Genomic DNA, 57,671 nt, shown 5'->3' on the forward strand with positions numbered 1-57,671 from the left:
AGTGAATAACTTAAGTTCGGGAAGTAGCTCAGCTTGGTAGAGTACTTGGTTTGGGACCAAGGTGTCGCAGGTTCGAATCCTGTCTTCCCGATAGATGGCGGTGTAGCTCAGCTGGCTAGAGCGTCCGGTTCATACCCGGGAGGTCGGGGGTTCGATCCCCTTCGCCGCTATAATGATCTTGTCGGACCTTTAGCTCAGCTGGTTAGAGCTCTCGGCTCATAACCGAGTGGTCGTAGGTTCAAGTCCTACAAGGTCCATAGTGTTATCTTGGAGGATTACCCAAGTCCGGCTGAAGGGAACGGTCTTGAAAACCGTCAGGCGTGTAAAAGCGTGCGTGGGTTCGAATCCCACATCCTCCTTAGGGACAAATAGTATTGACGCGGGATGGAGCAGCTAGGTAGCTCGTCGGGCTCATAACCCGAAGGTCGTAGGTTCAAATCCTGCTCCCGCAATAATTGGCTCGGTAGCTCAGTTGGTAGAGCAATGGATTGAAGCTCCATGTGTCGGCGGTTCGATTCCGTCTCGCGCCATACATCATCGTATTGGAAATGCGGGTGTAGTTTAGTGGTAAAACTACAGCCTTCCAAGCTGTTGTCGCGAGTTCGATTCTCGTCACCCGCTTTGAACGAAAGTTCATACCAAGTTTTCGAACTTGGGCGCGTAGCTCAGGTGGTTAGAGCGCACGCCTGATAAGCGTGAGGTCGGTGGTTCGAGTCCACTCGTGCCCATAAAATATTGGAGAATTACTCAAGAGGCTGAAGAGGACGGTTTGCTAAATCGTTAGGTCGGGTAACCGGCGCGGGGGTTCGAATCCCCCATTCTCCGTATAATGAGGAGTTTAGCATTTGCTATCTCCTTTTCTTATACTTTCTCGTCCTGTTTAGTGAGGTTTTTCTGATGAATCGATTTAAAAAGTCTAAGTTTCTGCTTTCTTTTTTTGTATTAGTTGTTGCAATGACGATACTTATCTTATCTACCTCTTCTAGTTGGTTTGTATCAACTACTTCAAATATTATTTCATTGGTAGATAGACTTCTCGGCTCTCCTTTTGCTTTTGTAGCTGATAAAAAAGAAGAAATGTCAGATTTGATGTCTACTTATAGAGAGAATCAGCAGCTCAAGAAAAATCTTTATGAGGTTGAGGAAAAGGCTGGGAAGGCAGATTCCTTAGAAGATGAGAATGAGCAGTTGCGAAAACTTCTGGAATTTAAAGAGGCTGATAAAAATCAAATACAGATTGCCAGCGAAGTGATTGCTCGTACGCCAGCATCTTGGAAAAATGAGCTGACTATTGACAAGGGGACATCTGATAATGTGACAGATGCTATGCTAGTAGTCGCTAATGGTGGTCTGGTCGGAAGTGTTTCTGAAACTAGTAGTCAGTCTAGCTTAGTTTCTCTACTGACTAACGAGGAAAACTCAACTAAAATTTCTGTTAGAATTCAAACTAAGTCTGGTCTAGTTTATGGGATTATTACGGGTTATGATGAAAAAAACTCTGCTTATATCATCAGTCAGTTAAATAGTGCTGAAGATATAAAAGAGGGAGATGAGGTTGCAACCAGTGGCTTGGGTGCTTATAATGCAGAAAATATTCCTGTCGGTAAGGTACTTTCCGTGTCTGAGGCTAAGGATCAGCTAAACAAAGTTGTCCTAGTTAAGCCGGCTGCTGATTTGTCGGATATCCGTGCTGTAATGTTGGTAGGGAACTAATATGAGAGATATTAAAGAACATCTTTTGACTCCTATTACTTTATTTTTTGTTTTATTGATCGACGGGCAGATTTCGACTTTTCTGGCTAATATTCTGCCTTTACAATGGCACTTAGTCAGTCATTTTATCTTTATTTTCATGCTTTTTGTTTCCATCAACCTCTCTAAAAACTACAATATTCTCTTATTTTGCTGTTTGGGGCTGATTTATGATGTTTACTATTTTCATACCATCGGTATTGCTCTTATTCTTTTTCCTCTTTTAAGTCTCTTGGTTTGTCAGTCTAGTCCGACTATGCTTTTAAATAAATTTACTCGCTTTTTATCTGTTTTGATTCTTGTATTTTTATTTGAATTAACCAGTTTTGCTTTTGCAGTATTTTTGAATCTTTCTAGTCTGAATTTGCAGGATTTTGTCCTTAGCAGTTTAGTACCGAGTATCCTTCTCAATGGCCTGATATTCCTCATTTTTCAGTCTATTTTCGAAAAAATGTATTTATGATAAACAAGAAATAAAAATGTAATAAAGGCGTAACATATGATACAGCATTTTCTGGTATACTAGTTAATGTCTTATAAGAAGGAGTGTATTATTTTTATGAAGAAAAAACTACTCACATCAATTTTATTGAGTACAGTTATCCTTTCACAAGGAGCTGCACTTGTGAGCGTTAAAGCAGAGACAACTGATGAAAAGATTGCTGCACAAGACAGCAAGATTAATAGTTTGACAGAGCAACAACAATCAGCTCAGGCACAAGTCAACGAGATTCAAGGCCAAGTATCTGCTATTCAAAAGCAACAAGAAGAGCTTAAAGCAGAAAATGAAAAATTGTCTGCTGAATCTGCAAAACTTTCTGCAGAGATTGACGAACTATCTAAAAATATTGTAGCTCGTAATGAGTCACTTGCAAATCAAGCGCGCAGTACCCAAACAAATGGAACTGCTACTAGCTACATCAATACAGTTGTAAATTCTAGCTCTATCACAGAAGCTATTTCTCGTGTAGCAGCTATGAGCGAAATTGTTTCAGCAAATAATAAAATGTTGGAACAACAAAAGAAAGATAAAGAAGTAATTGCTGAAAAGCAAGTTGCGAATAATGAAGCTATCAATACTGTAATTGCTAACCAAGAGAAGTTAGCTGATGATGAGCAAGCTTTGGCAACAAAACAAGCTGAACTGAAAGCAGCTCAGGCAAGTCTTGCAGCTGAAAAAGCGACTGCTGAAAACGAAAAGAATTCTCTTCTTGAAGAAAAAGCAGCAGCTGAAAAAGCAGCAGCAGAAGCAGCGGCTCGTGAAGCAGCTTATAAAGCAGAGCAAGAATCAAAACGCCAAGCAATTGAAGCTTCGGGAAATACCACCCTGCAAGCTCAGGTTCAAGCAGTTGTTAATTCAGCTCCAGCAGCTGAAGCAGCGGCTCCAGCAGCACCTGCAGTAACTCAATCTGTTGCCCGTGCAAATAGACCAGTTTATAGCTCATCTGCCTCTTCTTATCCAGTAGGTCAATGTACTTGGGGTGCTAAGACATTAGCTCCTTGGGCTGGCGATTACTGGGGTAATGGTGGACAATGGTCAGCAAGCGCAGCAGCAGCAGGCTTCCGTGTTGGTTCACAGCCAGAAGTTGGCGCAATTGCATGTTGGACTGACGGTGGATACGGACACGTTGCAGTAGTAACAGCTGTTCAATCTACTACAAGCATCCAAGTATCAGAAGCAAACTACCTTGGACAACAATCAATCGGTAACTACCGTGGATGGTTTAACCCAACAACTGCACAAGGTACAGTTTCATATATCTATCCGAACTAATCAGTAAAAAGCGCCTCTGGCGTTTTTTATTTTTAATTGAAAAATCAACTGAAAAAAGTTACAATGGTAGTTGGGAAAAGTTGTAATTGGACAATGAAAGACGATTTAGAATCTGGAGGGAATCATGTCTTTTTCTGATTTAAAACTCTTTGCTCTTTCTTCTAATCAAGAATTAGCGCAGCGTGTTGCTCAAGAGATTGGATTGCCACTTGGGAAATCAACTGTCCGTCAGTTTTCTGATGGAGAGATTCAAGTGAATATTGAAGAATCTATTCGCGGGAAACACGTCTTTATTTTGCAGTCTACCAGTTCGCCAGTCAATGATAATTTGATGGAAATCTTGATTATGGTAGATGCTTTGAAACGGGCTAGTGCTGAATCAATCAATGTTGTCATGCCTTACTATGGCTATGCTCGACAGGATCGCAAGGCTAGAGCTCGTGAGCCAATTACATCTAAATTAGTTGCTAATATGTTGGAAATTGCTGGTGTGGATCGGATGCTGACTATTGACTTGCACGCAGCGCAAATCCAGGGCTTCTTTGACATTCCAGTGGATCACTTGATGGGTGCACCTTTGATTGCTGATTACTTTGAGCGCCGTAATATGACAGGAGGAGACTATGTGGTAGTCAGTCCTGACCATGGTGGTGTGAGTCGGGCTCGTAAGTTAGCAGAGTTTCTGAAAACTCCGATTGCGATTATTGATAAGCGTCGCAGTGTGGACAAGATGAATAGCAGTGAAGTTATGAACATCATTGGTAAGGTGGAAGGAAAAACTTGTATCTTAATTGATGATATGATTGATACAGCAGGGACTATCTGCCATGCAGCTGACGCTCTCGCTGAAGCAGGGGCTGTAGAAGTCTATGCTAGCTGTACGCATCCAGTCTTGTCTGGTCCAGCTATGGATAATATCCAAAAGTCGGCGATTAAAAAATTGGTTGTGCTGGATACAATTTATCTGCCTCAAGAGCGCTTGATTGATAAGATTGAGCAGATTTCAATTGCGCATCTTTTAGGAGAAGCCATTGTCCGTATTCATGAAAAGCGGCCACTGTCACCCTTGTTTGAAATAGGCAAAAAATAATCTGAGATATATGGCTGGGATACTTGATTTCTGGCCTCTTTTTTATTTTATTCCTACTATCTTTTTTAAAAAAAGTCCAACATTCACTTTAAAAGAAAACTCAAATTACTTGATGTTTCAAATATAAATAAATGACCATTTAAATAGTTGGTAAATTGACAATTTGTCTCATCCCTTGGTATTATTTGGTTTTAAAAATTTTTATGTAGTAAAATTCTTGACTTTTTTAAGAGTTCGAACTATACTTAGTAGTAGGTAATATTAGGTAACGGGGAGTTACAATTATTTTTGAAAAGTAACGAGGAGATGAGATAATGAAAAAGGTTTTGCTTTCAAGTGCTGTGGCCCTTTCACTTTTCGCGGCTGCTGCACCAGTATTTGCTGAGGGTACAGCCAGTCTTTGGGTTAATGACATTGATAATAATGAAGTTCCCCAAGGCAGTACGGACTCAGAATCTAATAAAGTTATGGATGAGTTGCAGGCCTATAGAGATGCACAATCAGCTCTGGATCAGCAAGTTGCTGAAGCTAAGAAAGCTCCGGTTGGCAAAAGTGCTGTGATGGAGGATCAAGCTGGTAACAAAGTTCTTGTTATTGGTGAGGGAGAGTCGGCTAATGCGGATCAGCCTTCAGTGGCACCATCTACTACAGATCCATCAATACCGGCTTATTCGGCAGCACCTTACTCCACAGCCTCTTCATCAGTTCCAACTTTTCCAGCACCGTCTCAATCTTCGGCGGCATCCTCTTCAGCAGCAGGTAAAAAGAAGGCTAAAAAATCAGAAAATAAAGCAAAAAAAGCTCCGGAAGCAAAAGAAGAGAACAAGGAAAATGAGGAAAACTCTGAAGACAAGTCACTTCCTAAGACAAGTGCAGTCAAATAATTTTGTCTTTAATTTGTGCTAACGCCTAAATATCACTGAGCCTTTGTTCGGTGATATTTTTTGTAAAAAATGAAAAATAAAGGATTTTTAGATTATGCAAGAAAAAGATAGGAGTCAAACTTCAAATAAGAAACAGCTCCTTGTTGTTGGTATCTGCCTCCTGCTGATTGTTCTGGTTATTTTTTCTGTCTTTTATTCTTTCCGTTCATCAACATCAGGCAGCAAGCTTCGAGTTTCGCATCCCAGCAGGATTGAAACGTCAAGCCCATCTGCATCTTCAAGTCAGACAGAAAAGGAATATTTAGCAGAGCGTTTTGCTAAACTGAAGGCTGTGAATTCAGAAACGATAGGCTATGTCTATGCTCCTGGTACGCAGCTGGATGAGCCAGTGGTGCAAACGAAAGATAATGAGACTTATCTGCTGAAGACTTTTGAAGGAAAGCAAGAGCCCTATATGGGAGCGGTCTTCATGGATAAGGACAATCATAAAGATTTCAGTGATCGACTTACCTGGCTTTTCGGGCATGCTCGGGGCAGCAAGGCAGGAGATCATCGCATGTTTAATGATGTCAACTACTATGATCGTCAGGATTATTTTGACAAACATAGATATGTCGTGATTGAGACTCCTGAGCGTAAGTATTATTATCAAGCTATGGGACTGGTCATCGTGCCGGAAGAGACTGCTTTTTATCGGACGGAGTTTAAGGACGACGAGGACTTTACGACTCAGCTTAGAAATATCTATGAGGCTGCTCGGACAAAGGATCCTAAGATAAAGATTAAGGCGAGCGACCGGTATTTAGTTCTCTCAACCTGCCGTGAGGAAGATGATACGATTCGTTCTAACCTTTATTTGCGGCAGATTCCTGATTCAGAACTACCAGATTTTCTGGCCAAGCATGGTAAGGAATTGACCTATACTCCGACTCGTTGAATGGCCAGTCACGTGAGATGCAGCTATATCCACTATCTGCCAGAGAAGAATTTTAAGGCAAGGCCAAAAGGGACTGAGTGCAAGCATAGTCCTTTTTCTGCATAAGAAATCATGTAATAGCTTTTGCTATGCTTCTGCATTTATAGTATAATAGTTCTATTGAGCGGCTGGAGGTATGTATGGATTTAAGTAAGAAATTTAATAAAAACTTAGGAAAAATAGAAATTTCACTGATTCGTCAATTTGACCAATCGATTTCTGCAATTCCTGGGGTTCTTCGGCTGACCTTAGGAGAGCCGGATTTTACGACACCGGATCATATCAAAGCAGCAGCCAAGGCAGCGATTGATGCTAATCAAAGCCACTACACTGGTATGAGCGGTCTCTTGGAGCTGCGTCAGGCGGCCAGCAGTTTTGTGAAAGAAAAGTACAATCTGCACTATCGCCCAGAAGATGAGGTCTTAGTCACTATCGGGGCAACAGAGGCCTTGTCGGCTACACTGACAGCCATTCTAGAAGAAGGTGACAAGGTCTTGCTGCCAGCTCCTGCTTATCCAGGCTATGAGCCCATTGTCAATCTAGTGGGGGCGGAGATTGTCGAGATTGATACAACAGCCAATAACTTTGTCCTTACTCCAGAGATGCTGGAAGCGGCTATTTTAGAACAGGAGGAGCAGCTAAAAGCGGTCATTCTTAATTATCCAGCCAATCCGACCGGCGTGACTTATTCGCGGGAGCAGATAAAAGCTCTGGCGGATGTCCTAGGAAAATACCAAGTATTTGTGGTCTGCGATGAGGTCTATTCTGAGCTGACCTATACGGAGCAGGGGCATGTCTCCATCGCGGAGTATCTGCCAGACCAAACCATTGTCATCAACGGCCTGTCTAAATCCCATGCCATGACTGGCTGGCGGTTGGGCTTTATCTTTGCTCCAGAAGTTTTCACTGCTCAGCTGATTAAGAGCCACCAGTATCTCGTAACAGCGGCCAATACCATGGCTCAGTTTGCCGGCATTGAAGCTCTGACAGTTGGGAAAGATGATGCGGAGCCAATGAAGGCTGAGTATATCCAGCGTCGCGATTATATCATAGAGAAAATGGCTGAGCTAGGCTTTAAGATTATCAAACCAGACGGGGCTTTTTATATTTTTGCTAAGATACCAGACGGTTATAATCAAGAATCTTTCGCCTTTCTGCAGGATTTTGCAGAGAAGAAGGCTGTGGCTTTTATCCCGGGAGCGGCTTTTGGTCAATACGGGGAAGGTTATATCCGGCTGTCCTATGCGGCTAGTATGGAGACGATTCGAGAAGCCCTGAAACGCCTCAAGGACTACATGGAGGACTATGCTTAAATCTCTAACAAGTCAAGGTCTGGTTCTCTATAACCGCAATTTCCGCGAGGATGATAAGCTGGTCAAGATCTTTACGGAACAGGCTGGTAAGCGTATGTTTTTCGTCAAGCATGCTGGTAAATCCAAGCTAGCACCCGTCATTCAGCCTTTGACTGCGGCGAACTTGCTGATGAAAATCAATGATGATGGCCTTAGCTATATCGAGGACTATCAGGATGTAGTCACCTACCATCGCATCAATGAGGACTTATTCATCATGGCCTATGCCAGTTATGTGGCGGCCTTGGCAGATGCCAGTCTTCAGGACAATCAGCCAGATCCGGCGCTCTTTGCCTTTCTGCAGAAAACCCTGGAGCTGATGAATAATGGTCTGGACTATGAAGTGCTGACTAATATCTTTGAGATTCAGATTTTGTCACGTTTTGGAGTTTCGCTGAACTTCCATGACTGCGCCTTTTGTCATCGGACGGGTCTGCCTTTTGACTTCTCTTTCAAATATAGCGGAGTCCTTTGCCCTGATCATTACCATCAGGATGAACGGCGCTGTCATCTGAATCCTAATCTTCCTTTTCTGCTGGACCAATTTCAGGCGGTCCGCTTTAGCGAATTGGAGACCATTTCTTTGAAGCCAGATATTAAAAAGCAGCTGCGGGATTTTATCGACCTGCTCTATGATGAATATGTCGGCATCCATCTCAAATCCAAAAAATTTATAGATTCTCTAGGTGACTGGGGAAACATTTTAAAAGATAAGAACGAGGAATAAATCGAATGAAAAAAATAGCTGTTGATGCTATGGGAGGGGACAATGCCCCTCAGGCTCTAGTCGAAGGAGTCAATCAAGCAGTACAGGAGTTTTCGGATATTGAAATTCTCCTTTATGGCGATGAGGCGAAAATCAAGCCTTATCTGACTGCTGGTGAGCGGGTCCGCATCATCCACACGGAGGAGAAGATTGACTCGGACGACGAGCCGACCAAGGCCATTCGTCAGAAGAAAGAGGCTAGTATGGTGCTGGCAGCTAAGGCTGTGAAGGCAGGGGAAGCAGATGCCATGCTGTCTGCTGGAAATACTGGAGCGCTTTTGGCGGCAGGTTTCTTTATCGTAGGGCGTATCAAGAATATTGACCGACCGGGGCTCCTATCTACTATGCCAACGGTTGGCGGTCAGGGATTTGATATGCTGGATCTCGGAGCCAATGCTGAAAACACAGCCCATCATTTACACCAGTATGCGACTTTGGGTTCTTTCTATGCTGAAAATGTCCGAGGAATCAAGAAGCCGAGGGTGGGTCTCTTGAATAACGGAACAGAAAGCAGCAAGGGCGACCCTCTGCGCAAAGAAGCCTACGAGCTTTTATCTGGGGATTCATCACTTAACTTTATCGGCAATGTGGAAGCGCGTGATTTAATGGATGATGTGGCGGATGTTGTCGTTGCAGATGGCTTTACTGGTAATGCTGTTCTGAAATCAATCGAAGGAACTGCTATCAGTATCATGGGTCAGCTGAAGAAGTCTATTTTAGGCGGTGGTTTCAAAGCTAAATTGGGAGCTTGGTTGCTCAAGGATAGCCTGCGAGGGCTCAAAAATAGTCTGGATTATTCTAGTGCAGGCGGTGCAGTTCTATTCGGCTTGAAAGCACCTGTTGTCAAAACGCATGGCTCTAGTGATGCTAAGGCTGTTTATAGCACGATTCGTCAGATTCGGACCATGTTGGAAACGGATGTTGTTGGTAAATCGGTCATTGAATTTTCAGATGCAAAGGAGTAAACATGAGCGAAAAAGAAATTTATGCAAAAATTGTCGAAATCATTCAAGAACATGACAGCAGCAAGCTGCATATCACTCCAGAACTGAGCTTGAAAGAGGAGCTGGGAGTGGACTCTGTTGATTTGATGGAATTTATCATCAATCTGGAAGAAGCTTTTGATATTGAGATTCCTGATGAGGATATGGATAACTTCAAAACAATTTCCGATGTGGTGGCTTATATCCACGAAAAACTGAAGAAGCAACATTAAAAATCAAAGATCGGTATCTTCCGGTCTTTTTTCGTATCTTGGAAAGGAAACGATTTCTTTAACTGGATATAGAAAGTTTATACGGAATTTCTTGTAAAATGTATTCAAAGATGATAAAATGAGGGTATAAAACCACGAAAGGCGAATATTAAAATGTCTAATAAGTTGTTATATTCGGGAAAAGCTAAGGATATTTTCTCTACAGATGATGAGCAAGTCATTCTGGCGCGCTACAAGGACCAGGCAACGGCCTTTAATGGAGTCAAGAAAGAGCAGATTGCTGGTAAAGGAGTGCTCAACAACCAGATTTCATCTTTTATTTTTGAGAAACTCAATGCAGCTGGTGTGGCGACGCATTTCATTAAGAAGGTTTCGGATACGGACCAGTTAAATAAAAAAGTAGAGATTATTCCTTTGGAAGTGGTGCTGCGCAACTACACAGCGGGTTCTTTTTCCAAACGTTTTGGAGTAGAAGAGGGCATCGCGCTTGAAACTCCGATTGTGGAATTTTACTACAAAAATGATGATTTGGACGATCCTTTCATCAATGACGAACATGTGAAATTTTTGAAGATTGCTAGCGACGAAGAAATTGCCTTTTTGAAAGAGGAGACTCGCCGGATCAATGAATTCTTGTCAGATTGGTTCCGCCAAATCGGACTGAAATTGATTGATTTCAAGTTAGAATTTGGCTTTGACAAAGATGGCAAGATTATTCTGGCGGATGAATTTTCACCAGATAATTGCCGCCTCTGGGATGCGGAAGGCCATCACATGGACAAGGATGTTTTCCGGCGTGGCCTTGGTGAACTGACAGATGTCTATCAGGTTGTTTGGGAAAAATTGCAGGCGATTAAGTAAGGACAGGGTGTGAAAAATCATGGACAAGCGTATTTTTGTAGAGAAGAAGAGCAACTTCGGTGTGAAGTCACAGAGCTTGGTGAGAGAGCTGACGCATAATCTTCAGTTGAAAACATTGTCAGATCTTCGGATGATTCAAGTTTATGATGTCTTTCATCTGGCAGAAGACTTGGTTTCTCGTGCTGAAAAGCATATTTTCTCCGAGCAGGTGACTGATAGATTGCTGACGGAGGAGGAAGTAGAGGCTGCACTTGCAGAGACAGCGTTTTTTGCCATTGAAGCGCTGCCGGGTCAGTTTGATCAGCGGGCAGCCAGCTCTCAGGAGGCTCTCTTTTTGCTCGGTGCTGGGACAGATGTTCTGGTGAGGACCGCGCAGCTTTATTTGGTCAATAAAGACATCTCAGACAGCGAGTTGGCAGCAATCAAGAAATACTTGCTGAATCCAGTTGATTCACGCTTTAAAGATATTGAGCAGCCGATTCAGCTGGAGCAGTTCTCAGAGTCAGATAAGACCATTCCGGTTCTGGACTTCTTTAAGGACTATACGGAAGCGGACTTTAAAGCCTACAAGCAGGAGCATGGTCTGGCTATGGAAGTAGCAGATTTGCTCTTTATTCAGGACTATTTCAAGTCGATTGGCCGTTTCCCGACGGAGACCGAGCTCAAGGTTTTAGATACTTACTGGTCTGACCACTGTCGACATACGACCTTTGAGACGGAGTTGAAGAAGATTGATTTTTCAGCTTCTAAGTTTGAAAAGCAGCTGCAGGATACTTATGATAAATACTTGGCTATGCGTGATGAGCTGGGACGTGGGGAAAAGCCGCAGACTCTTATGGATATGGCGACTATTTTTGGTCGCTACGAGCGAGCCAATGGCCGTCTGGATGACATGGAAGTGTCTGATGAGATCAATGCCTGCTCCGTAGAGATTGAAGTGGATGTGGATGGTGTCAAGGAGCCTTGGCTGCTGATGTTCAAAAATGAAACCCATAACCACCCAACAGAAATTGAACCTTTTGGTGGGGCTGCGACCTGTATCGGAGGAGCCATTCGTGATCCGCTTTCTGGTCGTTCTTATGTTTATCAGGCTATGCGGATTTCAGGTGCGGGCGATATTACCCAACCGATTGCTGAAACGCGGACTGGCAAGCTCCCTCAGCAGGTCATTTCTAAAACAGCTGCACATGGCTATTCTTCTTACGGGAATCAAATTGGTCTAGCAACGACCTATGTCCGTGAGTATTTCCATCCAGGCTTTGTAGCCAAGCGGATGGAGCTGGGAGCGGTTGTCGGTGCAGCTCCTAAGGAAAATGTTGTCCGTGAAAAACCAGCAGCAGGTGATGTGGTCATTTTGCTGGGAGGCAAGACGGGTCGTGATGGTGTCGGCGGAGCCACTGGCTCGTCCAAGGTGCAGACAGCTGCGTCTGTGGAGACGGCTGGTGCGGAAGTCCAAAAAGGAAATGCTATAGAGGAGCGTAAGATTCAGCGCCTCTTCCGCGATGGCAATGTGACTCGTCTCATCAAGAAATCCAATGACTTTGGGGCTGGCGGAGTCTGCGTAGCTATTGGTGAATTGGCAGACGGGCTGGAAATTGACCTTGACAAGGTACCGCTCAAATACCAAGGACTTAATGGTACAGAAATCGCGATTTCTGAATCGCAGGAGCGAATGGCTGTGGTGGTCCGCCCAGAAGATGTGGAACAATTTATCGCTGCGGCAGCTAAGGAAAATCTGCTGGCAGTCGTTGTGGCTAAAGTGACAGAAAAGCCAAATCTGGTTATGCACTGGAACGGGGAAACCATCGTTGATATTGAGCGGAGTTTTCTGGACACTAATGGTGTGCGCGTGGTTGTGGATGCTAAGGTTGTGGATGCCCAAGCAGCATTACCAGGGCAGGCTGTAACTTCTAAAGCGACTTTGGAGCAGGACCTCAAGAGCTTGCTCAGCGACCTCAATCATACCAGTCAAAAGGGTCTGCAGACTATCTTTGATAGCTCTGTTGGCCGTTCTACTGTTAATCATCCAATTGGTGGGCGCTACCAAATTACGCCGACTGAGGCTTCTGTGCAGAAACTGCCAGTTGAACATGGTAAGACTGAGACGGTCTCTGTGATGGCGCAGGGCTACAATCCTTATGTGGCAGCTTGGTCGCCTTATCATGGAGCAGCTTATGCAGTGATTGAAGCGACAGCTCGCTTGGTTGCTGCTGGTTCGGACTGGTCCAAGGCTCGCTTCTCTTATCAGGAGTACTTTGAGCGGATGGACAAGCAGGCTGAGCGTTTTGGACAGCCGGTCTCTGCTCTGCTTGGTTCAATTGAAGCTCAGATTCAGCTCGGTTTGCCGTCTATTGGTGGCAAGGATTCCATGAGCGGAACTTTTGAAGAATTGACCGTACCGCCGACCTTGGTAGCTTTTGGAGTGACAACTTCTACTGCTGGACGCATCCTGTCTCCAGAGTTTAAGGCGGCAGGAGAGTCCATCTACTATCTGCCAGGTCAGATCCTGTCTCAGGATATTGACTTTGACTTAATCAAGAATAACTTTGAAAATTTTGCGGATGTTCAGGCCAAGTATGAGATTACAGCCGCTGCCGCTGTTAAATACGGTGGTCTGGCAGAGAGTCTGGCCTTGATGAGCTTTGGTAATCGTATTGGTGCTCAAGTGGATGTTGCTGAACTGCCTTCTGTTTTGCAGGCGCAACTGGGCGGATTTGTCTTTACCAGTCCGGAGCAGGATATTCCAGGCGCAGTGAAGATCGGTCAGACCAAGCCAGACTTTACCCTGATTGTCAATGGTGTCCAGCTTGAGGGAGCAGAGCTTTTGGCAAGCTTTGAAGGCCGACTAGAGTCTATCTACCCGACAGAATTTAAACAGGAAACAGTTATTGAAGAAGTGCCGGCTCTTGTCTCTGATACAGTTATCAAAGCCAAAGAGACAGTAGCGGAGCCGTTAGTTTACATTCCAGTCTTCCCTGGAACCAACTCAGAATACGACTCAGCCAAAGCCTTTGAAGCAGCTGGAGCCAAGGTCAATCTAGTTCCATTCGTTACTTTGGATGAAGCAGCCATTGTTCAGTCCGTTGACAGCATGGTTGACAACATTGACAAGGCCAATATCATCTTCTTTGCAGGCGGCTTCTCTGCTGCAGATGAGCCAGATGGCTCAGCTAAGTTTATCGTCAACATCCTTCTCAACGAGAAGGTCAAGAAAGCCATCGATGCTTTCATCGCTCGCGGCGGTCTCATCATTGGTATCTGTAATGGATTCCAAGCGTTAGTAAAATCCGGTCTTCTTCCATACGGAAACTTTGAAGAAGCAGGTGCTAGCAGTCCTACTCTCTTTTACAATGATGCCAACCAGCACGTGGCTAAGATGGTTGAAACCCGCATTGCCAATACCAACTCGCCTTGGCTGGCTGGTGTGCAAGTGGGAGATATCCATGCCATTCCGGTTTCTCATGGTGAAGGGAAATTTGTTGTGACGGCTGAGGAGTTTGCTGAGCTGCGCGATAATGGTCAGATTTGGAGTCAGTACGTGGACTTTGACGGTCAGCCAAGCATGGACAGTAAGTATAATCCAAACGGATCTCTCTACGCTATCGAAGGAATTATGAGTAAGAACGGCCAAATCGTCGGGAAGATGGGCCACTCAGAACGTTATGAAGACGGCCTTTTCCAAAATATTCCAGGTCAGAAAGACCAGAAATTGTTTGAAAGCGCCGTTCGTTATTTCCAAGCGAGTCACGAATAAAGCTGGCTTGCAAGAGCAAGCAATCAAAGAAGGAGTCTGCTTGGCCTGTTAGGCCAGGTTTTCTCCCTTTTACAAGACAAAAGAATTTAGGTAAAACAATGACATACGAAGTAAAGTCACTGAATGAAGAGTGCGGTATTTTTGGAATCTGGGGTCATCCACAGGCGGCTCAGGTCACCTATTTCGGGCTTCATAGCCTGCAGCACCGCGGTCAGGAAGGAGCAGGCATCCTGTCAAACGACCATGGAAAGCTCAAACGCCACCGCGATTTGGGATTGGTTGCAGAGGTCTTTAAAAACCCAGCAGATTTGGATAATCTGACAGGAGAAGCAGCCATCGGCCATGTCCGCTATGCAACGTCTGGTGGGGCCTCCATCAACAATGTCCAGCCTTTCTTCTTCAGTTTCTATGATATGCAGATGGGCTTGGCGCATAATGGTAATCTGACAAATGCCCATTCACTGAGACGGGAGTTGGAAAAGAAAGGTTCCATCTTTGCCAGTTCGTCTGATACGGAAATTCTCATGCACTTGATTCGCCATAGCGAGCAGGAAAATTTCTTAGACAAACTCAAGGAATCCTTGAGACGAGTTCAGGGCGGCTTTGCCTACCTCATCATGAGAGAGGACAAGCTCTACGCTGCGCTGGATCCTAACGGTTTTCGTCCTCTGTCCATCGGCCGTATGAAAAATGGGGCCTGGGTCGTTTCCAGTGAAACCTGTGCTTTTGAAGTGGTGGGTGCCGAATGGGTTCGTGACCTTGAGCCAGGGGAAATCGTGATTATCGATGATGAAGGCGTGACCTACGATAGCTATACGGCAGATACCCAGCTGGCTATTTGCTCAATGGAATATGTCTATTTTGCTCGGCCGGACAGCGTCATTCACGGGGTCAATGTCCATGCAGCCCGCAAGCGGATGGGCCGCAGACTGGCTCAGGAATTCCAGCATGAGGCAGATATCGTTGTCGGTGTGCCTAATTCTTCCCTGTCAGCGGCCTCTGGCTTTTCCGAAGAGTCTGGTCTGCCAAATGAAATGGGTCTGATTAAAAATCAATACATCCAACGGACCTTCATCCAGCCGACGCAGGAGTTGCGAGAGCAAGGAGTTCGTATGAAATTATCTGCTGTTTCCAGCATTGTCAAGGGCAAGCGCGTGGTCATGGTGGATGATTCTATCGTGCGGGGAACGACCAGCCGACGTATTGTCCAGCTCCTACGAGATGCAGGTGCTGCTGAAGTCCATGTGGCTATCGGCAGTCCAGAACTTAAATATCCATGTTTCTACGGCATTGATATTCAGAATCGGCGCGAGCTCATCTCGGCCAACCATACGGTTGATGAGGTCTGTGAGATTATCGGGGCTGACAGCCTGACTTACCTGTCGCTGGAAGGTCTCATTGAATCAGTTGGTATTGAGACGGACGCTCCGAATGGCGGGCTTTGTGTGGCTTACTTTGACGGTCAGTACCCAACTCCGCTCTATGACTATGAAGAGCGCTATCTGGAAAGCCTGAAAGAGAAGACGAGTTTTTATTAAAACAAGGTCAGCGGTAGTTGTCGCAATCTTTTTCAAAAATAAGAGTAAGGAAGAAAATTATGACAAATAAAAATGCATACGCTCAATCCGGTGTGGATGTTGAAGCGGGTTACGAAGTTGTTGAGCGAATCAAAAAACATGTAGCACGTACAGAGCGGGCTGGCGTCATGGGGGCGCTGGGTGGCTTTGGCGGAATGTTCGACCTGTCTCAGACTGGGGTCAAGGAGCCAGTGCTGATTTCTGGTACGGATGGGGTCGGAACCAAGCTCATGCTGGCCATTCAGTATGACAAGCACGATACCATTGGGCAGGACTGTGTGGCTATGTGTGTCAATGACATCGTCGCTGCAGGGGCTGAGCCCCTTTACTTCCTAGACTATATTGCCACTGGGAAAAATGAACCAGCAAAACTAGAGCAAGTGGTGGCTGGTGTAGCTGAAGGCTGCGTTCAGTCTGGGGCTGCCTTGATTGGTGGGGAAACCGCTGAAATGCCTGGCATGTATGGTGAAGATGATTATGACCTAGCTGGTTTTGCTGTCGGGGTTGCTGAAAAGTCAGAGATTATTGATGGCTCTAAAGTCGCAGAGGGGGATGTCCTTCTGGGGCTGGCTTCCAGCGGTATTCACTCAAATGGTTATTCTCTCGTTCGTCGTGTTTTTGCGGACTATACGGGTGAAGAAGTCTTACCAGAATTGGAAGGCAAGAAACTTAAGGAAGTGTTGCTTGAGCCGACTCGTATCTATGTCAAGGCTTTGCTGCCGCTGATTAAGGAAAAGCTGGTTCATGGGATTGCCCATATTACCGGTGGCGGTTTTATCGAAAATGTGCCCCGCATGTTTGCTGCTGACTTGGCTGCTGAGATTGAAGAAGACAAGATTCCAGTCTTGCCGATTTTTAAGGCCTTAGAAAAATATGGTCACATTAAGCACCAAGAAATGTTTGAAATCTTCAATATGGGGCTAGGGATGATTTTGGCCGTAGCTCCTGAAAATGTGGATCGTGTCAAAGAACTTCTTGACGAGCCTGTTTATGAAGTTGGGCGGATTGTCAAAAAAGAAAGTGAAAGTGTCCTTATCAAATGAAAAAAATTGCCGTTTTTGCTTCGGGAAACGGGTCAAATTTCCAAGTGATTGCTGAGCAGTTTCCTGTTGAATTTGTCTTTTCAGACCATCGAGATGCCTATGTGCTCGAGCGGGCGGATAAGCTAGGTGTCAAAAGCTATGCCTTTGAGCTTAGAGAGTTTGACAGTAAGGCGGCTTACGAGCAAGCCATTGTAGACCTGCTAGAAGAGCACAAGATTGACTTAGTTTGCCTAGCAGGCTACATGAAAATCGTTGGACCAACCTTGCTTGGGGCCTATGAAGGACGCATTATCAATATCCACCCGGCCTACCTGCCCGAATTTCCAGGAGCTCATGGCATCAAGGATGCTTGGCAGGCTGGTGTCTCTGAAAGTGGCGTGACCATTCATTGGGTGGACTCGGGTGTGGACACTGGAAAAATTATTCAGCAAGTGCGCGTGCCGCGTTTAGCCGAAGATACGCTGGAAAGTTTTGAAAAACGCATCCATACCGCCGAGTATCAGCTCTATCCTCAAGTGTTGGAGAGTTTAGGGGTGGGGAGAAGATAAGAAGTAAATCAAGTTTTGATTGTGCAATATTGCTAGGAGAAAAAATGATTGAGCTGAAATTAGTAGATGAGAGCAGTTTTCAGGCAGTGCTGGATTTGAAAATCTCTGAAGCTGATGAACGAGCAGGTTTCGTAGCTCCAAATGTACGCTCTTTAGCTGACGCATGGCTCTACCGGAAAAATGAAGATGTGTTTCCGATGGCAATCTATTGGGATAAGCAAGTGGTTGGATTTCTTCTGCTGGAAATAGACGAGGATGAAGCGGAATACTTTATCTGGCGGATAATGATTGGCCAGCAGTACCAAGGAAGAGGTTATGGTCGAAAAGCCTTGGAAGTTCTGATCAAAGAGGCTCAGATGAATAGAGATTGCAGTCATATTGTTGCAGATTATGTGGTTGGAAATGAAAAAATGAAGCACCTGCTGACTAGTCTGGGTTTTCAGGAAACAGGATTTATAGAAGAAAATAACGAAGTCGCTATGCGCTTGGATCTAGAGAAAGAGGAATAGAATGACGAAAAAAGCCTTGATCAGTGTATCAGACAAGACAGGCATTGTAGAATTTGCCCAAGAACTTAAAAAACTTGGTTGGGATATTATCTCAACCGGTGGGACCAAGGTTGCCCTTGATAGTGCTGGGGTGGGCACCATTGCCATTGATGATGTGACTGGTTTTCCAGAGATGATGGATGGCCGTGTCAAGACCCTCCACCCAAACATTCACGGCGGTCTCTTGGCTCGTCGGGATTTAGATAGCCACTTGGAGGCGGCCAAGGACAATCAGATTGAGCTCATTGATCTTGTCGTGGTGAATCTCTATCCTTTTAAGGAAACCATTCTCAAGCCAGGTGTAGAGTATGCGGATGCGGTGGAAAATATTGACATCGGCGGGCCCTCTATGCTGCGCTCTGCGGCTAAAAATCATGCCAGCGTGACGGTTGTTGTAGATCCGGCTGATTATGCTCTTATTCTGGAAGAGTTGGCAGCAAATGACCAAACGACCTATGAAACGCGTCAACGTTTGGCAGCTAAGGTTTTCCGTCATACAGCGGCTTATGATGCTTTGATTGCGGACTATTTCACGGATCAGGTGGGCGAAAGCAAGCCTGAAAAGCTGACCTTGACCTATGAGCTCAAGCAGCCCATGCGCTACGGGGAAAACCCCCAGCAGGATGCTGATTTCTATCAGACTGCTTTGCCACTGGACTATTCCATCGCTTCTGCTAAGCAGCTGAATGGAAAAGAGTTGTCCTTCAACAACATTCGCGATGCGGATGCGGCCATTCGGATTATTCGAGATTTCAAAGACCGTCCAACCGTTGTGGCACTTAAACATATGAATCCTTGCGGTATTGGCCAGGCTGATGACATCGAGACTGCTTGGGACTACGCTTATGAGTCTGACCCAGTTTCTATCTTTGGTGGGATTGTCGTTCTCAACCGTGAGGTGGATGCTGCGACAGCTGAGAAGATGCACGGTATTTTCCTGGAAATCATCATCGCACCGAGCTACACGTCAGAAGCGCTAGCTATTTTGACCAATAAAAAGAAAAATCTGCGGATTTTGGAGTTGGCCTTTGATGCTCAGGCAGCTTCTGGAGCAGAGAAGGAAGTGACAGGTGTTCTGGGTGGTCTCCTCGTGCAAAACCAAGATGTTATCGAGGAAAATCCAGCTGATTGGCAGGTCGTGACCAAGCGCCAGCCGAACGAGCAGGAGCGTGTAGCTTTGGAATTTGCCTGGAAGTCCGTCAAATATGTCAAATCCAACGGTATTATAATTACCAATGACCGTCAGGTGCTGGGAGTCGGTCCCGGTCAGACTAACCGTGTGGCTTCTGTCAAGATTGCTATTGAGCAAGCCAAAGATCGCCTTGACGGTGCCGCTCTGGCTTCTGACGCTTTCTTCCCCTTTGCGGATAATATCGAAGAAATCGCAGCCGCTGGCATCAAAGCTATCATTCAACCGGGTGGATCTGTCCGTGATGAGGAGTCTATTATCGCAGCTGACAAGCATGGCTTGACCATGATTTTCACTGGCGTACGGCATTTTAGGCATTAAGAAATATAAAAAATCCTCGGTTCGTTATGAGACGAGGATTTTTGAGTAGACTTATACTCAATGAAATTCATGAATAAACTAAGCAGGAGCAGTCTGCTCAAAGCACTGGTTTGAAGTGGTTTTGAGGAGTGCGAAAGAGACTTATTTAGGGTAGATATAGGTCAGGCGGCCCCAGTAGGAAGCAGTTGGGTCAAACCAGCCACGGAAGTTGCTGATGTACTGCTTGCCAAGGTAGTTAGATTCTTGGATCTGGATGCGGGTATTGGATTCGACATGAGTCACGACACCGACGTGGCCGTAGCCGCCGTCATCCCAGCAGGCGATGGCGCCAACCTCAGGCGTACTGCCAGTACGGAATCCAGCTCTTCTGGCACTAGCTGCCCATTGACCGCCGTTGCCCCAGTAATTTCCAGCCCAAGGAGCTAGAGCCTTGGCTCCCCAAGTACATTGACCGACAGGATAGGTTGTCGCATTAGCAGCGGCATAGTTAGGCTGAATATTAGCTGATTGAACGCTTGATTTTTCAACCTGATAGCTAGTTCCAGTCAGACCAGTTAGTTGTCCCGCTTTTCTACGATAGACATGGGTATGGAATAGACCGCTCCCCTTGTGTTTCTGAGTGTCCACGGTGAATTTGTAGGTTCCATTGCCAACCTTATTGGCGGTATACCATTGTAAATCATCTTGTCCATTGGCTTCTGACCAAGTTGGCAGAATAATATCGCCATCTCCGTAGGCGTCTGTTACTGTCACCTCATAGCGATTAGCCTCAGTTTTCCTGACTGCAACCTTGGCTTGAATTTGGTCGGTAGACATTGAGACGGAATCTGCTGCGTAGCTGCGCTCACTGCCGTCCTTATAGGTGACATACACATGGTTGTTATAGGTTCCAGACAAAGCCTGATGATTGCGGATATCAAAGGTCGCACTGAAGGTTCCGTCTCCGTTAGGCGTTGCCTTATACCATTTAAGATTGCTCTGATTGCTAGTGCTCCAAATGGGAACTTGGACAGACTTTATGGGTTTAGATAAAGCTGTTTCAGCGATTTTTACAGTATAGGTTCCTTGTTTGGGGTTGATATTTTCTATAGTAAAAAGCGGCTTTTGCTCCTCTTCAGAAGGCAATTTTCCACTATCAATTTGTGCAGTAGTCCCTGAGAGACCTGTTAAGTCAGGCTTAACATAACTTTCACCGTAAAGGTGGATATTGTAAATCCCTGTGTCGTAGTTATGCTTTCTGAGTTCCACCCGAGCGCTGTAGCTACCATCTGGATTTTTGCTTGCTTCATACCATTGCAGATCATCTTGCCCATTTTTCTCAGACCAAGTTGGAAGAACAATTCGATGCATAGTATCGGGTACGTTTTTGACAGTAATTTCCATGATACCGGTCTGAGGGAAGCTGGTCTCAAAAGTAGGATTAGGTTTTTCTAAATTGAAAGTGGTTCCGTTTAAGCCAATCATCTTACCATCTTTATTTTCATAAGTATGAATGTGATAAGTTCCATAGCCTTTGTGATTTGAAAGTTCAAATTCAGTAATATCTTGTCCTGCATTGTACCATTTGATATCATCTTGTCCATTTTCATCAGACCAAACAGCATGTAAAATATTAGAATTTAGTTGGTCTTTGTTGCGATTAAAGTGAATTTGAGCGGTTTTCCCTAGGATATTAGAAGTGACATTAACAGCTGGTTTATCGAGAGTAAAGGTCGTTCCATTCAGCCCAATTAATTTTCCATAGAGGTCAATATAGGTATGAACATGAAAGGTTCCGTAACCTGGATGGTTACTCAGGTCAATGTCAGTGTTAGTAGTAGTTGTTGACGGTGCTTCATACCATTTGATATCATCCTGTCCGTTCTCGTCAGACCAAACAGCGTGGAGAATACGATGAGGTTCTTGAGCTTGGGAACGGGTATAACTAATAGAGGCTGTACGATCGTTCACAGTCACATCAACATTGCTGGCACGATCAGTAGGGCCTAGAATTTTGACTTCAGATTCAGGCGTTTCGGTCGCATGAACTGTTGAGTGGCTTGCAAAGAGACCTAGGACAGCTCCGGATAATAAAAACAGTTTTTGATATTTCTTCATAAAACTCCTTTGTGAGAATGGTTTTGGATGGGCCCACCTGTATTATTCGGAAAACTTGTTTGAAAATGATAGTAAATTTGACAAGCCCTGAATATTTTTTGTCTACAATGGGTACAATCCACTCAAAAAGGAGAAGGCTGAAGACAACAATAATTACGGCGATCATATAGAAGAGATATTCTTTTTCTCATTAGAATGGAATAAAACGAACGATTATGTTATAATTTAGATAAATAATTCGTAAAAATGGCAATGATTTTTACGTGATGTGTTAGCTTGGTGCGTAAGCGCCTGTGATATTTGATATTGAGGTATCTTAGCTATGAAGCTTTTAGTTGTTGGTTCAGGCGGTCGTGAACATGCGATTGCCAAGAAGTTATTAGAGTCTCAGGATGTGGAGCAGGTGTTTGTCGCTCCTGGAAATGATGGCATGACCTTGGATGGGTTGGATTTAGTAAACATTGGAATTTCCGAACATTCTAAACTAATTGAATTTGCCAAGGAGAATGACATTGCTTGGTCTTTTATTGGTCCGGATGATGCCCTGGCAGCTGGAATTGTAGATGATTTTAACCAAGCTGGACTCAAGGCTTTCGGCCCATCTCGTTTAGCAGCGGAGCTGGAGTGGTCCAAGGATTTTGCCAAGGAAATAATGGTCAAATACGGTGTTCCAACAGCAGCCTATGGCACATTTTCCGACTTTGAGGAAGCCAAGGATTATATCGAAAAGCAGGGAGCACCTATCGTGGTCAAGGCGGACGGCTTGGCTCTGGGTAAGGGCGTGGTCGTCGCAGAGACAGTAGAGCAGGCAGTTGAAGCAGCTCACGATATGCTCTTGGATAATAAATTTGGCGACTCGGGTGCGCGCGTGGTTATTGAAGAGTTCCTGGACGGCGAGGAGTTCTCCCTCTTTGTCTTTGTCAATGGCGATAAGTTTTACATCCTGCCGGCGGCCCAGGACCATAAGCGGGCCTATGATGGGGACAAGGGACCCAATACAGGTGGTATGGGAGCCTATGCGCCAGTTCCTCACCTGCCACAAAGCGTGGTGGACCAGTCAGTTGAGACGATTATCAAGCCCGTTCTCAAAGGTATGATAACTGAGGGCCGACCTTATCTTGGCGTGCTCTACGCTGGGCTGATTTTGACAGCCGATGGCCCTAAGGTTATCGAGTTCAACTCGCGCTTTGGCGATCCAGAGACACAGATTATCCTGCCGCGCCTGACGTCTGACTTTGCGCAGAATATCACGGACATTTTAGACAAAAAAGAGCCTGCTATCACTTGGCTGGATGAGGGCGTGACACTTGGCGTGGTTGTCGCCTCAGAGGGCTACCCGCTGGACTATGAGAAAGGCAAGCCTCTGCCGGAGAAGACAGCTGGCGACATCATCACCTACTATGCTGGGGCTAAATTTGCGGAAAATAGCAGAGCACTGCTGTCGAATGGTGGCCGAGTTTACATGCTGGTCACCACAGCAGATACCGTCTCAGCTGCGCAGGAAAGAATTTACGACCAACTAAAAAAACAAGACACCACAGGCCTCTTTTACCGAACAGACATCGGAAGCAAGGCGACAAAAGATTAACAGATATTAAAGTTGTCATGGCGAGAGAAAGCGAGCCACTATAGAATAATCGTCGCAGTAGTGGAACTCCTAGTAGCTTTGCTACTAGGAGCGGAAAACTGGAGACTTAGGCTCCAGTTTTAGTAATGGAGCGCCATAGGCGGTCGCTTACGTCCGCACTACATTAGACGATTATTAAAAAAGGAGAAAAAATGAAACCAATTATTTCCATCATCATGGGCTCTAAATCCGACTGGGCCACCATGCAAAAAACAGCTGAAGTTTTAGATCGCTTCGGTGTAACCTACGAAAAAAAGGTTGTCTCTGCCCACCGTACACCAGACCTCATGTTTCAGCATGCAGAAGAAGCCCGCAGTCTCGGTATCAAGGTCATCATCGCTGGTGCTGGTGGTGCCGCGCATTTGCCAGGAATGGTAGCGGCTAAAACCACTCTGCCTGTCATCGGTGTACCAGTCAAATCTCGTGCTCTTAGCGGTCTGGACTCACTTTATTCGATTGTGCAGATGCCAGGCGGTGTGCCTGTGGCAACTATGGCTATTGGGGAAGCTGGAGCAACTAACGCTGCCCTGACCGCCCTTCGGATCTTGGCCATTGAAGACCAAGACCTGGCAGCAGCGCTAGCGGATTTCGCAGAAGAACAAGGAAAAATCGCTGAGGAATCTAGTAATGAGCTCATCTAAAACAATCGGAATTATCGGTGGCGGTCAGCTGGGACAGATGATGGCCATTTCTGCTATCTACATGGGGCACAAGGTCATTGCGCTGGATCCTGCGGCGGATTGCCCAGCTTCTCGTGTGGCGGAAATCATCGTAGCTCCTTATAACGATGTGGACGCCCTCCGTCAGTTGGCGGAACGTTGCGATGTCCTGACCTATGAGTTTGAAAATGTTGATGCTGATGGTTTGGATGCCGTTATCAAGGATAGTCAGCTCCCTCAAGGGACGGACCTGCTCCGCATTTCTCAAAATCGTATCTTTGAAAAGGACTTTCTCTCAAACAAGGCCCAAGTCACCGTTGCACCCTACAAGGTCGTGACTTCTAGCCAAGATTTGGCAGATATCGATCTATCAAAAAACTATGTCCTCAAGACTGCGACTGGTGGCTATGACGGACATGGTCAAAAGGTCATTCGCTCGGAAGAAGATTTGAAAGAAGCCCATGCGCTAGCTGACTCAGCAGACTGTGTTTTGGAAGAATTCGTCAACTTTGACCTTGAAATTTCTGTTATTGTATCAGGAAATGGCAAGGACGTGACAGTTTTCCCAGTTCAGGAAAATATCCACCGCAACAATATCTTGTCTAAGACGATCGTGCCAGCTCGCATTTCAGAAAGTCTGGCTGACAAGGCCATGGCCATGGCGGTGCGAATCGCAGAGCAGCTCAAGCTGTCTGGAACTCTTTGCGTGGAAATGTTTGCGACAGCTGATGACATCATTGTCAACGAGAGTGCCCCACGGCCACACAACTCTGGCCACTACTCTATCGAAGCCTGCGACTTCTCGCAGTTTGATACTCATATTCTGGGCGTTCTGGGAGCACCATTGCCAGCTATCAAACTACATGCGCCAGCCGTCATGCTCAATGTTCTTGGCCAGCATGTCGCGGCCGCTGAAAAATATGTCACAGAAAATCCAAGCGCTCACCTCCACCTGTATGGTAAAATAGAAGCGAAGCACAATCGCAAAATGGGACATGTGACTTTGTTTAGTGATGCGCCGGATAGCGTGGTTGAGTTTGGGAAAGGGATTGATTTTTAGGAGAAGAATGCAATGGTAGAAGTTTTAAATAAAAAAGTAACTGGCTTAGATTATGATATTATGTATCAAGAATCGTTACAATATTTTGAGCGAGCGGCACATCAAATTGTAAACTTGAAAGTTCAAAATGATACAGAAAAGGCACGCTTAGGTTTTTACTATTTAGTATTTGATTTGTTGTTTGGTGAAACTCAAGTCCAAGATATTAATAACTTTATTATAGATGATCATTTTGTTGAATTGGTTTACAAAGCTCCAAACAATAAGAATAAGGATTTAGGAATAGATGCGGTATATATTGATAGAGATGAAAAGCAGATTTATCTCTTAAATTTTAAGTTCCGAAAGAAATTTGTAACTGCGAATAAAAAACCCAAGCATAGTGAAATTCGTAGTGCAGAATCGTTTCTAAATATTGTGACTAATCTAAAAGAATATGATGATTTTATTAAGCGAGAAGATAAAAAAGATTATCAGAAGACTCTTGATAAAATTGATGAAATTAGAGAACTAATGATTGAGGACAGCAGCTATAATATTGTTCTTTATATGGTTACAAATGATAAATCAAAAATTGACGAAAATGATCCAGGGACTAGACCTTTTTTGAAAAGATATGAAAATTTTTTGCAATTACGAGATTTTAATTTATTAAATATAATGGATCATTTATCTATACAGAGTCCAGAAAATGAGGCTAGACTCCGTATAGATAACATAATGATGTTAGAACACAATGTATCTTATGATACTAAATCATATGTTATAGAATTAAATCTTGTAAATTTAATTAGAATTGCAAGTAGTAATAATGCATTACGAAAAGTAACAAAAGTAGAGGAGTTTGATTGTTTTAATTCTTTAACATTAGATTTTAATTTACTATTTGATAATGTTCGAGAGTATTTAGGAAACAATAAAATAAATAAAAAGATTATTAAAACATTATCTGAAGAACCATCAAATTTTTTTCTATATAATAATGGAGTAACTATTGTTGCAGAAGAAATTTCTAGCAAACCTAATGCAATTGATGAGTCAACAGAGCTGATTTTAAAAAATTATCAGATAGTTAATGGGGGTCAAACACTTCGTTCAATTTTTAAGTATAAAACCGAAAATAAAGTTGAAGATATAATTTCTAATTTAGTTAGAGCTAGTGTAATAGTTAGGCTCTTAGTAACTTCAAAAAATTTGGAACTAACAAATAAAATTTCAGAATATACAAATAGTCAGAATCCAATCAAAGAGATAGATCTGCGATCTGTAGATAAAATTCAATTAGCTATTGAGCAACGTCTAGATCAGGAAGGTATTAGATATGATCGAAAACGAGGAAGTGGAAAGGAGTTTAGTAAAAAATATGATTATACAATATCTATGGAGAAATTAGGACAAGTGCTATTTGCTTATGAAGGACGTCCAGAGTCTGCAGCTAATAGTAAGGCAGTAATTTTTAGTAATTATTACGATAGAATATTTAATGAAGATTCTAAATTGTTTGAGAAAATTATTGAGCAAATTCGATTATATTCTGAGATTGGAAAACAATATCAAATGACAGAATATAATTATTATGAACAAAAGGCTTACTATGTTTTATTCATGAAACGTTGTTTGCAAGAGAAGAGTGTTAAAGAAATAATTGATATTTTGGAAGATGTTCTTATAAATTATATTCCAGAGAAAGAAACGACTGAAGCTAGAAAATTTTTGCAACCATCGTTTAAGGAAAAAGTTATCAAAAAAATAAAAAGTTTAGGTGGGAAGGTACAAGGAATTTTTATAGTTGAAAAGAAACGAAAAGATAAACAGGTTGAAGAAAATTTGAACACAAATAATAAAGAACAATTTTGGAATGGATTCACTAAATACTTGAACGAATTAGAGGAATTTAATTATAAGTTACCAACAAAGAAAATTGCTTCATATTATACAATATCAAGAGTAGGACAGGATGATATTAAATGTGAGTTTTCTGTTGGAGCTAAAACAATAGGCTTTATATATGGCAAGAAAACAGATAAGAATTTCTATGATTTTCTAGTTTTAAATAAAAAATCTCTTTCCGAGAAAATAGGAAGTGAACTTATTATTAGAGATTGGAATGATACTAATATTTCTAATGTTCAAGGTTTGAGGATATCTATTAAAAATTTTGGATTAAATTATCCTGATAATAACGTGGAGGCTTATAAAATTTTGTCTAGTACGTTCACTTTATTAGATAAAGCTGTGCAGGAGTTATTAAAATAAAATTTGAAAAAAGAGAAGCGATAGAATATTGAATTTGTATAAATAAAAACATCACATTTTTGATGGAGTATAATAACCAAAAAAGGAAGGCACAAGGAGGCTCCTATTCATCAAAACTAAATACATTTACTGTCTTATTCAAAAAAATTGATAGAAATTAACTATTCTTCTCTAAAATTTTGACTTTAACTATATAATTTAATTACAAGGGATGTTCTTATGATTCACAAAATTGTTAATGCTTTTGTTGAGAAAGATAAGACTGAAGCAATCGTTGAAGTCTTATTTGCAAGTGTTGATCGTGACAAGGTGTAAGATAAATATGATGAATTAGTTGTTCAATACCCTGAATTATATAGCAATCTATGATTTGCCATTGGATACTAATTTGAATACACTTTCTCATTACCCATCAGTATTTATTGGGAAAGAGAAGTTTGAGAATTAATATAAAATATAAGTATAGAAATTATTGAACACTGATTAGATTAATTATAAAACGTAATATAAAATTACGATAGAAGTTGAGGTATATAAGTTGTACAAAAAATATTATGCTGTACGAAAAGGTAGACAACCAGGTTTGTATTACATCTGGGAAGATGCGAAACGACAAGTAGATGGCTTTTCTGGCGCAGAGCATAGAGCTTTTTTTTCAGAATCTGAAGCTCTTGAGTATTTGGAGAAGAATACAGTATTTTCTGAAAAGGTTACAATTGGCTCTGGAGGTTTCTGTGATGTATATAAAGTTTCAGATGAAATTGTTGAAAAGGTACTTCGAGTAAAAAATGAAGATTCAATTAAGAGATTTCGACGAGAAATTGAAATTATACGAAGTGTAGACCATCCAAATATAATCAAAATTATAGAATCAGATGAATTTTCTTATACTATGAAGATGTACACGTATAACTACTCTTCTTATATTGATAAATTAAAGGAATCAAGTATCCCTTTGGAAGTGTTTTTAAAAATCTTGGATGGTGTTGAATATTTACATAGTCAAAACATATTACATAGAGACTTAAAACCCGAAAATATATTACTATCAGAAGATGGAGAAGTAGTCTTATCTGATTTTGGATTGAGTAAAGATTTGATGGCTATAAAATCATTAACGCAAACTAGAGATGTTATAGGAACACCCTGGTTTATGTCTCCAGAACAATTGATAGATTCCAAACATGTTGATGAAAGGTCAGATATTTTTAGTCTAGGTAAAATTCTACAATGGACTATGGATAAGCTGGATATCGAAATGGACGATGGATTAAAGTATATTTTACAAAAATCTACACAAGAAAACTCAGAACAAAGATTTAAAAGTATTTCAGAATTTAGGAACGCTATACTACGAAATGAGGAACTAAAAAAAGCATTATTAGATGACATAGATTTAGTAATTGAGAGGGCAAAGCGAACGGGTGTTGATAACAATATTAGGTTGAATATAGTACAGATATTAGGTAATCTATCTCAAGAGGAATTTGAAGAAAAGTTTAGAAGAGTTCTTAATTCCGATCTTATAAAAAATGATTTATTACAGAATGAACCTATTATTTTAGGAAAATATTTACAGAATTACCTAGAATCTTTTGAGTATACACTATATCCTTATGAAGAATGTGACCAAATAAGTAATGAAATAACTAATTTAGCTTTTAATGTTGCATTGGAGTCTAATGTGAGGGTTCTTATAATTTCTGCTTTAATAAATTTAGCTACGAATCATCATAGATATAAAGTAATGCGTGATGTATTATCTATACTATCTTCAAATCAACTTGATCACGGTTTATTAAATGAGATTAGGTTCAACCTAAGCCCAGAATTATTAAATGATGTAAGGAGATTTAAAAATGATGTTAACTATAAAAACAAGTTGAACACTGAGGTAGAAAAATTATTAAGTCTCTCAAAATATTAGGTAAGGAGAACCAACAATGATCAACCGTTACTCTCGCCCCGAAATGGCGAACATTTGGACTGAGGAAAATAAGTACAAGGCTTGGCTGGAGGTAGAGATTCTGGCTGATGAGGCCTGGGCTGAGCTGGGTGAGATTCCCAAGGAAGATGTGGCCTTGATTCGTGAGAAGGCTGGCTTTGACATTGACCGCATTTTGGAGATTGAGCAGGAGACGCGCCACGATGTGGTGGCCTTCACGCGGGCGGTTTCTGAGACGCTGGGCGATGAGCGCAAGTGGGTGCACTATGGCCTGACCTCGACCGACGTGGTGGATACGGCCTACGGCTACCTCTACAAGCAAGCCAATGACATCATTCGTGAGGATCTGCGCCGCTTCACTGACATCATTGCAGAGCGGGCGCGGGAGCACAAGTTCACCATCATGATGGGTCGTACCCACGGGGTGCATGCGGAGCCGACGACCTTTGGTCTTAAGCTTGCGACTTGGTACAGCGAAATGAAGCGCAACATCGAGCGTTTCGAGATTGCGGCTGCGGGTGTGGAAGCCGGGAAAATCTCTGGTGCGGTTGGGAACTTCGCCAACATTCCGCCATTTGTGGAAAGCTATGTCTGTGAGAAATTAGGCATCCGTCCGCAGGAGATTTCGACCCAAGTCTTGCCGCGTGACCTCCATGCTGAATACTTCTCTGCTTTGGCCTTGATTGCGACGTCTATCGAGCGCATGGCGACCGAGATCCGCGGTCTGCAAAAGTCTGAGCAGCGCGAAGTCGAAGAGTTCTTTGCCAAGGGTCAAAAAGGATCTTCAGCAATGCCGCACAAGCGCAATCCAATCGGCTCTGAAAATATGACTGGTCTGGCGCGTGTTATTCGCGGCCACATGGTGACAGCCTTTGAGAATATCTCTCTCTGGCATGAGCGCGACATTTCCCACTCATCAGCTGAGCGGATTATTGCACCGGACACGACTATTCTCATCGACTATATGCTCAACCGCTTTGGGAATATCGTCAAGAACCTGACCGTCTTCCCTGAAAATATGAAGCGCAACATGAACTCGACCTTTGGTCTTATCTTCAGCCAGCGGGCTATGTTGACCTTGATTGAGAAAGGCATGACTCGGGAGCAGGCTTATGATCTGGTGCAGCCAAAGACTGCTCAGTCCTGGGACAATCAAGTAGACTTCAAGCCTCTGCTCGAAGCGGATCCAGAAGTCACTTCTCGTCTGACTCAGGAAGAGATCGATGAAATCTTCAATCCTACTTACTACACCAAGCGCGTAGATGAAATATTCAAGCGCGTGGGGCTGGATTAAACGTAAAAAGATAGGCACTTCAAAAGAAGTGCCTGTTTCTTTGTCTTAGATCTGACTGGCCAGCTGCCCGATTTTCTTGAGCATTTCTTGGCGTTGTTGGTCTGTTTTGCGTTCTACTCCGTTGAGCTCGGTCAGTTTGACTGGAGAAATACCACAAAGTTTCAGGATTTGATTTTTAAGTACCTTGCCGTAGTCTTGGACAAAAGGCAGGGCAAAACCTGGTGTGTTGTGGCTGACGATAATCCAGCCAGACTTGCCTTGCAGGTGACCTTGCATGCCGACTTTCTTATAAGAGTAGGCAAAGTCAGCCGCAAAGACACGGTCGATAAAGCCTTTGAGAATGGCCGGCATACCGCTCCACCAGATAGGGAAAATGAAAATCAGATGGTCTGCCCAAGTAATCAAATCCCGGTATTTGGCCATTTTAGGGTCTTTGTGCAGGTCACGGCGTCTGTGTTCTTGGTCAAAGCGCAAGATTGGGTCAAAATTTTCAGCATACAAGTCCAAGGTTTTCACCTCATGCTTCTTAGAAAGATTGTTTTGAACTTCTTTGAGAATAGCAGCATTGAAGCCAGTTGGGCTTGGGTGGGTGTAAATAATCAAGGTTTTCATGATCGTTCTCCTTTGATATAAATGTCAAGCATGTGCTCGATAGTGCTTTGGATAGCTTGAGCATCAAGGTCTTGTCCGATAGGACTGTTGGCTAGAACGGCCAGACCTGTGATAAAGCTCCAAAAGTGAAAAAGGCTTTCCGCTTCGCTATTGCTAAAATTTTCCTCCTCGCGAAGCTTTAAAACAAGCTCCTTAAATTTATCAAATCCAGGCAGGTCAGACTCCAAGAGAATGGTGTCCTGCGTCACCTTCATATATTTAAAAGGAAATTTGATAAAGAGAGCTTCGAAAAAATGAGGGTAGGTCTTGGCAAAAATAATAAAATTAAGACCAAGCTGGGTCAGCTGATCACGCGCAGAACCTGTCGCATCAATCTTTTCATTGATTTCCTGATTGAGAAACAGCGAAAGCTGGGTCAAAACGACCTTAAGGTAGCCTTCCTTGCTCTCAAAATGGCGGTAAGGGCTGCCGTGAGTCACACCGCAGGCCTTGGCAACAGTCCTGAGCGAAAGCTGTTCAATTCCATGTTTTCCGATTTCGTCAATCCCTGTTTGGATGAGCTGTTCTTTCAGCTGGGCAGTATTGCGTTTCATGTATCTCCTCCGAAAAGTATACACTGTCTACTTATCTATCTTTAGTATACACTGTCTACTTTTTCTTGTCAACTAATTTGATGTTTTCTTCTAGTCTAAGATGTGGCAGAATTTGCTTTCGGTAAGATAAAATGTTAAAATAACATTAAAATGATAGCGCTTTCTTTTTAGGGCAGATTGCTCATTTTAGAGAAGCGCTGAGAAACGGAGGACACCTATGAAGAAAATTATCAACGATCCAACAGCAGTTGTGGACGAGATGCTAGACGGCTTGGCCTATATTCACAGCGATTTGGTTTATCGGGTGGAGGGCTTTGATATCATTGCCCGCAAGAGTGAGAAGACAGGCAAGGTCGGCTTAATTTCTGGCGGTGGCAGCGGTCATGAACCTTCCCATGCTGGCTTTGTCGGCGAGGGCATGCTGTCGGTTGCTATCTGCGGAGCGGTCTTCACTTCTCCAACACCAGACCAGGTCTTGCAGGCCATTAAGGAAGCAGATGAGGGGGCTGGGGTCTTCATGGTGATTAAGAATTACTCAGGTGACATCATGAACTTTGAAATGGCTCAGGAAATGGCTGAGATGGAAGGGATTGAGGTGGCTAGTGTCGTCGTAGATGACGATATCGCAGTGGAAGACAGCCTCTATACTCAAGGTCGCCGCGGAGTGGCTGGTACCATTCTTGTCCATAAGATTCTAGGGGATGCGGCGCGTGCAGGCAAATCTTTGACTGAAATCAAGGCTTTGGCCGATGAGCTGGTCAAAAATATTCACACAGTTGGCTTGGCTCTGAGCGGTGCAACTGTACCGGAAGTCGGCAAGCCTGGTTTTGTTTTGGCTGATGATGAGATAGAGTTTGGCATTGGTATCCATGGTGAGCCCGGCTATCGCAAGGAAAAGATGCAGCCGTCTAAGGACTTAGCCAAAGAATTGGTCGAAAAGCTCAGTCAGTCTGTTGAGCTCAAATCTGGCAAGAAAATTGGTATCCTCATCAATGGTATGGGTGCAACACCGCTCATGGAGCAGTATGTCTTTGCGGCCGATGTAGCAAATCTTCTGGCAGATGTTGGAGTCGAAGTTGTCTATAAAAAACTGGGCAATTACATGACCTCCATTGATATGGCAGGGATTTCTCTGACCTTTATCGAGCTGGATCAGCCAGACTGGCTGACAGCTCTCAATAGTCCTGTCACGACAGCCGCTTGGTAAGGAGGTGCTTATGGACGCAGCAAGAGCAAAAAAATGGATGCAGTTGTTCAACGAGAAGATCCAGGACCAGAAAGCCTATCTGTCTGATCTCGACACTCCCATCGGCGACGGAGATCACGGTGGCAATATGGCCAGGGGAATGGCAGCAGCAGTAGAGAGTTTAGCTGCTAAGGATTTTGCCAGTACGGCTGAGGTTTTTCAGGCTGTTTCCATGCAGCTGATTAGTAAGGTCGGTGGTGCTTCCGGCCCTCTCTATGGCTCGGCCTTCATGGGCATGGCCAAGGCTGAAAAAGACGGCAAAGACTTGTCAGAAGTTATCCAAGCTGGACTGGACATGATTCAGAAGAGGGGCAAGGCTGTGCCTGGTGAGAAGACCATGGTGGATGTCTGGTCAGGAATTCCTGTTTCTCTGCAGTCCGGAGACTTGACGCATGAAAAGATTGGCTCCCTAGTGGAAGCGACCAAAGATTTGAAGGCGACCAAGGGGCGGGCTTCCTATGTCGGGGAGCGCTCTATTGGTCATATCGATCCCGGTTCTGCTTCATCCGGTCTCCTCTTTGAGTCTCTGTTAGAAACGGAGGCAGGCTGATGGCAGATACTGGCATTCTTATCGTTTCCCATTCCAAAAACCTAGCCCAAGGCTTGTTTGATCTCATTTCGCAGGTGGCGGCAGATGTGACCATCAGCTATGTGGGTGGATTGGACAACGGCAGCATCGGGACGAGCTTTGAAGGGATTCAGGCAGCTTTAGATGCCAATGGCAAGGACACTATTTTGGCCTTTTTCGATCTAGGCTCGGCTCGGATGAATCTAGAAATGGTCGCAGACTTCTCTGACAAGGAAATCATCATCAACAATGTTCCCTTGGTAGAAGGCGCCTATACGGCTGCTGCTCTTCTTCAGGCTGGGGCAGATTTGCCTAATGTTTTGCTTCAGGTCCGTGAATTAGAAATAAAGAAATAGCAGGTTTTTTAGAGACTTAATAAACGACTTCATTTGCAAAATAAAGAACATTTTATATCAAAAAGCTGAGATTCAATCCCAGCTTTTTTGCTTTGTCATTGTACCAATTTTCAGGGAAATAGCCAGTGTTTCTTATTTTTTTCTTCTTTAAATTGATTAAAAATAGCACAAATTGATAGTTTTTGTTTAATTTTTGACACTATTCGCTTTTTAATGAACAAAAGTTCTTAGAATGGATTGCAAATTGGTATAGATAGACTTATAATAGATATAAGTACACAAGATAAAACAAAAAACGACAGCCGATTAGAAGCCATCGTTTTCAATCTTAGTGGTCCCGATTGCAGGAAATGAACTTGATCTTGAAGAAGTCTCCGCGTTTGTAAGTTTCGCTGTACTCTAAGATCTGTCCAGTGCTTTCCAGCTGGGTAATCTTTACCTGATGAACAGTCGGGAAGTTGGTATCAACTTCCAGCACTTTCGCAACATCTTTTGGTGTTGGGAAGACAATTTCATTGGTCTCTTCAAAATGCTCATCATTCATGTGAATGTGGTAGTCAGTTTTGAAGCGGTTGTAGATAGAGCTGTAGTAGTCCATATCTGGATAGTTCGGATTGATGTACTGCTCAGGGATATAGGTTTGGTGATAGATATAGATTTTATCGCCAGTCCGTCTGATCCGGTCAATCTTATAGTAGAACTGCGTTGGTGCTAGTTCTAGCTTATCCAAGATTTTCAGGTCATTCCCGCGTTTGATGGAGAGAACGGTCACCTTATCTTTTTGGATAGGGAAGGTCTCAACGTCAGAAAATTCCACCAGCTTGTGCTTTCTTGCACGTGAAACGAAGGTCCCCTTGCCTTGTTGGCGGATGATGTAACCATCATTGGCCAGTTCATTCAAAGCGCGGACAACAGTAATGGAGCTGACATTAAACATCTGAATCAGCTCAGCCTCTGTGTAAAACTTATCGCCATTTTCAAATTTGCCAGAAATGATTTGCTGCTTGAGCTCATCTTTGATTTGTTGGTATTTTGGAATAGCCATTTTGTTCACCTCTCTTTTTTTACTTCTCTTACTTAAGATTTTAACATATTTTAAAAAAAAATGTTGACATTTATGCAAAAATTTATTATATTAATATTAACAAGAGATGAAAGCGGTTTTACGCCGAAGGGAACATCAGATGGCAAGATTCAAAATTGGTCATTCCTTCTGTTTGGATGATCGGGAGTTTAAGATTTTATCGGGAGCCATTCACTATTTTCGGGTACAGCCTGAGGATTGGTACCATTCCCTTTATAATCTCAAAGCTCTGGGCTTTAATACGGTGGAGACCTATCTTCCCTGGAATATGCACGAACCCCAAAAAGGTGTCTTTAACTTCCAAGGGATTTTAGATATTGAGGCATTTTTACAGACGGCTCAGGATTTGGGACTTTATGCCATCATCCGCCCTTCGCCTTTTATCTGCGCGGAGTGGGAGTTCGGTGGTCTGCCGGCCTGGCTGCTCAATGAAAATATGCGCATCCGCTCATCAGACGAGGCCTTTCTGCGGGCAGTAGCTAGCTATTATGACGAGCTACTGCCGCGACTGACTCCAAGGCTGCTGGACAATGGGGGAAATATCCTCATGATGCAGGTGGAAAATGAGTACGGTTCTTATGGGGAAGACAAGGCCTATCTGAGAGCAATCAGACAGCTCATGGAAGAACGAGGTGTAACCTGTCCGCTCTTTACTTCAGACGGACCTTGGCGGGCTACGCTTCAAGCTGGTACGCTGATTGATGACGATGTCTTTGTGACAGGAAATTTCGGCTCTAAGGCAGATTACAATTTTGCTCAGATGCAGGAATTCTTTGATGAGCATGGCAAAAAGTGGCCGCTCATGTGTATGGAGTTCTGGGACGGCTGGTTCAATCGCTGGAAAGAACCTATCATCAAGCGAGATCCAGACGAACTAGCTCAAGCTGTTCACGAAGTGCTCCAGCAGGGCTCAATCAATCTCTATATGTTTCATGGCGGTACCAACTTTGGCTTCATGAACGGCTGTTCGGCCAGAGGTGTCATTGACCTACCACAGGTAACATCCTATGACTATGATGCTTTACTCGATGAGCGAGGCAATCCGACGGATAAGTACTATGCAGTCCAGAGGATGCTGAAAGAGCATTATCCTGAGTATCCGCAGATGGAGCCCTTGGTGAAAGAGTCTTTTGAGCTCAGGAATATTCCGCTCAGTCAGAAGGTCAGTCTCTTTGAGACCCTGCCTGACTTGGCAGAGCCTATCGAAAGTCTTTATCCGATGAAGATGGAAGAGTTGGGGCAAAATGTCGGCTACCTACTCTATCGGACTTGGGCTAATTGGGATGCTGATCAGGAAAGGCTCCGTGTCATTGACGGACGTGACCGCATGCAGCTTTATGTGGACGGTCAGCACATTGCAACCCAGTACCAGACAGAAATCGGTCAGGATATCATGGTGGATGGCCAGAAAAAGGCAGAGCACCAGCTTGACATTCTGATGGAAAATATGGGCCGGGTCAATTATGGGCACAAACTCTTGGCAGATACCCAGCAGAAGGGCATTCGTACCGGTGTCTGTAAGGACCTGCACTTCCTGCTTGACTGGCAGCATTACCCATTGCCGCTGGACCATCCAGAAAAGATTGACTTTTCAAAAGGGTGGCAGGAAAAGCAACCAGCTTTCTACGCTTTTGACTTTAAAATGAAAGCGCTTAAAGATACTTATCTGGATCTGTCCGACTTTGGCAAGGGCGTCGTCTTTGTCAACGGTGTCAACATTGGCCGCTTCTGGAATGTCGGACCGACCCTATCGCTCTATATCCCGCACAGCCTGCTCAGAGAAGGCGACAATCGCATCATTATCTTTGAGACAGAAAGGATCTATAGCGAAACCATTCACTTAGTTAACCAACCTACATTTAAAACAATAAAGGGGGAAAATCTATGACAATAGTAGGTGCACGTATCGATGGACGTTTGATCCATGGACAGGTAGCCAATCTTTGGACTACCAAGCTCAACATTTCACGCATTATGGTGATTGACGATGAGGTAGCTGAAAATGCTATCGAAAAGAGCGGACTCAAGCTCGCAACGCCAGCTGGTGTGAAACTCAGTGTCTTGCCGATTGCTAAGGCAGCAGAAAATATCTTGGCCGGCAAGTATGATTCACAGCGACTCTTGATTGTCGCTCGCAAGCCGGACCGCTTCCTGCGGTTGGTCGAAGCTGGTGTTCCACTGGAAACGCTGAACGTCGGCAATATGTCTCAGTCAGATGAAACTCGCTCCATTACCCGCTCTATCAACGTGGTAGATGCAGATGTTGAAGCCTTTCACAAGCTGCATGAAAAAGGAGTCAAACTGACAGCGCAAATGGTTCCCAACGATCCAGTTGAGGATTTCATGAAGTTATTAAAATAAGACAAAATTTTAGGAGGACATTGTTATGATACAATGGTGGCAAATTTTACTACTCACTTTGTACTCAGCTTATCAAATCTGTGATGAGTTGACCATCGTTTCTTCAGCAGGATCCCCTGTATTTGCTGGTTTCATTACTGGCTTGATTATGGGTGATTTGACGACCGGTTTGTTTATCGGTGGTAGCCTGCAATTGTTTGTTCTTGGTGTAGGAACATTTGGTGGAGCTTCTCGTATTGACGCAACATCAGGTGCCGTTTTGGCGACAGCCTTCTCCGTAGCACAAGGCATTAAGCCAGAGTTGGCCATTGCGACAATCGCAGTACCGGTAGCAACTTTGCTGACCTACTTCGATATCTTAGGTCGTATGACAACGACTTATTTCGCACACCGTGTGGATGCAGCCATTGAACGCTTCGACTATAAAGGTATTGAACGTAACTATCTCTTAGGTGCCCTTCCTTGGGCTCTGTCTCGTGCCCTCCCAGTCTTTCTGGCTCTGGCATTTGGTGGAGCATTTGTACAAGCGATAGTAGATGGTGTTGCTGGTGTGAAATGGCTGGCTGCAGGTTTGACACTGGCAGGTCGTATGCTTCCAGGACTCGGGTTTGCTATCTTGCTTCGTTACCTTCCAGTTAAACGTAATCTTCACTACTTAGCTCTTGGTTTTGGCTTGACTGCTATGCTGACTGTTCTTTACTCAAATATTCAAACTTTGGGTGGGGCTGTATCTAGTATTGTTGGAACTCTTCCAAAAGATGCTGCGATCACATTTGCCAACAACTTCAAAGGCTTGTCTATGATTGGTGTAGCTATCTTTGGTATCTTCCTTGCAGTACAGCATTTCAAATACAGCCAAAGAACAGTAGTTGCTGCTCCAGCTGCTAGCACAAAATCAGAAAGTGAGGAAATTGAAGATGACGAACTCTAATTATAAATTAACAAAAGAAGATTTTAAACAAATTAACAAACGCAGCTTGTTCACTTTCCAATTAGGCTGGAACTACGAGCGGATGCAAGGTTCTGGCTATCTCTACATGCTCTTGCCTCAGCTGCGCAAAATGTACGGAGATGGCACGCCAGAATTGAAAGAAATGATGAAATTGCATACGCAATTCTTCAATACCTCACCTTTCTTCCACACCATTATTGCAGGTTTTGACCTAGCTATGGAAGAAAAAGACGGGGTTAAATCAAAAGATGCGGTCAACGGTATCAAGACAGGTCTTATGGGACCATTTGCTCCTCTTGGAGACTCCATCTTTGGCTCACTTGTACCAGCTATCATGGGATCTATCGCTGCTACCATGGCTATAGCAGGTCAGCCTTGGGGAATTTTCCTTTGGATTGCTGTAGCAGTTGCTTATGACATTTTCCGTTGGAAACAGTTAGAATTCGCCTACAAAGAAGGGGTCAATCTCATCACCAACATGCAAAGCACTTTGACAGCTCTTGTTGAAGCGGCTTCTGTACTGGGTATCTTCATGGTGGGTGGTTTGATTGCTACTATGATCAACTTTGAAGTATCTTGGGTATGGAACATCGGTAAAAAAGCGATTGATTTCCAAGACATGATGAATCTGATTTTCCCACGTTTGATTCCAGCAGTCTTTACAGGCTTTATCTTCTGGCTCTTGGGCAAGAAAGGAATGAACTCTACCAAGGCTATCTTCATTATCATTATCATGGCAGTAAGCTTCTCTGCTATCGGCTACTTCCTGCTAGGACAAGTACCAGAGTAATGGAGTGATTTATGAGTAAGAAATTAGTTTTAGTCAGCCACGGTCGCTTTTGTGAAGAGCTGAAAACGACTACGGAAATGATTATGGGGCCTCAGGAGGATATCCATGCAGTAGCCCTGCTTCCGGAGGAAGGTCCAGAAGACTTCGCAGCTAAATTCTTAGAGACAGTCAAAGATTTTGAGGATTACTTGGTCTTTGCGGATCTCTTGGGGGGCACTCCTTGTAATGTAGTCAGCCGCTTCATTATGGAGGGACAGGATATCGAGCTTTATGCGGGGGTCAATCTGCCCATGGTCATTGAGTTTATTAACGCTTCTTTGACAGGAGCAGAAGTCAGCTATCCATCCAAGGCAGCAGAGAATATTGTTAAGGTTAATGATGTTCTGGCTGGCCTAATGGATGATGAAGATGAATAGAAGCTTGAACAATCACTTCTAGTTGGGTGAATTACTTGCGCTGTCAGCGGATGGGAGACTGCTGATAGGTAAGGATTGACCACTGTGGTTGATTCAAGCATATTGGTCTAAGAGGAATTAGGGAGATGCCTCTTAGACTAGAGAAATGGATGGTTCAGCATTGCAAAATGCAGTCGCTGTCTGGTTTGAAAAAGCTTGTTAAAAGTATATTTCAAGTCTAGCCATCGTTGCGGGGGTGGGACAGCAAGCCGAAAATCTTTGATTTTCTGGACTCTGTCTCGCTCCCCCTTTTTTCAAATGATGGAAAGGAATGAGAAAGAGAATGTTAGATTATTCACAGGAAGAATTGCAGCGTCTGGGGGCTGACATCACAACGAGAGAAATCTATCAGCAGCCTGAGGTTTGGCAGGAAGCCTTTGACAGTTACAAGGCTCAGGCCGCAGCTATCGCTGCTTTTCTGAAAGAAATCGAGGACAAACATGACTACATCAAGGTCATTTTTGCCGGAGCAGGCTCATCAGCCTATGTCGGAGATACCTTGACGCCTTATTTCAGGCAGATTTATGATGAGCGCAAATGGAATTTCAACGCTATTGCGACGACAGATATCGTTGCCAATCCCTTGGTGCATCTGAAGAGAGAAGTGCCGACAGTGCTGGTTTCCTTTGCCCGCAGTGGAAATTCCCCAGAAAGTGTAGCGACTGTGGACTTGGCCAAGCAGCTGGTAGATGACTTGTATCAGATTACCATTACTTGTGCTGCCCAAGGCAAGCTAGCCCAGCAGGCCCAAGGTGATGAGAAGAATCTCTTGCTCCTGCAGCCAGAAGCTTCTAATGATGCTGGGTTTGCCATGACTTCTAGCTTCAGCTCTATGATGCTGACGGCTCTTTTGGTCTTTGACCGGGTTGAACTGGCCCAGAAGGAAGCCAAGGTTGCGGCTCTGCTTCAGCTCAGTCAGGATGTTTTAGGACGTGTTGCAGATGTGCAGCAGCTGGTTGATTTGGATTTCAGTCGGGTCATTTATCTGGGGGCAGGGCCTTTCTTTGGTCTGGCGCATGAAGCCCAGCTTAAGATTTTAGAGCTGACAGCCGGCCAAATTGCGACCATGTACGAAAGTCCAGTCGGTTTCCGGCATGGACCTAAGTCGCTGATTAACCAAGACACAGTCGTTCTGGTCTTTGGTTCGGCAGATGCCTATACCAAGGCTTATGATTTGGACTTGGTGCGGGAAGTGGCTGGTGACGGGATTGTCCGCAGACTGGTCTTGCTGACTGACCGGGAGGAGCAGTTGGAAGGAGTCGAGCAAGTAGTGCTAAGTACCCAAGAGCCTCTGGGAGATAGCTATCGCATCTTCCCTTACATCGTTTACGCTCAGCTCTTTGCTCTCCTGTCCTCGCTCAAGGTTAAGAACCGTCCAGATACACCGTCTCCGACAGGAACGGTCAATCGTGTAGTACAGGGCGTTATCATTCACTCTCTTGGACAGTAAGAAAAGGAAAAGTTATGGAGAAATTACAAATCAGTCACAAAAAGGTAAGCCATCTAAAAAAACTATCAGACGAGCAGGGGATTATCGGAGCTTTGGCCATTGACCAGCGTGGATCGCTCAAGAAAATGCTGGCCAGCGGAGAAGATACACCTTCTGGTGATCAAGCCCTAGTTCAGTTTAAAGAATTAATCTCTAGTCAGCTGACGCCCTATGCCAGCTCTATCCTGCTGGATCCAGAGTTCGGTCTGCCGGCAGCCGAGCTGCGGTATGCTTCCTGCGGTCTGATAGTGGCCTACGAGAAGACCGGCTATGATGCGACAGCCGAGGGCCGCCTGCCGGACTTGCTGCCAAACTGGTCAGCTAGTCGCATCCGAGACATGGGCGCAGATGCCGTCAAGGTCTTGATTTACTATGATGTGGACGATAAGCCAGAAATCAACGACATCAAGCAGGCCTGGGTTGAGCGCGTGGGTAGCGAATGTTTGGCTGAGGACATTCCTTATTTTCTGGAGATTCTGGCCTATGATGCTAAGAGTGACAGTGTCTTGGATGCTAACTATGCCAAGCTTAAGCCGCATAAGGTCAACGAGGCAGTCAAGCTCTTTTCAAATCCCCGTTATCATGTAGATGTCTTAAAGGTTGAAGTGCCAGTCAATATGAACTTTGTCGAGGGTTTCACCAAAGAAGGAGTTGAGCCAGTCTACAGCGTGACGGAAGCCCGAGCTTTCTTTAAAGAACAGTCAGATGCGACGCACTTGCCTTTCATCTTCCTCAGCGCTGGTGTCAGTGCCGAGCTTTTTCAAGAAACGCTACGGCTAGCCCATGAAGCGGGCTCACAGTTTAACGGAGTTCTGTGCGGACGGGCTACCTGGAAGGATGCAGTCTCAGTCTTTGCCCAAGAGGGAGCTGCAGCAGCTCAAGAGTGGCTGGACGAGACAGGCCGTCAGAATATCGAGGATCTTAATCAAGTCTTGCGCCAAACAGCGGTGTCTTGGGTGGACAAGCTTGACCTGCCTTTTGAAGACAGGACTTGGGAAGTTCGTGATTTTTAACAGGATAGATAAAAGAGGTTTGGTATGAAATCTTACCGAGAATCCATTTTTGGAAAGCTGAGCGGTCAGGAGATTCTGGCTTATACTTTTGAAAACGATCGAGGCTATCGTCTGACAGTCATGAACTACGGAGCAACCGTCATCCAGTATGTCACTCCTGATAAAAATAATCACTTTGACAATATCGTCGTCGGGTTTAATCGGTTTGAGGATTATATTGGGAACAGTCCCAAGCACGGAGCCAGTATTGGTCCAGTTGCTGGACGTATTGCCGGAGCAACTTTTGAACTGAATGGTCAGACCTTTCAGCTAGAGGCGAATAATGGCCTAAACTGCAACCATAGTGGATCAAGCGGCTGGGATAGTAGCGTTTTTGAGGTTGAGGAAGTCAGTAATGACGGGCTCACCTTTTATACAGAGCGGACTGACGGAACTGGCGGCTTTCCGGGCAATCTGAAAATCTGGGTTTCCTATACCCTGACAGAGAAGGGCAAGCTGGAAATTTCTTATCAGGTCCAGACAGATCAGGATACCTTGGTCAATCCGACCAACCACAGCTACTTCAACCTGTCTGGTCGTTTCAATCAGCCCATTGATGACCATATCCTGCAGCTCAATACTGGTGGTGTCTATCCTATCGCAGCTGACGGCCTTCCTGAAAAAAAGGCTGATGCAGAGCGTGACTTTGTCAAGAAGCTGGCCAAGGGCGCTTCCCTTAAAGAAATTTTTGCTGCGACCGATGAGCAAATTCATCTGGTATCTGGCTTGGATCATCCTTTTGCGCTAAACCCAATCCGAGACCAGGCAGGGACGCTCTATCATCCAGCATCGGGCCGCCGCCTGACTATTGAGACTCAGGCGCCCTGCTTAGTGATTTATTCAGCGAATTGCGTAGATGATTCGGTTCAATTTGACGGACAGCCTATGATTCAGCATAATGGCTTGGCTTTGGAAGCCCAGGCACTGCCGGATGCCATTCACAGCAGCCAGCAGTCAGATGTCATTCTCAAGGCCGGTCAGATTTTCACCAGCAGGACAGTGTATTTTGCTGATGTAAAAGCAACTTTATAAAGAAACAATCGCGAAAGAGCACAGAAAAACGGCAGTACCTCCTTCTGCCGTTTTTCTTTGTACAGTTTTTAGAGACTATGTTTTCATAAGTGGCTAATCTTAAGAAAGGAAAAAGCCTCCACAATCAAAAGCAAAATTTTTTTGCTAACTGAATTTTACTTTAAGTTTTTCTTAAGCTAAGGGCAGTATACTATGAGTATCAAATGAAGCCCCCTAACTTTGTTTGATAATCCTAAACTTTTTCATAATAATCTCCCATAAAGGCCACCCAATCCGGTGGTCTTTTTTTGCTCAAATTTTAGAATAAGACAGGAAGTTTATCGGATTGTAACTCAAATGTTAAATTTTAAAGGATACGTTATACAAAGTTAAGGTTTCTTTAAGTTAGGGCCAGTATACTATGAGTATCAAATGAAGACCTCCTAACTTTATTTGATAGAAATCCTAAACTTTTTCATAATAATCTCCCATAAAGGCCACCCAATCCGGTGGTCTTTTTTTGTGTTCAGACGTGGATTAGATTTGCTTCCTCTGCCTTATTTTCTGCTATAATAGTTCTATGAGTAGAATTTTAGACAATGAATTAATGGGTGATGAGGAATTGGTGGAGCGCACCTTGCGTCCCCAGTATTTGCAGGAGTATATCGGCCAGGACAAGGTCAAGGACCAACTGAAGATTTTTATTGAAGCGGCCAAGCTGAGGGATGAGGCGCTGGACCATACCCTGCTTTTTGGTCCCCCAGGTCTAGGAAAGACGACCATGGCCTTTGTCATTGCCAATGAACTAGGTGTAAATCTCAAGCAGACTTCAGGTCCGGTGATTGAGAAGTCTGGTGATTTGGTTGCGATCTTAAATGACCTTGAGCCGGGTGATGTCCTCTTTATAGATGAGATTCACCGCTTGCCAATGGCAGTAGAGGAAGTGCTGTACAGCGCTATGGAAGACTTTTACATCGACATTATGATTGGCTCAGGCGAGACCAGTCGCAGTGTCCATCTGGATTTGCCGCCTTTCACTCTGATTGGGGCGACCACTCGGGCAGGCATGCTGTCCAATCCTCTGCGGGCTCGCTTTGGAATTACTGGTCACATGGAGTATTATGAAGCTGGCGACTTGACGGAAATCGTCGAGCGGACGGCAGAGATTTTTGAGATGGATGTTACCCACGAGGCTGCGAAGGAGCTTGCTCTGCGTAGCCGAGGCACACCGCGGATTGCCAATCGTTTGCTCAAGCGGGTCCGGGACTACGCGCAGATTATGGGCAATGGCCTGATTGATGATAAGATAACCGACCAAGCTCTCTCCATGCTGGATGTGGACCAAGAAGGGCTGGACTATGTGGACCAGAAGATTTTGAAGACTATGATTGAGGTCTACGGTGGCGGTCCGGTAGGGCTGGGAACCCTCTCGGTCAATATTGCTGAGGAGCGTGAAACAGTAGAGGACATGTATGAACCTTACCTGATTCAGAAAGGCTTTGTCATGCGAACTCGGACTGGGCGCGTGGCTACCCGTAAAGCCTATGAGCATTTAGGATATGAGTATATGAAGGAATGACGGAAACGTTGTTTCTTTTTTCATACGTCAGAACAATATATCGTAGAATTATTGGCTCTAAAGAACATTATTCTATTATACTTTGCTTTAAAAATTATAGTATAATAAAGCTAAAGGAGAAAAAATCTTATGGCAAAATCTAGATATATGAGCAGATTCAAATGGCTCATTGTTATTGTATTATTGACTATCATTACTGTAGGAGTTATTTATATGTTTACCTTGAACAAAAAATCGGAAGAAGAGCGTCGCAACAGAGAGTATGAAGTCAGTCTAGTAAAGGCTTTGAAGAATTCTTATGAGGGAATTGAGGAAATTTATATTTCGAATCCATCATATACCTCAATTCCTTCAGAAGCGTGGGGGGCAGATGTGAAGCTCAAATTTTTTGATGGGACGTTAAAGGAACACGTTTTAGCTTTTGATAAAAATGTTAAAAAAATTAGAATAGGTGTATATAATAATGAAGATGAAGAATTTCAACATTTTTTAGAGTCTAGGAGAGGTTTAACTAAATCAAAAGTGAAAGTTAGATATTCGGATGGGTCAGAGGAGGAGCAGTGATGACTACATACATGTATACAGATAAGCAACTCAATGAATTAAACCAAGGCCCGAATGTTTATAGTGTTAATCCAGAGTACGCACAGCGTAAAGAAAATAGAACAAACATTGTCTCTGCTAAACCAGATAGTGAATTGAAAAAAGGCGAAACCAACACTATTACGACTTCAGACGGTCAGGAATTTCGTGTTATTGCGACTAAGGTGGATTCTAAGACTGGTTTTGATGGCATGGCTGTTGCGCCAATTGTTAACGGACTGCCTGACTATAAGAGTGTGGCTGTAATTTCGGCAGGAACGGATCCTAAAAGTCCAGTTAACAAGTTGGGTCCGCTTACGCGTGATGCCGCTGGTGCAGTTGAAGCCAGACAAACATACTTATCTCCTCAATATAAGGTAGCGGATCAATTTGTCAAAGAGATTATGGATAATCCTCAGTATGAAGTAAGTAAATTATCTGGTTATTCTCAAGGAGCATACATGCTTAAATTGGGGGCAAAGTATCATATTCCAACAACCACTTTTAATGCTTGGTTTAAATATGGAGCTTTGACTGAGGAAGAAAAACAGTTTCTGGAAAAGAACTCTGCTATGTTTGTGGATTACCGTAGAAAGAATGACGATGTAGTCCGCTATAATGATTTTAATCATCCTGAATGGTTTACTAGTCAAAATGATATATCAAATTCTATTCCCAAAACTATATATTGGATAGATGGAACTAGTCATAGAATTGATGAATGGATATTTGACCCTGTAACTGGACAGGTGATTGATAGCAAGGTAGGTAGACCTTTAGTCAGCGGGCTCTATAAAGCTTATGCTGATAGCTTGAGTAGAATGCAGCGTTATAAGGAATTAAAAACGAGGTGGGCTTCCAATCGTATTAGTGGAGCAGAACAGATTTATCTGGATGCTGTACAGGGACAGATTTTGTCTTCTAGTATGATGAACGCAGCGCGTATTGGAGCGGAAGAGTTATTGAAATTATCTGAAGAGGCAAATAATCAAGTAGCGAATCTCTGGTCCAAAATTGACTTTACTAACTATACAGAACTGTCCATTGAAGAAGTAGAAGCTATCTATGCTAGTCAAGGTGTTACAAAAGACCAATATGTAGATGGCTTTCAGAGTGAAACCAATCATCAAGTTGCTAAAATGGCTGATTCAGCGACAGCTTTTGAGCGACTAAACGGGCAGCTTCAGGAAGCTATTGAAAAAGTACTGGCAACAGATGCAGGATTGGCGGAGGAATTTAAACGATGGAAAGAAGAGATGTAACTTGGGAAGATGTAAACAGAAAAGAACGAGAATTGACTGAGTTTGAAGATAAATATCGTCATGAAAAAAAGTTATTTGAGAGGAATGAGAAAGAACTTTATGACCGCTTCAGGGAATTCGGGAATTTAGTAGATGAGGAGATAGAGAAAATGACTTATGTTTTGGAGAGGTTTTCGGTTTCTTCCGAGGATATGCAGGACTATTTCTTTAACATGGAAAATCTAATGTTGGAATCCCAAACTGTTTATAATCAACAAACTATAAAATTAGATGAAAAACAACTCGAATGCGAAAAAGCTTTCCGAAAGAACAGGGATAAGCTAGAAGAAGAATATTATCAGATGAGGAAGAGATATGAGAGCTCCAATAAATGAATATTATACAGACAAGGAATATGAATTTGCTTTGAAAGAGATGCGAAGGATAATGGAACGCAAGCGTGCATTAGCAGAAGCTCAGGCTGCGCAGAAAGCTCGTGAAAAAGTGAAGAAAGAATTTCAGACTAGAGCTAAGCAAATTGCCCTTGAGACAAAGACAACTATTACCAATATCAGTAGTCAGATGGATACGGCTATCCGGGGTAATATCCTAAAAAGATTAGAAATGTATGTTCCCAATATGCTAGTAAAATATGATGATATAGGTAAGTGATAAAGTGAAGGGGGATACTAATATCCAACATGAAACGAAAATGGAACAGATTGCCTTAAATCAACTAGGTCAGGATCCAGACATCCGAGCGATTTTGGAAATTATTCGCAGTCTGGAGCTCAAGGATTCTTGGTTAGCGGCTGGATGTGTGAGGAATTTTATCTGGAATATGCTGTCAGAGCGACCAGGTTTTGACTCAGAGACGGATGTAGATGTCATTTTCTTTGATCCGACTTATGCTGAGGCAGAGACGATAGAGCTGGAAGCCAAACTCAAGGCAGACTGGCCACAGTATCGATGGGAGCTCAGAAATCAAGCCTATATGCACCGCCATAGTCCTGGAACGGCTCCTTATAAAAATGCTTGCGAAGCCATGAGTAAGTATCCTGAGCGCTGCACTGCTATCGGCCTGCGTTTGCTGGAAAATGACAAACTGGAACTTTTTGCTCCCTATGGTTTGGAGGATATCTTAAACTTTCAGGTCAGACCGACTTCTCATTTTCTTGAAAATAAGGAGCGCCAGCATGTGTATGTTGAGCGCTTGGCTAAGAAGAATTGGCAGAAACGCTGGCCGCAGTTGGAATACCACTATCCTAATAAATAAGCAAAGATTAAGAGTAAAATGTTTAAGTTATTTTAAGGAAGTTTAAAAATCTTATGGCAAAATCTAGATATATGAGCAGATTCAAATGGCTCATTGTTATTGTATTGTTGACTATCATCACTGTAGGAGGGATTTATATGTTTACCTTGAACAAAAACTCCGAAGAAGAGCGCCACAATAGAGAGTATGAAGTCAGTCTAGTAAAGGCTTTGAAGAATTCTTATGAAGGTCTTGAGGAAATTGAGATAACAGAACCCTACTATAATGATAAACCAGGTTCTTGGTCTTGTGATGTAAAAATACGATTTAATAATGGAGAAAAAATAATTTATGGAATAAATCATAAATTGTATAGTAAAGAAAATCATGATGGACTAATGAAAGGAAAGACAGATGAAGAAATTGATCAGCAATGGAAGATGCTTCAAAGTCATAGGGGGAAAACTTCATCCAAAATATTAGTTATCTATTCTAATAGCGAGAGAGGAGAAGTGTAATGTCGTTTGATTATACAGATTAACATTGAATAGTCTGGGTCAGAATTATGCTGTCTATAGTATGAATAAAGACTTTTTAGATCGGAATAAACAGAAATTAGTGACGTCTAATCCAAAGGATAATAACGAAACCAACACCATTACAACTTCAGACGGTCAGGCATTTCACTATCCTAATAAATAAGTAAAAATTAAGAGTAAAATGTTTAAGTTATTTTAAGGAAGTTTTAAGGAATGGATATTATACTATAACCAAGTTAAGAAATTAACTTAACTCCTAAAACTTTTTTCTTTTTAAAAAATAATCTCCCTACAAAAAGCCACCAAACGGTGGTTTTTTGCTATTTTCAGACATGAGAGGGGCAGGGCTTGCCCGTTTTCAACGAGAATCAGGAAACTGTAAACGATTCAGGGCTAGTTTTTGCCATTATTTTGTTATAATAGATAGCGAGGTATTCTATGAAGAAAATTGTATTTGTATGTTTGGGCAATATCTGCCGCAGTCCGATGGCAGAGTTTGTCATGAAGAGTTTAACAGACCAACTGAAAATCGAGAGCCGGGCAACTTCAAGCTGGGAGCAAGGCAATCCCATTCATCGGGGAACACAGGCTATTTTTAAGAAATATGCCATTTCTTATGATAGGAACAAGACTTCTCAGCAGATTTCGACAGCGGATTTTGCGGATTTTGACTACGTCATTGGTATGGATGAAAGCAATGTCCGAGATTTGAAGCGGCTGGCGCCTGAGGATTTTCAGCATAAAATTTATCAGTTTGAAGAAGAAAGTGTACCAGATCCTTGGTACACAGGAGATTTTGACCAAACCTATGATTTGGTCTTGGCTGGCTGCAAGAAGTGGCTAGAGCGTTTGGATGGATAGGAATATGGATAAAGTAAAAGAATTTTACGATAAATACAAGGTCTATCTGACCCGGCAGAATTTAGAACTCTTGGCTGTCACGGTCATTGTACTGTCAGCTATTCTGGTCTTTACTTCGGGGATTCCTGGTAAGGGCGTTTTAACGCTGGATCAGGGGAAAATCAAGTATGACGGAACCTTGGTTCGCGGGAAGATGAACGGTCAGGGGACGATGACTTTTCAAAATGGGGACAGTTATAGCGGTCAATTTCGCAATGGCATCTTTGACGGAAAAGGAACCTTTACCTCGCAGGCTGGCTGGAAATATGAAGGGGACTTCAGCAAGGGTCAGGCTGATGGACAAGGGAAGCTAACGACAGAAGGCAATGTCGTTTATGAAGGAACGTTTAAACAAGGAATTTATCAAAATGCGCATTAAATGGTTTTCGCTCGTCAGAATCACGGGGCTGCTTCTAGTTCTGCTTTATCATTACTTCCAGGGCGTTTTCCCTGGCGGTTTTATTGGTGTGGATATCTTCTTTACCTTTTCTGGCTTCTTGATTACCGCTCTGCTTATTGACGAGTTTGCCAAGAAGAAAGAAATCGATATCCAAGGCTTTTTCAAACGGCGTTTTTATCGGATTGTACCACCTCTGGTCTTTATGATTTTGGTCGTTATGCCCTTTACTCTCTTGATACGTAAGGATTTTGTGGCTGGGATTGGGACGCAGATTGCGGCTGCTTTGGGCTTTGTGACCAACTTTTATGAAATGCTATCTGGCGGCAATTATGAGAGTCAGTTTGTGCCACACATCCTGATTCATACTTGGAGTCTGGCTTTAGAAGTTCACTATTATGTTCTTTGGGGCTTGGCTGCTTGGGGCTTGGGCAAGGTTGCTAAGTCAACGGCCCGCTATCGCGGTATGATTGCGCTGGTTTCTGTAGGTCTCTTTTTGGTCAGCTTTGTATCAATGTTTGCTGGCGCTTTGACCACTAAGAATTACTCTGACATTTATTTTTCAAGTTTGACCCACGTCTTTCCTTTCTTTGCAGGAAGCATCTTGGCTACTTTGTCTGGTGTCGGCCATGTCAGCAGTCGCTTTAAGATGCTGGAGCAAAAGCTGGCTCTCAAGCAAGTGCTAGGAATTATGGGGAGCAGCGCAGCTATTTTGCTTTTGCTCAGCTTCCTGCTTAAGTTTGACAACCTTTGGACCTACCTGGTAGGATTCTTGATTTCGACTACCTTGGCCTGTCTGATGATTTTGGCAGCTAGGATGTTGCATGACAAGCTCCCTGATGTGAAGGAGCCTAGTGTTATCAACTTTATCGCAGATACCAGCTATGGAGTTTATCTCTTCCACTGGCCATTCTATATTATCTTCACCCAGCTGATGAGTAACGGCTTGGCTGTTCTCTTGACGACGCTGCTGTCTCTTACTTTTGCAGCTTTGTCTTTCTACATCTTGGAGCCAACTCTTGCTGGTCGCCAGCCAGTTATCATGGGAACCAAGATGGACCTATCGTCTCTTACCAGACCAATTTTTTACAGTATGATTCCACTGACTTTAATCATGTTCTTTATCTCGGTGACAGCACCAAAGGTAGGAGCTTTTGAGGAAAGTTTGATTGTCAACGCTCTGAATCAAGCAGACACTAAGATGCAGACAACTCGCAGTCAGGTTGATCAGTCCAAGGCGACTGAGTACAATGTGGCGGACGGGATTACTATGATTGGCGACTCGGTTGCCCTGCGCTCTAGCGATCAATTGCAGCAGATCTTGCCAGGAATCGAGCTAGACACTGTCGTTAGTCGCAGTCTGAGCACAGGCTTGGAGGTCTATAAGACAGATATTGCTAATAGAGTGCTGAAGAAGCAGGTTGTCCTGGCTCTTGGAACCAATTCGTCCGGTTACTCGAATGAACTTTTGGATGAGTATGTTTCCAGCCTGCCTAAGGGGCATCAGCTGATTCTCGTGACCCCTTATGACGGTCGCTCAGAGGGCGGTATTTTAGCCCAGCAGCGGGAGTATGAGCTGGAATTAGCCAAGAAGTACGACTATGTATTTGTGGCTGACTGGCATCAAACTGCTATCGAAAATCCGCAGATTTGGGAAGGGACAGACTATGTCCACTTTGGCTCGAACTCAGAGTCCATCATTGAGGGAGGAACTCTCTATGCCAATACCATTAAGCAAGCCATAGATGAAGCAAATTCTGGCAATGTGAAACCATAAATAATCAGCTCGGTTCATCCGAGCTTTTTATATCTAAACAAAGAAAGCGCTTTCATATATTATGTGAAAACAAAAGTATGTGAAATCTATAAAAATTAAAAAAGTTTTTCACAAAATAGACAAAAATAATCTGGCAAATCAGCGCTTATTGTATGGCATTCACAAAATAACAGGAAAAAGTTTGTGAATGTTAAGTGAAAGTGTTTACAAAAAACATTAAATAGGTTATAATTAAATTGTGAAATATTTAACAAAGGTTAGTGTTCTTCGTCTAACCTAAGGCAAAACCATTGGAGGAATAGAATGGCTGAAAAGAAGAAAACGGTAGAACAAGAAGACAAGGCTTTGGCAGCGCAAAAGCATGTCGATGAATTGGTGCAAAAAGGTCTGGTTGCACTAGAGGAAATGAGAAAGCTGAATCAGGAACAGGTGGACTACATTGTAGCCAAGGCCTCTGTAGCAGCTTTGGATGCTCACGGTGAGTTGGCTCTGCACGCTTATGAAGAAACAGGTCGCGGAGTTTTTGAGGATAAGGCAACTAAAAACCTTTTCGCCTGTGAACACGTTGTGAATAACATGCGCCATACAAAGACTGTTGGCGTTATTGAGGAAGATGATGTAACTGGTTTGACCCTGATTGCGGAGCCAGTGGGTGTTGTCTGCGGTATCACACCGACTACCAACCCGACTTCAACAGCAATTTTCAAATCTTTGATTTCCTTGAAGACTCGTAATCCGATCATCTTTGCTTTCCACCCATCTGCTCAAGAATCATCTGCTCATGCAGCGCAAATCGTGCGTGATGCAGCGATTGCAGCAGGTGCGCCTGAAAACTGTGTGCAGTGGATTACAGCGCCATCGATGGAAGCAACTTCTGCCCTTATGAACCATGAAGGGATTGCAACAATCCTTGCGACAGGTGGTAACGCAATGGTGAAGGCAGCTTACTCATGTGGTAAGCCAGCTCTTGGGGTTGGTGCCGGAAACGTACCAGCTTATGTGGAAAAATCCGCGAATATCCGTCAAGCAGCGCATGATATCGTTATGTCTAAGTCCTTTGACAATGGTATGGTCTGTGCCTCTGAGCAAGCGGTTATCATTGACAAGGAAGTTTATGATGAATTTGTAGCAGAGTTCAAATCTTATCATACTTACTTTGTAAATAAGAAAGAAAAAGCTCTGTTGGAAGAATTCTGCTTCGGTGCTAAGGCAAATAGCAAGAACTGTGCTGGTGCTAAGCTCAATCCGGATATCGTTGGTAAGCCAGCTACTTGGATTGCAGAGCAAGCAGGTTTCAGCGTGCCAGAAGATACGAATATCTTGGCTGCAGAGTGTAAAGAAGTTGGTGAAAAAGAGCCATTGACACGTGAAAAATTGTCACCTGTCATTGCTGTGCTCAAGTCTGAATCCCGTGAAGACGGTGTTGAAAAAGCCCGTCAAATGGTAGAATTCCATGGTCTTGGTCATTCAGCTGCTATCCATACAGCGGACGAAGAGTTGACCAAGGAATTTGGTAAGGCTGTCCGTGCTATCCGTGTTATTTGCAACTCACCTTCTACTTTCGGCGGTATCGGGGATGTTTATAATGCCTTCCTGCCATCACTGACTCTGGGCTGTGGATCTTATGGTCGCAACTCAGTTGGTGATAACGTTAGTGCTGTGAATCTCTTGAACATCAAAAAAGTAGGAAGACGTAGAAATAATATGCAATGGATGAAACTCCCTTCAAAAACTTACTTCGAGCGTGACTCTATCCAATATCTGCAAAAATGTCGCGATGTGGAACGTGTCATGATCGTAACAGACCATGCTATGGTAGAGCTTGGTTTCCTAGATCGTATCATCGAACAACTTGATCTTCGTCGGAATAAGGTTGTTTACCAAATCTTTGCAGACGTAGAGCCAGATCCAGATATCACAACAGTTGAACGTGGTACAGAGATTATGCGTACCTTCAAACCTGATACAATCATCGCGCTTGGTGGTGGTTCGCCAATGGACGCAGCTAAAGTAATGTGGCTCTTCTATGAGCAACCAGAAGTGGACTTCCGTGACCTTGTGCAAAAATTCATGGATATCCGTAAACGTGCCTTCAAATTCCCGTTGCTTGGTAAGAAGACTAAGTTTATCGCAATCCCAACCACATCTGGTACGGGTTCAGAAGTAACACCGTTTGCCGTTATCTCTGATAAGGCTAACAACCGCAAGTACCCAATCGCTGACTACTCTCTGACTCCAACTGTAGCCATTGTAGACCCAGCTCTGGTACTGACTGTTCCAGGATTTGTCGCAGCGGACACTGGTATGGACGTGCTGACTCACGCAACAGAAGCTTATGTATCTCAGATGGCCAGCGACTTTACAGATGGTTTGGCTCTCCAAGCTATCAAACTCGTCTTTGAAAATCTGGAAAGCTCTGTTAAGAATGCTGATTTCCACTCTCGCGAAAAGATGCATAATGCCTCTACTATTGCTGGTATGGCCTTTGCCAATGCCTTCCTGGGAATTTCCCACTCTATGGCCCATAAGATTGGTGCTCAGTTCCATACGATCCATGGTCGTACAAATGCGATCTTGCTGCCATACGTAATCCGCTACAACGGTACACGTCCAGCTAAGACAGCGACATGGCCTAAGTACAATTACTACCGTGCGGATGAGAAATACCAAGACATCGCTCGTATGCTTGGCTTGCCAGCTTCTACTCCAGAAGAAGGTGTTGAATCTTACGCAAAAGCTGTTTATGAACTGGGAGAACGTGTCGGTATCCAAATGAACTTCAAGGCTCAAGGTATTGACGAAAAAGAATGGAAAGAACATTCACGTGAATTGGCCTTCCTTGCCTATGAAGACCAATGTTCTCCAGCCAACCCACGCCTTCCAATGGTTGACCACATGCAGGAAATCATCGAAGACGCATACTATGGCTACAAGGAACGCCCAGGACGCCGCAAATAAGCGAGCAGCTTCCTCAATTAAAAATAAGACAGTTTGTCGGTCATCCCCTGCCCTTTGGTGGGGGATATTTCTATGTGTCTTAGCGAGGCAAGACCGTCGGTCGAAGCTGAGCTTAGAGACATTGATGCTGATGAGCGGATTAACGTGAGCGCTAGGTTTCTTAACGAAACGTGTCCGTAGGACAAAGTTGAGTTATAGAGCAGTGGATGCAGTTTTGTTCGTTAGGAAGAAAGCTATATACCTTGGAGTAACATTTAGCGAGGCAAGACCTCTGGTCGAAGCCGAGCTTAGAGACATTGATGCTGAGGAGCGGAGCGACGTGAGCGCTATGTGTCTTAACGAAGCGTGTCCGTAGGACAAAGTTGAGTTATAGAGCAGTGGATGCAGTTTTGTTCGTTAGGAAGAAAGCTATATACCTTGAAGTAACAATTAGCGAGGCAAGACCTCTGGTCGAAGCTGAGCTTAGAGACATGGATGCTGAGGAGCGGAGCGAGGTGAGCGCTAGGTCTCTTAACGAAAGGAACTTGCTGGGATAAAAAGATGTAAACCATCTGACTACTTGTGATTGAGTGAGCTTTTGTGCTAAGATAAGGAGACAATGGAAAAAAGGAGAGCAATGTGATTTTTTTATCTTTATGGGCTGGGCTGTTGAGTGGTCTTTGCTGGTTATTGGGGGATATTCTGCTGGTTGGCTTTGAGGTAGATAAGGAAAGTTATGCCTACTTTACGGAGCAGAGTCGGATTGGCAATAAGAATCTGGCTATGCTGATGCTGTCTGGTTCTGTCAATCGGCTGCGTCTGGGTGCTCTGGTGGCTAACTTCTCAATTCCTCTTATGTTAGTCTCGCTTTATGCTCTCTTTGGTTTGACAAATAAGGGCTTGTGGGCCTACCTGTCAATAGCCTTGTTAGGAATTGGATTTGCCCTATCGCCAGTGGCACATGTGGCTTTTTACTACGTTGGGATCATCAGCAAAAAGGCTTATAAACGAAGCAACGGACAGGTCTGCTCAGACGAAGACAGCGAGCTTATCAATGAAGCAGTGCTCTTTCTAGATATAACCTGGCGGACAGCTATCGCTCTGACAGGTCTAGGTTGGCTCATTTACTCACTGCTAATAGTTGCCGGTCAGACAATATTGCCTGCTTATCTGGGGCTGCTGACCCCTTTACCGCTCAGTCTGTTAACTATCTTACTAGTAGAAAAGCTGAGAATCGGACGTCCCTACCTTAACGGAGCTGGCCTAAATATAGGATTTAGTTTGTTCTATTTACTGCTCCTGCTTCATATAGGTTCTTAGGCAGTGAATCGGTTAAATTTCAGAAAAAACAGAAAATCTATATGTTAACCTATTGAAAAATTTCTATTTCTGTGGTATGATGAAAGAGGTTTCAAGAATCGTTGGGAGGATAAGACATGAAAAACCCTACTTTACTTAAAGAATGTTTACATTATCGCGGAAGAGATGAAATGCCCGACGATTTTGATACCTTTTGGAATAAACAAGTGGCGGAGGCTTGCTAATTGGCACTCTGCTGATTTAAATTTCAAATATGGGCTTTCAAATAAGCTGGTTGAGCATAGTGTTTGTTAACTTTTATTCCTTTAAGACTGAAGTCTACAAAACTGCTTCCCCCTGGGACTAGGCATTTGCCTAGTTCTTTTTAGTTGTAGAAAAATGTTGGAACAGCCACGAAAAAAATAAATACTTTAGCTATATTCGTCTGTATAAGTTTCAAACTGAGATAAAAAGTAATACCTAAAAGGAAAGTACTTTCTAAAAGTAAAATCATATTGAAACTAATTGCAATAAATGTTAAGATAATAAATGTAAAGGCTTACAATAAATAAGTAAGGAGGATAGGAATCAAATGGAAGAGTTGAGACATAAGTTAATTGTGTCGTGTCAGGCTCTACCAAACGAACCATTACATAGCGACTTTATCATGGCTCGTATGGCAGTGGCGGCCAAAGAAGGAGGTGCTAGCGGAATTCGGGCTAACTCGGTTATAGACATCAAGGCTATTAAAGAAGCGGTGGATTTGCCAGTTATTGGGATTATCAAGAGAGATTATCCAGATGCCCAAGCTTTTATTACACCAACTATAGCGGAAGTGGATGAGCTGATGGAAGCCCATCCGGAGATTATCGCTTTAGATGCGACAAATTCCAGCAGACCTCAAGGAGAGAGTTTAAAAGCATTTTTCCAGAAAGTGAAAGCAAAATATCCTCAGCAGCTTTTGATGGCTGATTGTTCAACTCTTGACGAGATGCTGGAAGCTGATCGAATGGGATTTGATTTTATTGGAACAACCTTGGTGGGCTATACTAATCAGAGCCAGGGAGATAAGATTGAAGCCAATGACTTTGAAATCATCCGAAAAGCTTTAGCTGAGATTCAGCACCCTCTGATTGCTGAGGGGAATATTGATAGCCCTGAAAAGGTGAAAAGGGTTCTAGAGCTGGGAGCCTTTAGTGTGGTAGTTGGATCTGCCATTACACGGCCGCAGCTGATTACAAGGAAGTTTGCAGACGCAACGAAAGAATAGAAAAGAGGAAGAATATGTCAAAATTAGAAAAATATGAAGGTGTCATTCCAGCTTTTTATGCTTGTTATGATGAAGCAGGAGAAGTAAGCCCAGAACGTGTTCGTTCTTTGACTCAGTACTTTATTGATAAGGGAGTTAAGGGTGTCTATGTTAATGGTTCTTCTGGTGAGTGTATTTACCTCAGTGTAGCAGACCGGAAATTAATTTTGGAAAATGTCATGGAAGTGGCTAAGGGCAAGCTGACAGTTATCGCTCATGTGGCTTGCAATAACACTAAGGACAGTGTGGAACTGGCTAAGCATGCTGAAAGTTTGGGTGTTGATGCCATCGCTGCTATTCCTCCTATTTACTTCCGTTTGCCGGACTATTCTATCGCTAAGTACTGGAACGATATGAGTGCAGCGGCTCCGAATACTGACTTTGTCATCTACAATATTCCGCAGCTGTCTGGAACGACCCTGACACCAGCCCTCTATGCAGAAATGCGTAAAAATCCACGAGTTATTGGGGTTAAAAACTCTTCTATGCCGACTCAAGACATTCAAATCTTTGTAGCTGATGGAGGAGATGACCATATTGTCTTTAATGGACCAGATGAACAGTTCATCAGTGGTCGTGTTATTGGCGCAAAAGCTGGAATTGGTGGGACTTATGGGGTGATGCCTGATTTGTTCTTGAAATTGAATGAATTAATCAAACAATCCGATTTTGAAACAGCTAAAGAATTGCAATATGCA

54 protein-coding genes, 9 tRNA genes and 1 pseudogene (1 of these 64 running past the window's edge) are annotated in these 57,671 nt (G+C 43.6%); 60 read left to right on the plus strand and 4 right to left on the minus strand.

What is annotated here, in order from left to right; all coding sequences use genetic code 11:
- Positions 1-17: 17 nt before the first annotated feature.
- The 26 genes from O3621_RS02440 (at position 18) to purH (ending at position 19,651) form a co-directional block, all read left to right on the plus strand.
- A tRNA-Pro gene (locus tag O3621_RS02440) sits at positions 18-91 on the plus strand.
- Positions 92-96: 5 nt separating this feature from the next.
- Positions 97-170, plus strand: a tRNA-Met gene (locus O3621_RS02445).
- Between the two features lie 13 nt (positions 171-183).
- Positions 184-257, plus strand: a tRNA-Ile gene (locus O3621_RS02450).
- Positions 258-269: 12 nt separating this feature from the next.
- Positions 270-359, plus strand: a tRNA-Ser gene (locus O3621_RS02455).
- 19 nt (positions 360-378) lie between these two features.
- Positions 379-452 (plus strand) — tRNA-Met (locus tag O3621_RS02460).
- Positions 453-457: 5 nt separating this feature from the next.
- Positions 458-530 (plus strand) — tRNA-Phe (locus tag O3621_RS02465).
- Between the two features lie 20 nt (positions 531-550).
- Positions 551-621 (plus strand) — tRNA-Gly (locus O3621_RS02470).
- 33 nt (positions 622-654) lie between these two features.
- A tRNA-Ile gene (locus O3621_RS02475) sits at positions 655-728 on the plus strand.
- 9 nt (positions 729-737) lie between these two features.
- Positions 738-825, plus strand: a tRNA-Ser gene (locus tag O3621_RS02480).
- 72 nt (positions 826-897) lie between these two features.
- Entirely contained in the window at positions 898-1,713 is an 816-nt protein-coding gene (gene mreC / locus O3621_RS02485) for a rod shape-determining protein MreC (RefSeq protein ID WP_002908382.1), read from the plus strand.
- A gap of 1 nt (position 1,714) precedes the next feature.
- Positions 1,715-2,215 (plus strand): rod shape-determining protein MreD, encoded by a 501-nt coding sequence (gene mreD, locus O3621_RS02490; protein ID WP_002908383.1) that lies wholly within the window; start codon positions 1,715-1,717, stop codon positions 2,213-2,215.
- A 96-nt stretch (positions 2,216-2,311) separates the two neighbouring features.
- Positions 2,312-3,526, plus strand: coding sequence for a peptidoglycan hydrolase PcsB (pcsB, locus tag O3621_RS02495; protein ID WP_009660204.1), 1,215 nt, complete (start codon positions 2,312-2,314; stop codon positions 3,524-3,526).
- 124 nt (positions 3,527-3,650) lie between these two features.
- Positions 3,651-4,616 carry a ribose-phosphate diphosphokinase gene (locus tag O3621_RS02500; RefSeq protein ID WP_002894321.1) on the plus strand — a complete coding sequence of 322 codons (966 nt, stop codon included), beginning with the start codon at positions 3,651-3,653 and terminating at the stop codon, positions 4,614-4,616.
- 314 nt (positions 4,617-4,930) lie between these two features.
- The gene (locus O3621_RS02505; RefSeq protein ID WP_314448854.1) at positions 4,931-5,500 is read left to right on the plus strand and encodes a hypothetical protein; all 570 of its coding nucleotides are present in this window, start codon (positions 4,931-4,933) and stop codon (positions 5,498-5,500) included.
- A gap of 94 nt (positions 5,501-5,594) precedes the next feature.
- A complete protein-coding gene (srtB, locus tag O3621_RS02510; RefSeq protein WP_314448852.1) occupies positions 5,595-6,437 on the plus strand; it encodes a class B sortase, LPKTxAVK-specific in 843 nt (280 codons plus the stop codon).
- 179 nt (positions 6,438-6,616) lie between these two features.
- Entirely contained in the window at positions 6,617-7,789 is a 1,173-nt protein-coding gene (locus tag O3621_RS02515; protein WP_314448851.1) for a pyridoxal phosphate-dependent aminotransferase, read from the plus strand.
- Entirely contained in the window at positions 7,782-8,555 is a 774-nt protein-coding gene (gene recO / locus O3621_RS02520; RefSeq protein ID WP_314448849.1) for a DNA repair protein RecO, read from the plus strand. Before O3621_RS02515 ends, recO begins: the two co-directional genes overlap by 8 nt.
- Positions 8,556-8,560: 5 nt before the next feature.
- The gene (gene plsX, locus O3621_RS02525) at positions 8,561-9,559 is read left to right on the plus strand and encodes a phosphate acyltransferase PlsX (protein WP_314448847.1); all 999 of its coding nucleotides are present in this window, start codon (positions 8,561-8,563) and stop codon (positions 9,557-9,559) included.
- A gap of 2 nt (positions 9,560-9,561) precedes the next feature.
- Positions 9,562-9,810, plus strand: a complete 249-nt coding sequence (locus O3621_RS02530; RefSeq protein WP_002926485.1) for an acyl carrier protein — start codon at positions 9,562-9,564, stop codon at positions 9,808-9,810.
- Between the two features lie 153 nt (positions 9,811-9,963).
- A complete protein-coding gene (purC, locus tag O3621_RS02535; protein WP_125337534.1) occupies positions 9,964-10,671 on the plus strand; it encodes a phosphoribosylaminoimidazolesuccinocarboxamide synthase in 708 nt (235 codons plus the stop codon).
- Positions 10,672-10,690: 19 nt separating this feature from the next.
- Positions 10,691-14,425: a phosphoribosylformylglycinamidine synthase gene (locus tag O3621_RS02540; RefSeq protein WP_314448843.1), complete on the plus strand. Its 3,735-nt coding sequence runs from the start codon at positions 10,691-10,693 to the stop codon at positions 14,423-14,425.
- 98 nt (positions 14,426-14,523) lie between these two features.
- Positions 14,524-15,963, plus strand: coding sequence for an amidophosphoribosyltransferase (gene purF / locus O3621_RS02545; protein ID WP_002894330.1), 1,440 nt, complete (start codon positions 14,524-14,526; stop codon positions 15,961-15,963).
- A gap of 59 nt (positions 15,964-16,022) precedes the next feature.
- Entirely contained in the window at positions 16,023-17,045 is a 1,023-nt protein-coding gene (gene purM, locus O3621_RS02550) for a phosphoribosylformylglycinamidine cyclo-ligase (RefSeq protein WP_371513552.1), read from the plus strand.
- Positions 17,042-17,593 carry a phosphoribosylglycinamide formyltransferase gene (purN, locus tag O3621_RS02555; RefSeq protein WP_371513553.1) on the plus strand — a complete coding sequence of 184 codons (552 nt, stop codon included), beginning with the start codon at positions 17,042-17,044 and terminating at the stop codon, positions 17,591-17,593. Before purM ends, purN begins: the two co-directional genes overlap by 4 nt.
- A 44-nt stretch (positions 17,594-17,637) precedes the next feature.
- A complete protein-coding gene (locus O3621_RS02560; protein WP_371513555.1) occupies positions 17,638-18,102 on the plus strand; it encodes a GNAT family N-acetyltransferase in 465 nt (154 codons plus the stop codon).
- 1 nt (position 18,103) lies between these two features.
- A complete protein-coding gene (purH, locus tag O3621_RS02565; RefSeq protein WP_371513557.1) occupies positions 18,104-19,651 on the plus strand; it encodes a bifunctional phosphoribosylaminoimidazolecarboxamide formyltransferase/IMP cyclohydrolase in 1,548 nt (515 codons plus the stop codon).
- A 141-nt stretch (positions 19,652-19,792) separates the two neighbouring features.
- Here purH and O3621_RS02570 read toward each other — a convergent pair whose 3' ends face one another.
- Complete coding sequence (locus O3621_RS02570; RefSeq protein ID WP_371513559.1) at positions 19,793-21,748, minus strand: GBS Bsp-like repeat-containing protein; 1,956 nt, start codon at positions 21,746-21,748, stop codon at positions 19,793-19,795.
- Between the two features lie 322 nt (positions 21,749-22,070).
- Between O3621_RS02570 and purD the strand changes: the two genes are divergently transcribed.
- From purD to purB, 7 genes and pseudogenes are all read left to right on the plus strand, one after another.
- The gene (gene purD, locus O3621_RS02575; protein ID WP_314448833.1) at positions 22,071-23,336 is read left to right on the plus strand and encodes a phosphoribosylamine--glycine ligase; all 1,266 of its coding nucleotides are present in this window, start codon (positions 22,071-22,073) and stop codon (positions 23,334-23,336) included.
- Positions 23,337-23,527: 191 nt separating this feature from the next.
- Positions 23,528-24,016 carry a 5-(carboxyamino)imidazole ribonucleotide mutase gene (purE, locus tag O3621_RS02580; protein WP_268697392.1) on the plus strand — a complete coding sequence of 163 codons (489 nt, stop codon included), beginning with the start codon at positions 23,528-23,530 and terminating at the stop codon, positions 24,014-24,016.
- A complete protein-coding gene (purK, locus tag O3621_RS02585; RefSeq protein ID WP_268697393.1) occupies positions 24,003-25,094 on the plus strand; it encodes a 5-(carboxyamino)imidazole ribonucleotide synthase in 1,092 nt (363 codons plus the stop codon). The genes purE and purK overlap by 14 nt, the downstream gene beginning before the upstream one ends.
- Positions 25,095-25,106: 12 nt before the next feature.
- Complete coding sequence (locus tag O3621_RS02590; RefSeq protein WP_314448830.1) at positions 25,107-27,350, plus strand: AIPR family protein; 2,244 nt, start codon at positions 25,107-25,109, stop codon at positions 27,348-27,350.
- Positions 27,351-27,569: 219 nt separating this feature from the next.
- A pseudogene (locus O3621_RS02595) lies at positions 27,570-27,798 on the plus strand (phosphoribosylaminoimidazole carboxylase).
- A gap of 90 nt (positions 27,799-27,888) precedes the next feature.
- Complete coding sequence (locus O3621_RS02600) at positions 27,889-29,277, plus strand: viroplasmin family protein (RefSeq protein WP_268697395.1); 1,389 nt, start codon at positions 27,889-27,891, stop codon at positions 29,275-29,277.
- A gap of 16 nt (positions 29,278-29,293) precedes the next feature.
- Positions 29,294-30,589 carry an adenylosuccinate lyase gene (purB, locus tag O3621_RS02605; protein ID WP_314448826.1) on the plus strand — a complete coding sequence of 432 codons (1,296 nt, stop codon included), beginning with the start codon at positions 29,294-29,296 and terminating at the stop codon, positions 30,587-30,589.
- A gap of 45 nt (positions 30,590-30,634) precedes the next feature.
- Here purB and O3621_RS02610 read toward each other — a convergent pair whose 3' ends face one another.
- Together O3621_RS02610 and O3621_RS02615 are read right to left on the minus strand one after the other, a co-directional pair.
- Positions 30,635-31,201 (minus strand): NAD(P)H-dependent oxidoreductase, encoded by a 567-nt coding sequence (locus O3621_RS02610; protein WP_314448825.1) that lies wholly within the window; start codon positions 31,199-31,201, stop codon positions 30,635-30,637.
- Positions 31,198-31,794, minus strand: coding sequence for a TetR/AcrR family transcriptional regulator (locus tag O3621_RS02615; protein WP_371513564.1), 597 nt, complete (start codon positions 31,792-31,794; stop codon positions 31,198-31,200). Before O3621_RS02615 ends, O3621_RS02610 begins: the two co-directional genes overlap by 4 nt.
- Positions 31,795-32,011: 217 nt before the next feature.
- Between O3621_RS02615 and dhaK the strand changes: the two genes are divergently transcribed.
- Genes dhaK through dhaM form a run of 3 tightly spaced genes read left to right on the plus strand, consistent with a single transcriptional unit; the run spans position 32,012 to position 33,964 of the window.
- Positions 32,012-33,001: a dihydroxyacetone kinase subunit DhaK gene (gene dhaK, locus O3621_RS02620; RefSeq protein WP_314448821.1), complete on the plus strand. Its 990-nt coding sequence runs from the start codon at positions 32,012-32,014 to the stop codon at positions 32,999-33,001.
- A 10-nt stretch (positions 33,002-33,011) separates the two neighbouring features.
- Positions 33,012-33,590 carry a dihydroxyacetone kinase subunit DhaL gene (gene dhaL / locus O3621_RS02625; RefSeq protein ID WP_314448819.1) on the plus strand — a complete coding sequence of 193 codons (579 nt, stop codon included), beginning with the start codon at positions 33,012-33,014 and terminating at the stop codon, positions 33,588-33,590.
- Positions 33,590-33,964: a dihydroxyacetone kinase phosphoryl donor subunit DhaM gene (gene dhaM / locus O3621_RS02630; protein ID WP_314448817.1), complete on the plus strand. Its 375-nt coding sequence runs from the start codon at positions 33,590-33,592 to the stop codon at positions 33,962-33,964. Before dhaL ends, dhaM begins: the two co-directional genes overlap by 1 nt.
- A 328-nt stretch (positions 33,965-34,292) precedes the next feature.
- Here the strand turns inward: dhaM and O3621_RS02635 are convergent, their stop codons facing one another.
- A complete protein-coding gene (locus O3621_RS02635) occupies positions 34,293-35,009 on the minus strand; it encodes a GntR family transcriptional regulator (protein WP_002914224.1) in 717 nt (238 codons plus the stop codon).
- Between the two features lie 106 nt (positions 35,010-35,115).
- On the opposite strand from O3621_RS02635, the gene O3621_RS02640 reads away from it, so the two are divergent.
- The 24 genes from O3621_RS02640 to O3621_RS02755 form a co-directional block, all read left to right on the plus strand.
- Positions 35,116-36,936 carry a beta-galactosidase gene (locus O3621_RS02640; protein WP_314448816.1) on the plus strand — a complete coding sequence of 607 codons (1,821 nt, stop codon included), beginning with the start codon at positions 35,116-35,118 and terminating at the stop codon, positions 36,934-36,936.
- Entirely contained in the window at positions 36,933-37,409 is a 477-nt protein-coding gene (locus tag O3621_RS02645; RefSeq protein WP_002898809.1) for a PTS system mannose/fructose/N-acetylgalactosamine-transporter subunit IIB, read from the plus strand. Before O3621_RS02640 ends, O3621_RS02645 begins: the two co-directional genes overlap by 4 nt.
- 25 nt (positions 37,410-37,434) lie before the next feature.
- Positions 37,435-38,340 carry a PTS mannose/fructose/sorbose/N-acetylgalactosamine transporter subunit IIC gene (locus O3621_RS02650; RefSeq protein WP_223323771.1) on the plus strand — a complete coding sequence of 302 codons (906 nt, stop codon included), beginning with the start codon at positions 37,435-37,437 and terminating at the stop codon, positions 38,338-38,340.
- Positions 38,327-39,151, plus strand: coding sequence for a PTS system mannose/fructose/sorbose family transporter subunit IID (locus tag O3621_RS02655; RefSeq protein ID WP_002907685.1), 825 nt, complete (start codon positions 38,327-38,329; stop codon positions 39,149-39,151). The genes O3621_RS02650 and O3621_RS02655 overlap by 14 nt, the downstream gene beginning before the upstream one ends.
- Positions 39,152-39,162: 11 nt before the next feature.
- Positions 39,163-39,567 carry a PTS sugar transporter subunit IIA gene (locus tag O3621_RS02660; protein WP_002894390.1) on the plus strand — a complete coding sequence of 135 codons (405 nt, stop codon included), beginning with the start codon at positions 39,163-39,165 and terminating at the stop codon, positions 39,565-39,567.
- Between the two features lie 310 nt (positions 39,568-39,877).
- A complete protein-coding gene (locus O3621_RS02665) occupies positions 39,878-41,056 on the plus strand; it encodes an SIS domain-containing protein (protein WP_125337545.1) in 1,179 nt (392 codons plus the stop codon).
- Between the two features lie 14 nt (positions 41,057-41,070).
- Entirely contained in the window at positions 41,071-42,108 is a 1,038-nt protein-coding gene (lacD, locus tag O3621_RS02670) for a tagatose-bisphosphate aldolase (protein WP_314448808.1), read from the plus strand.
- Between the two features lie 24 nt (positions 42,109-42,132).
- Positions 42,133-43,179, plus strand: a complete 1,047-nt coding sequence (locus tag O3621_RS02675) for an aldose epimerase family protein (protein ID WP_371513571.1) — start codon at positions 42,133-42,135, stop codon at positions 43,177-43,179.
- 559 nt (positions 43,180-43,738) lie between these two features.
- Positions 43,739-44,737 carry a Holliday junction branch migration DNA helicase RuvB gene (gene ruvB / locus O3621_RS02680; RefSeq protein WP_049552802.1) on the plus strand — a complete coding sequence of 333 codons (999 nt, stop codon included), beginning with the start codon at positions 43,739-43,741 and terminating at the stop codon, positions 44,735-44,737.
- Positions 44,738-44,866: 129 nt separating this feature from the next.
- Positions 44,867-45,301 (plus strand): hypothetical protein, encoded by a 435-nt coding sequence (locus O3621_RS02685; protein ID WP_239682250.1) that lies wholly within the window; start codon positions 44,867-44,869, stop codon positions 45,299-45,301.
- Positions 45,301-46,581: a hypothetical protein gene (locus tag O3621_RS02690; RefSeq protein ID WP_049552803.1), complete on the plus strand. Its 1,281-nt coding sequence runs from the start codon at positions 45,301-45,303 to the stop codon at positions 46,579-46,581. The genes O3621_RS02685 and O3621_RS02690 overlap by 1 nt, the downstream gene beginning before the upstream one ends.
- Positions 46,563-46,955, plus strand: coding sequence for a hypothetical protein (locus tag O3621_RS02695; protein ID WP_049552804.1), 393 nt, complete (start codon positions 46,563-46,565; stop codon positions 46,953-46,955). The genes O3621_RS02690 and O3621_RS02695 overlap by 19 nt, the downstream gene beginning before the upstream one ends.
- Positions 46,936-47,232 (plus strand): hypothetical protein, encoded by a 297-nt coding sequence (locus tag O3621_RS02700; protein ID WP_049552805.1) that lies wholly within the window; start codon positions 46,936-46,938, stop codon positions 47,230-47,232. The genes O3621_RS02695 and O3621_RS02700 overlap by 20 nt, the downstream gene beginning before the upstream one ends.
- A 40-nt stretch (positions 47,233-47,272) precedes the next feature.
- The gene (locus O3621_RS02705) at positions 47,273-47,836 is read left to right on the plus strand and encodes a nucleotidyltransferase family protein (RefSeq protein WP_049552806.1); all 564 of its coding nucleotides are present in this window, start codon (positions 47,273-47,275) and stop codon (positions 47,834-47,836) included.
- A 53-nt stretch (positions 47,837-47,889) separates the two neighbouring features.
- Positions 47,890-48,333, plus strand: a complete 444-nt coding sequence (locus tag O3621_RS02710; protein ID WP_049539667.1) for a hypothetical protein — start codon at positions 47,890-47,892, stop codon at positions 48,331-48,333.
- A gap of 459 nt (positions 48,334-48,792) precedes the next feature.
- Positions 48,793-49,215, plus strand: a complete 423-nt coding sequence (locus tag O3621_RS02715) for a low molecular weight protein-tyrosine-phosphatase (protein ID WP_049552807.1) — start codon at positions 48,793-48,795, stop codon at positions 49,213-49,215.
- Complete coding sequence (locus O3621_RS02720) at positions 49,208-49,633, plus strand: MORN repeat-containing protein (RefSeq protein ID WP_002907692.1); 426 nt, start codon at positions 49,208-49,210, stop codon at positions 49,631-49,633. Before O3621_RS02715 ends, O3621_RS02720 begins: the two co-directional genes overlap by 8 nt.
- The gene (locus O3621_RS02725) at positions 49,623-51,428 is read left to right on the plus strand and encodes an acyltransferase family protein (RefSeq protein WP_371513759.1); all 1,806 of its coding nucleotides are present in this window, start codon (positions 49,623-49,625) and stop codon (positions 51,426-51,428) included. The genes O3621_RS02720 and O3621_RS02725 overlap by 11 nt, the downstream gene beginning before the upstream one ends.
- Positions 51,429-51,731: 303 nt before the next feature.
- Positions 51,732-54,386: a bifunctional acetaldehyde-CoA/alcohol dehydrogenase gene (adhE, locus tag O3621_RS02730; protein WP_371513576.1), complete on the plus strand. Its 2,655-nt coding sequence runs from the start codon at positions 51,732-51,734 to the stop codon at positions 54,384-54,386.
- Between the two features lie 377 nt (positions 54,387-54,763).
- Positions 54,764-54,922, plus strand: a complete 159-nt coding sequence (locus O3621_RS02735) for a shikimate dehydrogenase (protein ID WP_371513760.1) — start codon at positions 54,764-54,766, stop codon at positions 54,920-54,922.
- Between the two features lie 82 nt (positions 54,923-55,004).
- The gene (locus O3621_RS02740; protein WP_002901985.1) at positions 55,005-55,685 is read left to right on the plus strand and encodes a DUF6796 family protein; all 681 of its coding nucleotides are present in this window, start codon (positions 55,005-55,007) and stop codon (positions 55,683-55,685) included.
- A 116-nt stretch (positions 55,686-55,801) separates the two neighbouring features.
- Complete coding sequence (locus O3621_RS02745) at positions 55,802-55,909, plus strand: acetylxylan esterase (RefSeq protein WP_023916874.1); 108 nt, start codon at positions 55,802-55,804, stop codon at positions 55,907-55,909.
- A gap of 347 nt (positions 55,910-56,256) precedes the next feature.
- Positions 56,257-56,934, plus strand: coding sequence for an N-acetylmannosamine-6-phosphate 2-epimerase (locus O3621_RS02750; RefSeq protein ID WP_002917883.1), 678 nt, complete (start codon positions 56,257-56,259; stop codon positions 56,932-56,934).
- 14 nt (positions 56,935-56,948) lie between these two features.
- Positions 56,949-57,671, plus strand: the 5' portion of a protein-coding gene (locus O3621_RS02755) for a dihydrodipicolinate synthase family protein (RefSeq protein ID WP_002917881.1). The gene runs 195 nt beyond the window's last position; 723 of the gene's 918 nt are visible here — the first part of the coding sequence; the start codon lies at positions 56,949-56,951; its stop codon lies beyond the right edge, outside the window.

This window comes from Streptococcus sp. 20925_1_22 (assembly GCF_041431685.1).
Taxonomy (GTDB): domain Bacteria; phylum Bacillota; class Bacilli; order Lactobacillales; family Streptococcaceae; genus Streptococcus.

Bases quoted from the DNA above. Each gene is read 5' to 3' on its own strand.
- mreC (WP_002908382.1), top strand. From the start codon at position 898: ATGAATCGATTTAAAAAGTCTAAGTTTCTGCTTTCTTTTTTTGTATTA.
- mreD (WP_002908383.1), top strand. From the start codon at position 1,715: ATGAGAGATATTAAAGAACATCTTTTGACTCCTATTACTTTATTTTTT.
- pcsB (WP_009660204.1), top strand. From the start codon at position 2,312: ATGAAGAAAAAACTACTCACATCAATTTTATTGAGTACAGTTATCCTT.
- O3621_RS02500 (WP_002894321.1), top strand. From the start codon at position 3,651: ATGTCTTTTTCTGATTTAAAACTCTTTGCTCTTTCTTCTAATCAAGAA.
- O3621_RS02505 (WP_314448854.1), top strand. From the start codon at position 4,931: ATGAAAAAGGTTTTGCTTTCAAGTGCTGTGGCCCTTTCACTTTTCGCG.
- srtB (WP_314448852.1), top strand. From the start codon at position 5,595: ATGCAAGAAAAAGATAGGAGTCAAACTTCAAATAAGAAACAGCTCCTT.
- O3621_RS02515 (WP_314448851.1), top strand. From the start codon at position 6,617: ATGGATTTAAGTAAGAAATTTAATAAAAACTTAGGAAAAATAGAAATT.
- recO (WP_314448849.1), top strand. From the start codon at position 7,782: ATGCTTAAATCTCTAACAAGTCAAGGTCTGGTTCTCTATAACCGCAAT.
- plsX (WP_314448847.1), top strand. From the start codon at position 8,561: ATGAAAAAAATAGCTGTTGATGCTATGGGAGGGGACAATGCCCCTCAG.
- O3621_RS02530 (WP_002926485.1), top strand. From the start codon at position 9,562: ATGAGCGAAAAAGAAATTTATGCAAAAATTGTCGAAATCATTCAAGAA.
- purC (WP_125337534.1), top strand. From the start codon at position 9,964: ATGTCTAATAAGTTGTTATATTCGGGAAAAGCTAAGGATATTTTCTCT.
- O3621_RS02540 (WP_314448843.1), top strand. From the start codon at position 10,691: ATGGACAAGCGTATTTTTGTAGAGAAGAAGAGCAACTTCGGTGTGAAG.
- purF (WP_002894330.1), top strand. From the start codon at position 14,524: ATGACATACGAAGTAAAGTCACTGAATGAAGAGTGCGGTATTTTTGGA.
- purM (WP_371513552.1), top strand. From the start codon at position 16,023: ATGACAAATAAAAATGCATACGCTCAATCCGGTGTGGATGTTGAAGCG.
- purN (WP_371513553.1), top strand. From the start codon at position 17,042: ATGAAAAAAATTGCCGTTTTTGCTTCGGGAAACGGGTCAAATTTCCAA.
- O3621_RS02560 (WP_371513555.1), top strand. From the start codon at position 17,638: ATGATTGAGCTGAAATTAGTAGATGAGAGCAGTTTTCAGGCAGTGCTG.
- purH (WP_371513557.1), top strand. From the start codon at position 18,104: ATGACGAAAAAAGCCTTGATCAGTGTATCAGACAAGACAGGCATTGTA.
- O3621_RS02570 (WP_371513559.1), bottom strand. From the start codon at position 21,748: ATGAAGAAATATCAAAAACTGTTTTTATTATCCGGAGCTGTCCTAGGT.
- purD (WP_314448833.1), top strand. From the start codon at position 22,071: ATGAAGCTTTTAGTTGTTGGTTCAGGCGGTCGTGAACATGCGATTGCC.
- purE (WP_268697392.1), top strand. From the start codon at position 23,528: ATGAAACCAATTATTTCCATCATCATGGGCTCTAAATCCGACTGGGCC.
- purK (WP_268697393.1), top strand. From the start codon at position 24,003: ATGAGCTCATCTAAAACAATCGGAATTATCGGTGGCGGTCAGCTGGGA.
- O3621_RS02590 (WP_314448830.1), top strand. From the start codon at position 25,107: ATGGTAGAAGTTTTAAATAAAAAAGTAACTGGCTTAGATTATGATATT.
- purB (WP_314448826.1), top strand. From the start codon at position 29,294: ATGATCAACCGTTACTCTCGCCCCGAAATGGCGAACATTTGGACTGAG.
- O3621_RS02610 (WP_314448825.1), bottom strand. From the start codon at position 31,201: ATGAAAACCTTGATTATTTACACCCACCCAAGCCCAACTGGCTTCAAT.
- O3621_RS02615 (WP_371513564.1), bottom strand. From the start codon at position 31,794: ATGAAACGCAATACTGCCCAGCTGAAAGAACAGCTCATCCAAACAGGG.
- dhaK (WP_314448821.1), top strand. From the start codon at position 32,012: ATGAAGAAAATTATCAACGATCCAACAGCAGTTGTGGACGAGATGCTA.
- dhaL (WP_314448819.1), top strand. From the start codon at position 33,012: ATGGACGCAGCAAGAGCAAAAAAATGGATGCAGTTGTTCAACGAGAAG.
- dhaM (WP_314448817.1), top strand. From the start codon at position 33,590: ATGGCAGATACTGGCATTCTTATCGTTTCCCATTCCAAAAACCTAGCC.
- O3621_RS02635 (WP_002914224.1), bottom strand. From the start codon at position 35,009: ATGGCTATTCCAAAATACCAACAAATCAAAGATGAGCTCAAGCAGCAA.
- O3621_RS02640 (WP_314448816.1), top strand. From the start codon at position 35,116: ATGAAAGCGGTTTTACGCCGAAGGGAACATCAGATGGCAAGATTCAAA.
- O3621_RS02645 (WP_002898809.1), top strand. From the start codon at position 36,933: ATGACAATAGTAGGTGCACGTATCGATGGACGTTTGATCCATGGACAG.
- O3621_RS02650 (WP_223323771.1), top strand. From the start codon at position 37,435: ATGATACAATGGTGGCAAATTTTACTACTCACTTTGTACTCAGCTTAT.
- O3621_RS02655 (WP_002907685.1), top strand. From the start codon at position 38,327: ATGACGAACTCTAATTATAAATTAACAAAAGAAGATTTTAAACAAATT.
- O3621_RS02660 (WP_002894390.1), top strand. From the start codon at position 39,163: ATGAGTAAGAAATTAGTTTTAGTCAGCCACGGTCGCTTTTGTGAAGAG.
- O3621_RS02665 (WP_125337545.1), top strand. From the start codon at position 39,878: ATGAGAAAGAGAATGTTAGATTATTCACAGGAAGAATTGCAGCGTCTG.
- lacD (WP_314448808.1), top strand. From the start codon at position 41,071: ATGGAGAAATTACAAATCAGTCACAAAAAGGTAAGCCATCTAAAAAAA.
- O3621_RS02675 (WP_371513571.1), top strand. From the start codon at position 42,133: ATGAAATCTTACCGAGAATCCATTTTTGGAAAGCTGAGCGGTCAGGAG.
- ruvB (WP_049552802.1), top strand. From the start codon at position 43,739: ATGAGTAGAATTTTAGACAATGAATTAATGGGTGATGAGGAATTGGTG.
- O3621_RS02685 (WP_239682250.1), top strand. From the start codon at position 44,867: ATGGCAAAATCTAGATATATGAGCAGATTCAAATGGCTCATTGTTATT.
- O3621_RS02690 (WP_049552803.1), top strand. From the start codon at position 45,301: ATGACTACATACATGTATACAGATAAGCAACTCAATGAATTAAACCAA.
- O3621_RS02695 (WP_049552804.1), top strand. From the start codon at position 46,563: ATGGAAAGAAGAGATGTAACTTGGGAAGATGTAAACAGAAAAGAACGA.
- O3621_RS02700 (WP_049552805.1), top strand. From the start codon at position 46,936: ATGAGAGCTCCAATAAATGAATATTATACAGACAAGGAATATGAATTT.
- O3621_RS02705 (WP_049552806.1), top strand. From the start codon at position 47,273: ATGGAACAGATTGCCTTAAATCAACTAGGTCAGGATCCAGACATCCGA.
- O3621_RS02710 (WP_049539667.1), top strand. From the start codon at position 47,890: ATGGCAAAATCTAGATATATGAGCAGATTCAAATGGCTCATTGTTATT.
- O3621_RS02715 (WP_049552807.1), top strand. From the start codon at position 48,793: ATGAAGAAAATTGTATTTGTATGTTTGGGCAATATCTGCCGCAGTCCG.
- O3621_RS02720 (WP_002907692.1), top strand. From the start codon at position 49,208: ATGGATAGGAATATGGATAAAGTAAAAGAATTTTACGATAAATACAAG.
- O3621_RS02725 (WP_371513759.1), top strand. From the start codon at position 49,623: ATGCGCATTAAATGGTTTTCGCTCGTCAGAATCACGGGGCTGCTTCTA.
- adhE (WP_371513576.1), top strand. From the start codon at position 51,732: ATGGCTGAAAAGAAGAAAACGGTAGAACAAGAAGACAAGGCTTTGGCA.
- O3621_RS02745 (WP_023916874.1), top strand. From the start codon at position 55,802: ATGAAAAACCCTACTTTACTTAAAGAATGTTTACATTATCGCGGAAGA.
- O3621_RS02750 (WP_002917883.1), top strand. From the start codon at position 56,257: ATGGAAGAGTTGAGACATAAGTTAATTGTGTCGTGTCAGGCTCTACCA.